Annotated in this window: 60 protein-coding genes and 1 tRNA gene (1 of these 61 running past the window's edge); 35 read left to right on the top strand and 26 right to left on the bottom strand. The window is 33.0% G+C overall.

Annotation, left to right across the window (positions count from 1 at the left end):
• Window positions 1-128 precede the first annotated feature (128 nt).
• From CIT01_04945 to CIT01_04955, 3 genes are all read right to left on the bottom strand, one after another.
• Window positions 129-506 (bottom strand): hypothetical protein, encoded by a 378-nt coding sequence (locus tag CIT01_04945; protein AXV37586.1) that lies wholly within the window; start codon window positions 504-506, stop codon window positions 129-131.
• Between the two features lie 314 nt (window positions 507-820).
• Entirely contained in the window at window positions 821-1,516 is a 696-nt protein-coding gene (locus tag CIT01_04950; protein ID AXV37587.1) for a hypothetical protein, read from the bottom strand.
• 130 nt (window positions 1,517-1,646) lie between these two features.
• Window positions 1,647-2,453, bottom strand: coding sequence for a 4-vinyl reductase (locus CIT01_04955; GenBank protein AXV37588.1), 807 nt, complete (start codon window positions 2,451-2,453; stop codon window positions 1,647-1,649).
• Between the two features lie 198 nt (window positions 2,454-2,651).
• Between CIT01_04955 and CIT01_04960 the strand changes: the two genes are divergently transcribed.
• Both CIT01_04960 and CIT01_04965 read left to right on the top strand, forming a co-directional pair.
• Window positions 2,652-3,875: an MBL fold metallo-hydrolase gene (locus tag CIT01_04960; protein AXV37589.1), complete on the top strand. Its 1,224-nt coding sequence runs from the start codon at window positions 2,652-2,654 to the stop codon at window positions 3,873-3,875.
• 33 nt (window positions 3,876-3,908) lie between these two features.
• The gene (locus tag CIT01_04965) at window positions 3,909-4,325 is read left to right on the top strand and encodes a rubrerythrin family protein (GenBank protein ID AXV37590.1); all 417 of its coding nucleotides are present in this window, start codon (window positions 3,909-3,911) and stop codon (window positions 4,323-4,325) included.
• A gap of 316 nt (window positions 4,326-4,641) precedes the next feature.
• On the opposite strand, the gene CIT01_04970 is transcribed toward CIT01_04965, so the two are convergent.
• The 5 genes from CIT01_04970 to CIT01_04990 form a co-directional block, all read right to left on the bottom strand.
• Window positions 4,642-6,009: a pyridine nucleotide-disulfide oxidoreductase gene (locus CIT01_04970; protein AXV37591.1), complete on the bottom strand. Its 1,368-nt coding sequence runs from the start codon at window positions 6,007-6,009 to the stop codon at window positions 4,642-4,644.
• An 85-nt stretch (window positions 6,010-6,094) separates the two neighbouring features.
• Entirely contained in the window at window positions 6,095-6,367 is a 273-nt protein-coding gene (locus CIT01_04975) for a hypothetical protein (GenBank protein AXV37592.1), read from the bottom strand.
• Between the two features lie 541 nt (window positions 6,368-6,908).
• Window positions 6,909-7,292, bottom strand: coding sequence for a hypothetical protein (locus CIT01_04980; protein ID AXV37593.1), 384 nt, complete (start codon window positions 7,290-7,292; stop codon window positions 6,909-6,911).
• Window positions 7,293-7,325: 33 nt separating this feature from the next.
• Window positions 7,326-7,685, bottom strand: coding sequence for a hypothetical protein (locus CIT01_04985; protein ID AXV37594.1), 360 nt, complete (start codon window positions 7,683-7,685; stop codon window positions 7,326-7,328).
• Between the two features lie 9 nt (window positions 7,686-7,694).
• The gene (locus tag CIT01_04990) at window positions 7,695-8,006 is read right to left on the bottom strand and encodes a hypothetical protein (GenBank protein ID AXV37595.1); all 312 of its coding nucleotides are present in this window, start codon (window positions 8,004-8,006) and stop codon (window positions 7,695-7,697) included.
• Between the two features lie 306 nt (window positions 8,007-8,312).
• Between CIT01_04990 and CIT01_04995 the strand changes: the two genes are divergently transcribed.
• The 5 genes from CIT01_04995 to CIT01_05015 all read left to right on the top strand — a co-directional run bounded on the left by CIT01_04995 (window position 8,313) and on the right by CIT01_05015 (window position 12,882).
• On the top strand, window positions 8,313-8,561 hold the full coding sequence (locus CIT01_04995; GenBank protein ID AXV37596.1) for a hypothetical protein: 249 nt from the start codon (window positions 8,313-8,315) through the stop codon (window positions 8,559-8,561).
• Between the two features lie 11 nt (window positions 8,562-8,572).
• On the top strand, window positions 8,573-9,139 hold the full coding sequence (locus CIT01_05000) for a hypothetical protein (protein ID AXV37597.1): 567 nt from the start codon (window positions 8,573-8,575) through the stop codon (window positions 9,137-9,139).
• Between the two features lies 1 nt (window position 9,140).
• The gene (locus CIT01_05005) at window positions 9,141-10,181 is read left to right on the top strand and encodes a hypothetical protein (GenBank protein AXV37598.1); all 1,041 of its coding nucleotides are present in this window, start codon (window positions 9,141-9,143) and stop codon (window positions 10,179-10,181) included.
• Between the two features lie 12 nt (window positions 10,182-10,193).
• Window positions 10,194-11,012, top strand: coding sequence for a hypothetical protein (locus tag CIT01_05010; protein AXV37599.1), 819 nt, complete (start codon window positions 10,194-10,196; stop codon window positions 11,010-11,012).
• 433 nt (window positions 11,013-11,445) lie between these two features.
• Entirely contained in the window at window positions 11,446-12,882 is a 1,437-nt protein-coding gene (locus CIT01_05015; GenBank protein ID AXV37600.1) for a metallophosphoesterase, read from the top strand.
• Between the two features lie 103 nt (window positions 12,883-12,985).
• On the opposite strand, the gene CIT01_05020 is transcribed toward CIT01_05015, so the two are convergent.
• From CIT01_05020 to CIT01_05030, 3 genes are all read right to left on the bottom strand, one after another.
• Complete coding sequence (locus tag CIT01_05020; protein AXV37601.1) at window positions 12,986-13,528, bottom strand: hypothetical protein; 543 nt, start codon at window positions 13,526-13,528, stop codon at window positions 12,986-12,988.
• Entirely contained in the window at window positions 13,515-14,096 is a 582-nt protein-coding gene (locus CIT01_05025) for a nucleotidyltransferase (protein AXV37602.1), read from the bottom strand. The genes CIT01_05020 and CIT01_05025 overlap by 14 nt, the downstream gene beginning before the upstream one ends.
• Before the next feature lie 227 nt (window positions 14,097-14,323).
• Window positions 14,324-14,815 carry a hypothetical protein gene (locus CIT01_05030; protein ID AXV37603.1) on the bottom strand — a complete coding sequence of 164 codons (492 nt, stop codon included), beginning with the start codon at window positions 14,813-14,815 and terminating at the stop codon, window positions 14,324-14,326.
• Window positions 14,816-14,934: 119 nt separating this feature from the next.
• On the opposite strand from CIT01_05030, the gene CIT01_05035 reads away from it, so the two are divergent.
• The 3 genes from CIT01_05035 to CIT01_05045 are packed head-to-tail and all read left to right on the top strand — an operon-like array spanning window position 14,935 to window position 17,190.
• Window positions 14,935-15,492, top strand: a complete 558-nt coding sequence (locus tag CIT01_05035) for a hypothetical protein (GenBank protein ID AXV37604.1) — start codon at window positions 14,935-14,937, stop codon at window positions 15,490-15,492.
• A complete protein-coding gene (locus tag CIT01_05040; protein AXV37605.1) occupies window positions 15,437-16,150 on the top strand; it encodes a hypothetical protein in 714 nt (237 codons plus the stop codon). The genes CIT01_05035 and CIT01_05040 overlap by 56 nt, the downstream gene beginning before the upstream one ends.
• Complete coding sequence (locus tag CIT01_05045; protein ID AXV37606.1) at window positions 16,150-17,190, top strand: hypothetical protein; 1,041 nt, start codon at window positions 16,150-16,152, stop codon at window positions 17,188-17,190. Before CIT01_05040 ends, CIT01_05045 begins: the two co-directional genes overlap by 1 nt.
• 26 nt (window positions 17,191-17,216) lie before the next feature.
• Here CIT01_05045 and hisF read toward each other — a convergent pair whose 3' ends face one another.
• Window positions 17,217-18,041 (bottom strand): imidazole glycerol phosphate synthase subunit HisF, encoded by an 825-nt coding sequence (gene hisF, locus CIT01_05050; protein ID AXV37607.1) that lies wholly within the window; start codon window positions 18,039-18,041, stop codon window positions 17,217-17,219.
• A 143-nt stretch (window positions 18,042-18,184) separates the two neighbouring features.
• Here hisF and CIT01_05055 point away from each other — a divergent pair, with 143 nt between their 5' ends.
• The 3 genes from CIT01_05055 (at window position 18,185) to CIT01_05065 (ending at window position 20,406) form a co-directional block, all read left to right on the top strand.
• Complete coding sequence (locus tag CIT01_05055; protein AXV37608.1) at window positions 18,185-18,856, top strand: hypothetical protein; 672 nt, start codon at window positions 18,185-18,187, stop codon at window positions 18,854-18,856.
• Window positions 18,857-19,053: 197 nt separating this feature from the next.
• Window positions 19,054-19,677, top strand: coding sequence for a hypothetical protein (locus tag CIT01_05060; protein ID AXV37609.1), 624 nt, complete (start codon window positions 19,054-19,056; stop codon window positions 19,675-19,677).
• 111 nt (window positions 19,678-19,788) lie between these two features.
• Window positions 19,789-20,406, top strand: a complete 618-nt coding sequence (locus tag CIT01_05065; protein AXV37610.1) for a formylmethanofuran dehydrogenase — start codon at window positions 19,789-19,791, stop codon at window positions 20,404-20,406.
• Window positions 20,407-20,529: 123 nt separating this feature from the next.
• Here the strand turns inward: CIT01_05065 and CIT01_05070 are convergent, their stop codons facing one another.
• From CIT01_05070 to CIT01_05090, 5 genes are all read right to left on the bottom strand, one after another.
• Window positions 20,530-20,937 carry a DtxR family transcriptional regulator gene (locus CIT01_05070; protein ID AXV37611.1) on the bottom strand — a complete coding sequence of 136 codons (408 nt, stop codon included), beginning with the start codon at window positions 20,935-20,937 and terminating at the stop codon, window positions 20,530-20,532.
• 15 nt (window positions 20,938-20,952) lie between these two features.
• Window positions 20,953-21,606, bottom strand: coding sequence for a hypothetical protein (locus tag CIT01_05075; GenBank protein AXV37612.1), 654 nt, complete (start codon window positions 21,604-21,606; stop codon window positions 20,953-20,955).
• A 1-nt stretch (window position 21,607) separates the two neighbouring features.
• Window positions 21,608-22,822: a cation transporter gene (locus CIT01_05080; GenBank protein AXV38729.1), complete on the bottom strand. Its 1,215-nt coding sequence runs from the start codon at window positions 22,820-22,822 to the stop codon at window positions 21,608-21,610.
• Window positions 22,818-23,435: an SAM-dependent methyltransferase gene (locus CIT01_05085; protein ID AXV37613.1), complete on the bottom strand. Its 618-nt coding sequence runs from the start codon at window positions 23,433-23,435 to the stop codon at window positions 22,818-22,820. Before CIT01_05085 ends, CIT01_05080 begins: the two co-directional genes overlap by 5 nt.
• 137 nt (window positions 23,436-23,572) lie before the next feature.
• Window positions 23,573-24,340, bottom strand: coding sequence for an ATP-binding protein (locus tag CIT01_05090; GenBank protein AXV37614.1), 768 nt, complete (start codon window positions 24,338-24,340; stop codon window positions 23,573-23,575).
• 445 nt (window positions 24,341-24,785) lie between these two features.
• On the opposite strand from CIT01_05090, the gene CIT01_05095 reads away from it, so the two are divergent.
• From CIT01_05095 to CIT01_05105, 3 genes are all read left to right on the top strand, one after another.
• The gene (locus CIT01_05095; protein AXV37615.1) at window positions 24,786-25,268 is read left to right on the top strand and encodes a hypothetical protein; all 483 of its coding nucleotides are present in this window, start codon (window positions 24,786-24,788) and stop codon (window positions 25,266-25,268) included.
• Window positions 25,269-25,447: 179 nt separating this feature from the next.
• A tRNA-Arg gene (locus tag CIT01_05100) sits at window positions 25,448-25,522 on the top strand.
• Between the two features lie 174 nt (window positions 25,523-25,696).
• Window positions 25,697-27,355, top strand: coding sequence for a protein kinase (locus tag CIT01_05105; GenBank protein ID AXV37616.1), 1,659 nt, complete (start codon window positions 25,697-25,699; stop codon window positions 27,353-27,355).
• A gap of 45 nt (window positions 27,356-27,400) precedes the next feature.
• On the opposite strand, the gene CIT01_05110 is transcribed toward CIT01_05105, so the two are convergent.
• Together CIT01_05110 and CIT01_05115 are read right to left on the bottom strand one after the other, a co-directional pair.
• Window positions 27,401-32,254, bottom strand: coding sequence for a hypothetical protein (locus tag CIT01_05110; protein ID AXV37617.1), 4,854 nt, complete (start codon window positions 32,252-32,254; stop codon window positions 27,401-27,403).
• A gap of 211 nt (window positions 32,255-32,465) precedes the next feature.
• On the bottom strand, window positions 32,466-34,208 hold the full coding sequence (locus CIT01_05115) for an ATP-dependent helicase (GenBank protein ID AXV37618.1): 1,743 nt from the start codon (window positions 34,206-34,208) through the stop codon (window positions 32,466-32,468).
• A gap of 137 nt (window positions 34,209-34,345) precedes the next feature.
• Between CIT01_05115 and cobI the strand changes: the two genes are divergently transcribed.
• The 8 genes from cobI to CIT01_05155 all read left to right on the top strand — a co-directional run bounded on the left by cobI (window position 34,346) and on the right by CIT01_05155 (window position 41,429).
• The gene (cobI, locus tag CIT01_05120; protein AXV37619.1) at window positions 34,346-35,050 is read left to right on the top strand and encodes a precorrin-2 C(20)-methyltransferase; all 705 of its coding nucleotides are present in this window, start codon (window positions 34,346-34,348) and stop codon (window positions 35,048-35,050) included.
• A 549-nt stretch (window positions 35,051-35,599) separates the two neighbouring features.
• Complete coding sequence (locus tag CIT01_05125) at window positions 35,600-37,117, top strand: radical SAM/SPASM domain-containing protein (protein AXV37620.1); 1,518 nt, start codon at window positions 35,600-35,602, stop codon at window positions 37,115-37,117.
• A gap of 15 nt (window positions 37,118-37,132) precedes the next feature.
• Window positions 37,133-38,563 carry a B12-binding domain-containing radical SAM protein gene (locus CIT01_05130; GenBank protein AXV37621.1) on the top strand — a complete coding sequence of 477 codons (1,431 nt, stop codon included), beginning with the start codon at window positions 37,133-37,135 and terminating at the stop codon, window positions 38,561-38,563.
• Window positions 38,564-38,747: 184 nt separating this feature from the next.
• On the top strand, window positions 38,748-39,503 hold the full coding sequence (locus CIT01_05135) for an arsenite S-adenosylmethyltransferase (protein AXV37622.1): 756 nt from the start codon (window positions 38,748-38,750) through the stop codon (window positions 39,501-39,503).
• 30 nt (window positions 39,504-39,533) lie between these two features.
• Window positions 39,534-39,890, top strand: a complete 357-nt coding sequence (locus CIT01_05140; protein ID AXV37623.1) for a transcriptional regulator — start codon at window positions 39,534-39,536, stop codon at window positions 39,888-39,890.
• Window positions 39,891-39,901: 11 nt separating this feature from the next.
• Complete coding sequence (locus tag CIT01_05145) at window positions 39,902-40,288, top strand: zinc-binding protein (protein AXV37624.1); 387 nt, start codon at window positions 39,902-39,904, stop codon at window positions 40,286-40,288.
• A 20-nt stretch (window positions 40,289-40,308) separates the two neighbouring features.
• Window positions 40,309-40,740 carry a hypothetical protein gene (locus CIT01_05150; protein ID AXV37625.1) on the top strand — a complete coding sequence of 144 codons (432 nt, stop codon included), beginning with the start codon at window positions 40,309-40,311 and terminating at the stop codon, window positions 40,738-40,740.
• A 32-nt stretch (window positions 40,741-40,772) separates the two neighbouring features.
• Window positions 40,773-41,429: a hypothetical protein gene (locus CIT01_05155; protein AXV37626.1), complete on the top strand. Its 657-nt coding sequence runs from the start codon at window positions 40,773-40,775 to the stop codon at window positions 41,427-41,429.
• A gap of 150 nt (window positions 41,430-41,579) precedes the next feature.
• Here the strand turns inward: CIT01_05155 and CIT01_05160 are convergent, their stop codons facing one another.
• Complete coding sequence (locus CIT01_05160) at window positions 41,580-42,536, bottom strand: cation transporter (protein AXV37627.1); 957 nt, start codon at window positions 42,534-42,536, stop codon at window positions 41,580-41,582.
• 179 nt (window positions 42,537-42,715) lie between these two features.
• On the opposite strand from CIT01_05160, the gene CIT01_05165 reads away from it, so the two are divergent.
• Genes CIT01_05165 through CIT01_05185 form a run of 5 tightly spaced genes read left to right on the top strand, consistent with a single transcriptional unit; the run spans window position 42,716 to window position 44,646 of the window.
• Window positions 42,716-43,084: a sulfur reduction protein DsrE gene (locus CIT01_05165; GenBank protein AXV38730.1), complete on the top strand. Its 369-nt coding sequence runs from the start codon at window positions 42,716-42,718 to the stop codon at window positions 43,082-43,084.
• A 2-nt stretch (window positions 43,085-43,086) separates the two neighbouring features.
• The gene (locus CIT01_05170) at window positions 43,087-43,449 is read left to right on the top strand and encodes a sulfur reduction protein DsrE (protein ID AXV37628.1); all 363 of its coding nucleotides are present in this window, start codon (window positions 43,087-43,089) and stop codon (window positions 43,447-43,449) included.
• A 45-nt stretch (window positions 43,450-43,494) separates the two neighbouring features.
• Window positions 43,495-44,109, top strand: coding sequence for a hypothetical protein (locus CIT01_05175; protein ID AXV38731.1), 615 nt, complete (start codon window positions 43,495-43,497; stop codon window positions 44,107-44,109).
• A gap of 17 nt (window positions 44,110-44,126) precedes the next feature.
• Window positions 44,127-44,450, top strand: coding sequence for a sulfurtransferase complex subunit TusB (dsrH, locus tag CIT01_05180; GenBank protein ID AXV37629.1), 324 nt, complete (start codon window positions 44,127-44,129; stop codon window positions 44,448-44,450).
• Between the two features lies 1 nt (window position 44,451).
• Window positions 44,452-44,646, top strand: coding sequence for a hypothetical protein (locus CIT01_05185; GenBank protein ID AXV37630.1), 195 nt, complete (start codon window positions 44,452-44,454; stop codon window positions 44,644-44,646).
• A gap of 18 nt (window positions 44,647-44,664) precedes the next feature.
• On the opposite strand, the gene CIT01_05190 is transcribed toward CIT01_05185, so the two are convergent.
• Window positions 44,665-45,831 (bottom strand): membrane-associated Zn-dependent protease, encoded by a 1,167-nt coding sequence (locus CIT01_05190; GenBank protein AXV37631.1) that lies wholly within the window; start codon window positions 45,829-45,831, stop codon window positions 44,665-44,667.
• Window positions 45,832-46,038: 207 nt separating this feature from the next.
• The gene (locus CIT01_05195) at window positions 46,039-47,253 is read right to left on the bottom strand and encodes a molybdopterin molybdenumtransferase MoeA (protein ID AXV37632.1); all 1,215 of its coding nucleotides are present in this window, start codon (window positions 47,251-47,253) and stop codon (window positions 46,039-46,041) included.
• A 291-nt stretch (window positions 47,254-47,544) separates the two neighbouring features.
• Here CIT01_05195 and CIT01_05200 point away from each other — a divergent pair, with 291 nt between their 5' ends.
• From CIT01_05200 to CIT01_05225, 6 genes are all read left to right on the top strand, one after another.
• Window positions 47,545-47,829: a transcriptional regulator gene (locus CIT01_05200; GenBank protein ID AXV37633.1), complete on the top strand. Its 285-nt coding sequence runs from the start codon at window positions 47,545-47,547 to the stop codon at window positions 47,827-47,829.
• A 59-nt stretch (window positions 47,830-47,888) separates the two neighbouring features.
• Entirely contained in the window at window positions 47,889-48,170 is a 282-nt protein-coding gene (locus tag CIT01_05205) for a hypothetical protein (GenBank protein AXV38732.1), read from the top strand.
• A 128-nt stretch (window positions 48,171-48,298) separates the two neighbouring features.
• Window positions 48,299-48,658, top strand: a complete 360-nt coding sequence (locus CIT01_05210; GenBank protein ID AXV37634.1) for a hypothetical protein — start codon at window positions 48,299-48,301, stop codon at window positions 48,656-48,658.
• 161 nt (window positions 48,659-48,819) lie between these two features.
• Window positions 48,820-49,719 (top strand): ABC transporter ATP-binding protein, encoded by a 900-nt coding sequence (locus tag CIT01_05215; protein AXV37635.1) that lies wholly within the window; start codon window positions 48,820-48,822, stop codon window positions 49,717-49,719.
• Window positions 49,720-49,826: 107 nt separating this feature from the next.
• Window positions 49,827-51,035, top strand: coding sequence for an ABC transporter (locus tag CIT01_05220; protein AXV37636.1), 1,209 nt, complete (start codon window positions 49,827-49,829; stop codon window positions 51,033-51,035).
• A 52-nt stretch (window positions 51,036-51,087) separates the two neighbouring features.
• Window positions 51,088-52,224 (top strand): ABC transporter, encoded by a 1,137-nt coding sequence (locus CIT01_05225; protein AXV37637.1) that lies wholly within the window; start codon window positions 51,088-51,090, stop codon window positions 52,222-52,224.
• A gap of 62 nt (window positions 52,225-52,286) precedes the next feature.
• On the opposite strand, the gene CIT01_05230 is transcribed toward CIT01_05225, so the two are convergent.
• The 4 genes from CIT01_05230 to CIT01_05245 form a co-directional block, all read right to left on the bottom strand.
• Window positions 52,287-53,318, bottom strand: coding sequence for a hypothetical protein (locus CIT01_05230; protein ID AXV37638.1), 1,032 nt, complete (start codon window positions 53,316-53,318; stop codon window positions 52,287-52,289).
• 103 nt (window positions 53,319-53,421) lie between these two features.
• Window positions 53,422-53,982: a phosphatidate cytidylyltransferase gene (locus tag CIT01_05235; protein AXV37639.1), complete on the bottom strand. Its 561-nt coding sequence runs from the start codon at window positions 53,980-53,982 to the stop codon at window positions 53,422-53,424.
• Between the two features lie 3 nt (window positions 53,983-53,985).
• Complete coding sequence (locus CIT01_05240) at window positions 53,986-56,142, bottom strand: phosphoribosylformylglycinamidine synthase (GenBank protein ID AXV37640.1); 2,157 nt, start codon at window positions 56,140-56,142, stop codon at window positions 53,986-53,988.
• 80 nt (window positions 56,143-56,222) lie between these two features.
• A protein-coding gene (locus tag CIT01_05245) for an isoleucine--tRNA ligase (protein AXV37641.1) crosses the window boundary here: on the bottom strand, window positions 56,223-57,671 show its 3' end. 1,686 nt of this gene lie beyond the right edge of the window; only the last 1,449 of its 3,135 coding nucleotides appear in the window; its start codon lies off the right edge, out of view — the gene reads right to left on this strand; it ends in the stop codon at window positions 56,223-56,225.

Genomic DNA, 57,671 nt, shown 5'->3' on the forward strand with positions numbered 1-57,671 from the left:
GTTTTTTATTTAATAAATTAACTCCATAACAAATAAAAGAATTTCTCGCAGAGAACTTTCCATTGCATTTCTTAACCAAAAAAAGATACAATATGTTGATATTACAAAAAAAATTAAAAAAGGAGGAATTAATTAGCATTTTTAGAGTATTCTGTTTTTATCAAGGATCCAAAAACTCCTCCCACCGCACTTAATATTATCCCCACAACTATGTAGACAACATATGCATTCAATATGGTGGTTAAATAAGCATTATATCCTTGAGCAGAGATCATAGCTATTAAAATTAACGTGACTATCAATCCACTGATTAACCCTAAAACCGCCCCATTAAGAGCCCTTATTTTTATATCCCCCTTGATCATAACCCCTATATAAATTCCTGCAAGTAACATCGATGGTAATAGCAGACTTACACCTGAAAAAAGGTCTGAAACTAAATACAATATAATCACAATGCAGACTCCAATTAACAATGGTTTCCATTTTATAAGTTCATTAATCATGTATCTACCTCTGATCTTAAATTTTTTGATTAAAAATCTTTGAAAAAAGAATGGAATTCCAAGAATAATTCAGATATTTAACTGAATTCAGTAGGTATCTGATCATTCTCCAAAAATCCATCCATATCAATATGTTTTACAATGAATCATAAATATTTATTCCAAAATTCATACTATTTATTCCCAAATTCAATCTAAAAACATTAATTAGATTAGATCATGGAATTAGTGAATGAAAAAAATAATTATCCATTGAAAATAATTCAATTTTGACTTGTTTAAGCATTTAGTAAGACAATAATAAATTATTAGTGCTATATAATTTTTAAATGGGAAATTCCGTTATAAATTACCAAAAACCCGATTATCAGTAAAAAAATTGCCATTACCAAATTAGAATGCTTAGAAAGCCACTTATCCATAGGTTCCGAGACTTTTTCAGCGGATTTTGGCATTAATACAAAAAAGAGTAGCGGTACCTCAATTACTATTAAAGTAATAAGAGTTAAAAGTACAATAGCACCTACATCCACCCATATTCCTGTTTTTGCAAGCCCGATCTCTCTTCCAGCTGCTAAAATAAATATAGCTGTACTTAAATTTGTTAGAAAAGTTAAAAGACCTATGGTAAAATATTGGCGAAATTTAGCGAAATTACTAGCCTGAACATCGATGCGTAAGTACTTTATTAGAGAACTGTTTTTTCCATGACTCTTGGAAAAAAAACTTTTAATACCTAAAAGAACCAAAATAGCCCCTAAAAAGAGATCAATAGCCCCTGTAGTAGCAGGATCTCCATGTCCAGTGCTGGTCAAGGCACTGCCTAAGAAAATTCCTAAAAATACAGTTAGTAACAGAACAAAAATTGCCCCCACATAAAAAGAAAGTCCAGATAACTTGGGATTATCTGACATGGACATGGTAATCAGAAATAAAGATAATGCTGTTGGACTAACTGCTGCGGCCCAGGCCAAAGGTATTATTTGAGCAATAAGATTTACATCACCCATTTTTATACTCCTTTAATGATTATAATTATTATAAAAAAATGCTATTTATACTCTAACTCTTTAAAAGTAACCTTAAATTCGGTATCATGACCAGTATTGAGTTTATAATCACCTTCTACCATATTAATTTTTATTTTTCATGGGGTTCCAATACAAAACAGCAGTAATGGTCTCCCCGAGCATAACATTTAACCTCATCTGCGGTTACTGACTGAGAAAAATGGGCTGAGAATAAAGCTTCTAATATCCCTGAATCCAAAGCACATGCTGATTTTCCAATATTTGGGAGAAATTCACATTCAAAACAATCATAAGCACGTATAACTAAAGGTTCAATGCTTTCTACTTCAAGTTTACCCAGTGCATTAGCTTCCCAGAACTTAGCTATTTTTTCCAGAAATTTTTCAGTATTTTCATCCTGTAATTCTGGATAAAAGACTTTTCCAATTTTTGTACCTGTTTGGTGGAGTAGGGGATCTAAGTTAATGCCTTCTTTGATCATTTCCACCCGCAGTATATGAAACATCAAACGGAAAAATTCAAAAGGGTTTCCCTGGTGAATTAAATGTTCTATAAGAAATTCTAACTTTCCTTCTTCCCTTTCTTTCATTTCATTAGGATCCATTTCACCAAGATAGCGGGAATTTATATAAAATATTTTTTTGCGCTGATCATGAGGGTGAGTGCGTGATTCTATTATTCCCTGTTCTCTTAGTTCTTTCAAGTGGACTGAAACTGTTGATCGGGACTTTCCAGCTATTTTAACTATTTCCTCAAAGCTTAATTCTTTTTCCTTTAAAGCTTGGAGAATAGTAGATTTTACTGGGCTTTTGACTACATTTACTCCTTTTTTGGTGGCAAAGATAGTTATAGATTTTTTGGAATCTTCAAAAATGTCTGTTGTTTGATCTTCCTCTCTTTTGTCTCCATATTCCATGACATCAACCTGATACTAATTCTGTCTTCCATCATATATATTTAGTTCGCTATAATGGGAATATTCGCATATAAACGAATAGAAAAAATTATATATTAGTTCGTATAGTATAGTATATTCGTAGGAATACGAATAAATTATCTCTTGAAATTGAGAGGAATAAAAATTGGAAGTAAAATTCTGAAATAAGGTGAAAAAATGAAAGCAGAATCAAATAAAATTACTGATGGAGTGTACTGGGTGGGTGTCCTAGACTGGGACCTTCGCAGTTACCATGGATACACGTTAAATGGGACCAGTTACAATGCTTATCTGGTTTTTGGAGAAGAAAAAGTGGCTTTAATTGACAATGCCTATCCTGGAAAATATGATGAATTAATGGCCCGTGTGGAAGATGCATTTAAACAGGAAGGAAAGGAAGTTAAAATTGATGTTATTGTACAAAATCACGTTGAAAAGGACCACAGCGGTCTTCTAGTAAATTTACACAAAAAATTCCCCCAAGCACCCATTTACTGTACTGAAATTGCTATAGATGGACTCATAAAACATTTTCCCCAACTGAAAAATGCAGAATTTATTAGTGTTGGTACCGGAGAAACTCTAGAACTTGGTGGAAAAACTTTAGCATTTTTGGAAGCCTTTTTACTTCATTGGCCCGACAGCATGTTTACTCTGCTTCTGGAAGGTGGAATCTTATTCCCCAATGATGCATTTGGTCAACACCTATGTTTTCCACAGAGATATGATTATGAAATACCGGAGTACGTGCTGAGTGATGCCTCCAAAAAGTTTTATGCCAACCTTATCACTCCTCTATCAAAACTGGTCCTGAAAAAATTCCAGGAAGTAATTGATCTAGGCCTTTTAGAGAAAATTAAGATGATTGCTCCGGCTCACGGCCAAATATGGACTGACCCCATGAAGATCATTGAGGCCTACACAGACTGGGCCAGTGGGAAATGCCATGATAAAATCACTATTATCTATGATACCATGCATTTTTCCACCCAGAAAATGGCACATGCCCTGGCAGAAGGTATAATGAGTGAAGGAATAGATGTTAAAATGTACTATCTACATGAAGATGAACGAAGTGAAATTGTAAAAGACATATTAGATAGTAAAGCTGTCGCTCTGGGAGCTCCCACCATTTATGACGAACCGTATCCCAGTTTAGGAGATCTAATTTATTACCTTCGCGGATTGAAATTTAACCGCACTGGCCTGGAAAGATTAGCAATAACCTTCGGATCCATCGGGGGTAGAGGAGGAGCATCAACATTATTAGCTAAAGACCTTAAAGAATGCGGATTCAATGTAAAAGAAGAATATGAAATAATGTACGTTCCTGATGAAGATGAACTGGATAAATGCTTTGAATCCGGTAAAAAATTGGCTCAAGAAGTTAAATCACTTTAAAATATTTTTAAACATTTAAATGGAGGATAAAAAATGGAATTGATAAACGAACATGAAATTGGAGTTTGTAAAGGAACAGAACTAGAAGAAGCTGTACAGGCCAACTTCAATGGCGAATGCCAGGAAGTGGGCATGTACCTGGCCATGGGCCGGCAGGCCCAACGAGAAGGACTGCCTGAAGTGGCTGAAGTACTTAAAACCATCGCATGGGAAGAAGCAGAACACGCATCTCAATTTGCAGAAATGAATGAAGTTATAAAACCTTCACTAAAAGAAAATTTGGAGATGATGCTTGAAGGAGAAACCATGGCCAATAACGAAAAAAAAGCTGCAGCCAAAAAAGCAAAGGAGTGTAATGTTGACCCTGCCCATGATTTCTTTGATGAAAGTTCACGGGATGAAGCCCGGCATGCCCGTATGTTAAAAGGGATTTTAAAGAGATATTTTTAAACTGAATAGATCTACCGCCTCTTCAATTTAATTTCTACCCTTTTAACATATTTTTTTATTAAAAATTTTTTATTCTTAGTTTATCAGCCTGTTTTTATTCAGAACTAATATACGTATATTATACTAGGAGGATGTGGGGTTGAAAGATGGGTGACCTACCATATCATACTCTGGTTGATTGGATTTACCAGATACTTATCCGGTTTAGGATCTAAAAAAGATAAATTAGTACTTGATCAGTAGATATCTCCCAGATCTCTATTTTAAATACATAGAAATGAGAAATGTATCCTCCATTAATTAAAATTAGAAGTTATTACTCTCCGTTAACTCTTTTTAACTTTTGACAGGCATCTTCTGCTGCTAATATTATAGGGTCTATCACCATTGAAACTGGTGGAGCATAGGAAAATTCCATGTTAGCAAGTTCACTGCATGTAATACTTTTAGCAATAACCAGTGCCATGGTATCCACTCTTTCTGCTACTCTCTCTTCAGCAATAATCTGACAACCGATAATTCTACCTTTCAAATTGGTTATCATTTTTACATCAATTCTTTTAGCGCCAGGATAATATCTAGCTTTAGTTAAAGCTCTGCTCTTACCTGAAATGGCTTTAATCCCGTTTTGTAGTGCTGCAGTCTTGGTCAGGCCTACTGAACCAAATTCAAGATCTCCAATTTTAGAAACCATGGAATTTACAACTGGCCTGAATTCAGCTCCAATACCTGCAATGTTTTTAGCTGCAATTTTCCCCTGTCTTACTGCTGTTGATCCCAATGGAGATAAAGTATTATGTCCAGTTATTGCATCAACGACTTCTACACAGTCCCCTACAGCATATATATTGGGTATGGATGTTTGCATTTTTTCATTAACTAATATGGCCCATCTACCAATTTCAACTCCCGCCAATTGGGCCAGTTTTGTTTCAGGTCTTACTCCCGTAGCCAGTATAACCATGTCTGCTTCCAATTCATCTTCACCAAAAACAGCCCCCTCTACCTTTTCTTTACCAGAAATTTTTTCAATTGGATGGCCCAGTATGACATTAATACCTTTTTTTTCAATGTATTTTTGAACTATGGATGCCATGGCCGGATCAAGATTTCGGGGGACAATCTGAGGGAGCATTTCTGTTACAGTTACTTCCAACCCCATATTTTTCAGGCCGTAGGCAATTTCCAGTCCAATTAAACCAGCCCCAACCACCACTGCTTTTTGACTTTTTTCAGCCCACTTTTTGATCTTGAAACCGTCCTTTATGGTTCTGATCTTGAAAACACCATCTAAATCCGCACCTTCAACAGGAGGGATAAAAGGTGAACCACCTGTGGCCAATACCAGATAATCATAGGACAGTGATTTTTCAGATCCATTGGAATCATGGCGATTTCCATTTAATAAATGGTATTTAACTGTATTAGTTTCACTTGAAACTTCATGAACCTCTGCCATAGTGATCACCTTAATGTTCCGCTTCAGGTAATCTTCTGGCTGGTGCATAATGATTTCCTTGAAGGAATCCACTTCTCCACATAGAACATAAGGTATGGCACAGGGAGAGTATGCAATGTATTTATCACGGGTAATTACAATTATTTCGGCGTTTTCATCATGTTTTCTGATGTTTGAAGCTGTGGAAAGGCCTCCTGCCCCTCCTCCAATTACAATTATTTTCATTTTATTTTTTCCACCTTTATTTTACCTACAGATATTATAGTTATTCACCTATTTGGATTTTTTTAAAGGGAGTGAAATGAAAAAATCAATGATGAATTTTTCTAATTTTAAGTATCCTTGCTGAGAATTTTCTGTATATTCCCTCAAATAAAAATGAAAATAAAATTGTTGCACTAAGAACAATTAGAGTTATAGGAGAATTATAGAATTCATAGTAGGCTAAAACTGCAAAGGAGAATAAACATCCTATAATAGCCAGGCAAGTTATAGATTTATTAGCTCCTGTCTCTTTGTAAAGTTTAAGATGGGCTAAATTAACTCCTATGTAGATTAAAAGAAATGCTGCACTGCCCATCATGACTATGCCACTTAAATTCAAGGAAAAATATCGGTATAATCACTAGACCGCTGGTTATTAATAGGTCTTCTTTACTATCTATCCATAATTTTCTATTGAAAAAGCGTGGCAGTTCCCCTTTTTTAGACATTTTTACTAATTATTTATATTTACTAATTAATATTAATTTCCTATTAAAACAGACCATTAAAACCATTATAAAAATAAAAAAGGCCCAGAACTATTCATGGATAGAATAGTCGGGCCTTTGTTAGTTGTAATCTATTTTAATGAAAAATTAGGATATATAAATTTTTACAAAATTGAATTTACAAAAAGTAGTCAGAAAAAGTAGTTCGATATTTTTGCTATCACTATATAGAGCGACGTATCAGAAAATTTGATTCTTGATGAATAATCTTATTTTTGTTAAATAAACACTAAAACTAGATATTTTTAAAAAATTTGCTTAAAAAATCCTCAGATAAAAAAATAATATTAGAAAGTTTTATTTTATATAAAAAAGGTCAGATAAATAATAAAAAATAAATTAATGCCTTATTTATTCTACATATATTTTAACTTTGGTTTGATTTTCCTCATCTTCCACATCCACAATTTTTCCTTCGGCTCCGTTTTTAACAGCCTCAATAATTTCATCCAGATCGATTTTGTCTAGGCCAGATTCTTTTAATTTAGGATCAAATTTTTTGGCCATTTTTAATCCCACATCAACCAGAGAAATAGGTATGTTCACGTTGACCTTGGGGTTGTCATCCATGGTTCTTACTCGAACTTTTAACCATTTAGCGTCCTTTTTAGGAGTAATTTCCTCCTGATTTCCTTCTAAAGCATCAAGTAGTTCCATTGCTTCTTTAGTATTAATTTTTCCTTCTTCAACCATTTCCAAAATTTGCATTCTTTCTTCAGATATATTTTTACTCATATAATTCACTTCCAATATTTTTTTAAAAGATTTTTAGCCATTAAGTAATTTTAAAGCCTCATCTTTACTAATTTCTCCATTTTTGAGCTTTTCTAAGATCTCTTTTTTATTGATTACTGGTTTTTCAATTTTGTGTCCTAGAACGGAAATCACTTCATCCAGTTTATTTCTCACTGTAGGGTAAGATATCCCCAGTTCTTTTTCAATTTCCTTAATGTTACCTCTGTTTTTGATAAAGACCTCCACAAAGTATTTTTGCTGGTCATTCATTCTGCAAAACTTGCAAAGATCGAATTCGCCCTGGATAACACTTTTACATTTTTTACACTTTATCTCTGAAACTTTAATTTCACTGTCACATATGGGACAGCTCCCTGGTACTTCATGTTTCATAGCTTCACCTCATATCGTGTAGATTTTCACAGCAATTCTACCATCTTTTGTATTATAAGATTCAATATCAACCAATTTAAAGGGTTCTTCCTGTTCTAAGCGGCTGATAACCCTGTCAATGTCTTCATAAGTCATGTTCTTTAAAATGGTTTCCATGAACTCGTATTCACCAGATGATGGTGACGCGCTTTCTTTTACTTTAGATGGGTAGAACCTGATTATCATTTTAAAAATCCATTTAAACGTCGAAAATCTTAACGCAGGAAGGGGAATTGAAAATCTGCCTCTTTTAACCTGTATTTTTAATTTTTTTGCCTTCATTTTATTCGCCCTTAAATCATGGCTTCAATATTTTCCATGTCTAAATTAAGATTATTAACTAATAGTATATAAATATATTGAATTTATCAATTTACACTTCAACATAATTAAAGTCAATATTGATATTTTTAATATGATATTGGATTTTGGGGTGGAATTTTTGATCATGAATATAAAATGAGATCTGTTCTAATGCTATTCGTATCCTTTCTCTAAGATATTAGTAGGACTAAACTCATATATTATAAATAAAAAAATGTGTGGAAGTAAACTTCGAAAATTCCATTAAGTTATGGAGGTTTCTAGGTGAATAATTTTAAAAAATTAAAACAATTATCACCACAAACTATTTTGTTACTCTTGATTATATTTTCTGTATTTTTATTCCTAATAATAGGTTTATTGCCCTCGATCTTTTATCAAACCCATGATATTGACACTTACCTTACATTCCACATAATTGCAGAGCTTTTCAGTATTATAGTCTCATTTTCCATTTTTGGTGTTGGATATTACACTTATACTCAATCAAAAAATAATTATGCACTTTTTTAAGCTGTGCATTCCTGACTATTGGACTTATTGACCTGTTTCATGTGCTCAGCTTTCCTCAAATGCCTAATTTCATTACATTTAATGATTCAAATAAATCAATCCTATTCTGGATTGCAGCACGATTAATTTCAGCCATAGCTTTGATTATCAGTGCTTTTATCTATGCCAATACTAAAAGTCGCTGGCTTTCCAAGAAATATTTACTGTCTGGCGCCATGATAATATCTGCTCTGGCATTCATAATCGTGATCCATTATCCTTCATATTTACCCCACATGTTTACTGAAGGAAGTGGCCTTACAATATATAAAATATTTTTAGAATATGTGATCATAGGATTATTTGTAGTTGCTGCGATCCTGTATTGGAAACGCTATAAAAAAACAAAAGAGAATTACAACCTCCTTATTTTAGCAGCAATCATTCTATGCATATTCAGTGAACTTACATTCACCATTTACATTAGTGCCTTCGATACCTACAATATGCTAGGACATATCTACAAAATTATCGCCTTTATACTAATATATATAGGAATATTCATGGTAACTATCTTAGAGCCATATAAAAAAACTTGAAATGGAAATCAAAGAGCGTGAAAAAGCTGAAGAAAATATCCAAAGCTTAACTAACATTGTTGAATCATCAAATGATGCTATTATAACCAAGGCCCTTAATGGTATTATTACCAGTTGGAATAAAGGAGCAGAACAAACCTATGGTTATCTTGCTAAAGAAGTTATAGGAAAGAATATTTCCATATTGGCACCAAAACATCTTAAAAAAGAAATATCCGAGTTAATCGATAAAATTAAACATGACAAAAAAATTCAGCGATATGAAACTTTGAGATTAAAGAAGGATGGAACATTAATAAATGTTTCTTTAACTCTCTCTCCTATTTTTGATGCTTCTGGAAAATTAAAAAGCATCTCAATTATTAGTAGAGATATAACTGAAACAAAAAATGCTGAAAAAGAAATAAAACGAGCCTTAAAAGAAAAAGAATTGTTGCTGAGGGAAATACATCATCGTGTTAAAAATAATATGCAAATCATCCTAAGTCTTTTGAATCTTCAAACACATCATATAATGACTGATGAAGCTGCAAAAATTATTCAAGAAACCGAAAATCGCGTTAAAGCCCTGTCAACCATTCATGAGAATTTATTTCAGTCACAGGACTTAACAACAATTAATTTTCAAGAATACATCTGGAGTCTGGTAAGAGGTATCTTTTTTTCATATAAAATCAGAGAAGATCAAATCAAACCAATAATCAAAATAAAAGGAATAATGCTGAATATCGAAACTGCAGTACCTTGTAGCCTTATAATAAATGAATTAGTTTCAAATAGTCTTAAACATGCATTTCCATCTGGAAAAAAGGGGAATATTTATATTTCACTTCAATCAAAGGATAATCTTTATTTTCTGACCATTAAAGATGATGGGATAGGCTTTCCTGAAGATCTAGACTTTAAAAAAACAGAGTCTCTTGGCTTGCAACTGGTAAATAGTTTAGTCATACAAATTGATGGAGATATAAAACTTAATAGAAACCATGGTACCGAATTTATAATTACATTTAAAGAACTAGAATATCGTGAAAGAATTTGAATTGGGGGAAATATGAAAACTTTACCAAAAGATGTTGAAGTAGTTGTGAACCACTACCTCAAGGCATTTAATGAAAAACTGCCTGATCTGGTAGAATCGTTTTACATTGGTGGTTCAATAGCTTTAGATGATTATCATGCAGGAAAAAGTGATGTTGATTTTGTTTGTCTGATTAACCGGGATCTGGAAATCTCTGAAATGAAAATAATTGAAGAAGTTCATAAAGAAATTAGTTCTAAACATCCTAAAAAAGTATTAGATGGTTCATATGTTCTAACAGAGCAGTTTGGAAAGTTAGATGAAGACATAGGGCCAACTATATATTTTGATGGTAAAAAAATCAAGTACGATGGTAAATCCGGGAATGTCGGTATAGTTACCTGGTTTATCTTAAAAAAATATGGTATAACTTTAGTAGGCAAAACTCCAGAGCATTATATACCCCCTATTGATAGCAATGATTTGGTCAGTTATGTACAGTTAAATGCCAACACTTATTGGGCTAATTGGACTGAAAGGGCTTCTAAAAAGTTTTCAGTGAATGGATTGTTAACACTTTCTGGGCGAAAAGTTGAGTGGGGCGTTTTGGGCATATCTAGACTTTATTATACTCTGCATGAAAAAGATATTGTATCCAAATATGATGCGGGAAAATATGTATTAGAGAGGGTTCCATCAAAATTTTCAAGGATATTGAAAGAGGCCCTGCGGATCAGAAAAGGTGAATCTAAAAGTTATTATAGATCCCCCTTTAAACGCAGAAAAGATACCCTCCTTTTTATGAAGCATATGATCCATCAATTTAATGATAAAACAGATTTGGATCAGTAAAATCATTATTTTAACTTGAAAATGTTAGATAGAAAATTAACTGGTTGGTAACCGAAGTTAATTCTCCTCTACAATATCTCTCATTCCTCGATTTCTCCTTTATATGTTGAACTACCTTATGTTTGCTATTTTTAGCAAATTTAACGACTCCAATTCTCATCATCTGGGAATATGGTTAACGATTGTAGGGTTAAAACTGTATAATCTCGGTAAATTAAGTTTAGTTAAAGAATAAGAAGATTTAAAATAAATACTTCAAAAAATATGAAGTGAAACTGATTAAAAATTGTTTTCACATTCAAGGGATTATCCTAATTCTGGCAAATTAATTTCTATCATAACATCACCCATAATAAAGAAAATTATGTATAAATACTAATTTGTTCCAATAAATGACATCAATAAATTCTATACAAGAAAGGAGGTTATTATTTTGTCTTCTAAAAAATTAGTTAAAACAAGTTTAACAGTTGCAACAGACATTCTTACCTCGGATAAGATGGAAGATCCAACCGTTATTGATGCTGAAAAACCTATAAAACTTACATTCAATGAAGATTTAGATATAAAAACGGTTTCAAAGGGAATTAAACTCTTTAAAATCAAATCTGATGGTGAAGAAGTAGAGGAGGATATTGTAATAACCTTTGAGGAGAATTCAGCAGATACCCTCTATATTAATAAATCATCGCAATCGATTTCATCAGGCGAGGAATATAAACTTTCCATCAACACCCAACTAAGTTCATTAAGCGGTGCTTCTTTAAAAAAAGAATTTATATCATATTTTACCGCTGATTATTCACTTAATCTGAGCAAAGAAGGTATTTCAGACTTAAATAATAATCGATCATTAATAATGGTTATAAGCGACCTTCATTTAGGTGCAAACGACAGTTATGCTGAAATCAATCAAAATAGGGGCGCACTGGTTGATTTCTTAAAACAGGTCCGGTTTTCACCTCATGTGAAAGAACTGGTTATTAGTGGTGATTTGATTGATGAATGGTTCATTCCCATGCATGTGGATACCTTCAACGGGAAAACACAGCGAGATTTCGTAAAAACCGTGGCTGCAAATAATAAACCAGTAATAGATGCATTTAATGACATAATAACCGATGGAAATATAAAAGTGACCTATGTGCCGGGAAACCATGACTTACTTATCGATTCAGGAGATATACAAAGTATTCTACCAGGGATATCTGAAGCAAGAGATGTTAAAGGACTAGGTGCTTATGTGCCTCAAGATTTTCCAGAATTGATTATTGAGCACGGACACCGTTATAATTTTTTCTGTGCACCTGATTTCTCTAACCGACCTATAACCAACACCGACTCCATACTACCGCCCGGATACTTCTTTACCAGGATGGCCACCACCTCAGTTATAGAGGGCCGTCCTGAAAACCAGGCCACCTTACCTGAGGTACACAAGAATGAACTGAGTGTGGAACAATTAGGGTATTTCCTTTACTGGAATGTGTGGAAAAGTCTTATCATGGAGTTCCCGGTAAATGAAGGACTTGAAAAGAAGGTTTTAAATACAAATATAGATGGATTGAATGATTTATATGCTATAAATGATTTTTTACCTTACCAAAACTCTGAAAATGATTATATCGATGTTTATCTGCATAAAGGAATTATTGAAAGCTGGGACGAAAGGCAGAACAATAATCTAGTTCCGATCAAAATCCCTCTGGAAGAAGCGATTCTGAAAGCAGCTCTGGCTAGCCATATGGATGATCAATCCAGGGTTCAATTTTTTGAAAACCCTGAATCCGATAAAAGAATAGTTATATTTGGACATTCACATGAAGCCCGAGTTATAATCAATTCAAGTGTAAAAATATTAATTTTTTAACAGAATCATAATTCTTAAAATTATTTAGCTTCTGATGTACTGGTAAATATCCTTGGTTACTTCACATTGCTGATTAAGCCATCCAAATGCTTAATTCGTGCTTTTAATGACATTTAAATTCCAATAGAAGTTTTTCAAGTTCTAATACAAATTTTTTTGCCCTTTCAAGTGAAGTGTTTGCTTTTGAAACTTTAACATCATATCCCATCACATATTGGGAGTTTAATCTCTTTTTATGCTCTAAATCATAAAGTTCAATTATTTCATCAGTTAAATTATCAATTTCTACATATTCCTCTTTAGCTTCATCAAAATCTTGTAAAAGATGGCTTTTTAATTTATCTCTTACCAAAACAATTAAAGCATCAGCTGTTACTCTATGAGAAACTTGATCACCAACTTTAAATCCAGATTTATTGAGAACAGCATTTGCCATATAATACATAGAATAATAAGAAGACACTATAACCCACATAGAAGATATATCCTCTTCAAAAAGATGATCAGCTACCCTCAAACTTTCATTTGCATTATCTGCCAAAGCACGTATTAAATTAGTGTCCGGGATCTTTTTCTTTATATAACCCTCATTCAAATCTTTTTTAAAATTCTTGTGAGCTATCTCTATTCTATCAGAATCCAACATTTTCCAACATCCTATAATAATCTTCAATTCCTAAAAGTATTATATTAGATTTCAATGCTTCCGATACAACGCTAAAATCACTAGTCTTAACCATTGCCAAAAATTCATCAAAATTTAATGTTACAAGATGTATATCCAAAGGTAACAGGTTAACAATCTTTTCAAATTCCTTTTCTCTCTCTTTTTCGGAGATTATCATTAAATCAATATCTGATGTCTTAAATTGGGTTCTTTTAGCATAAGAACCGAAGATTAATGCTATAAATGGAAATTTTAATGAATTTAATTTCAGATGTATGATTTTTAGATCTTTATTTTTATCTAACAAATCCTTAGAACGCAAATATTCTGCATGAAATATTAAGGGGTCTACTTTCTTCAAAAGTAAACACTCATAAGCTCCACCATACTTCTCCAATGAAACCAAATTGGCTTCGTGAAGCTTCTTCACAATACTGTAAACATTGGAATAATTAACCTTGATATCCTGAGATAATTGCCTTATATTTGTTTTATTGGAACCATTCTCCAATAATCCCATGATTACTTTTATAGTGTTATTTTTCATAATATCATCTATATAAGTATTAATAGTTATTGCAAATTTACAATATAATTATTGTAGATATACAATAAGTTTATTGTAATTTTACAATAATAAATGTATCCATTAGGGGAAGATATTAAAAAAATCAAATTCAGACTGTAACGCCTGAAAACGTAGAAAAAGATTATAAATTTTCATAAAATTTAAATAAAGACGGTTAGATAATTTACTATACAATTAACGCCTGATTAAGAATTCTTAAAATCATCCAGCTTCTGGCTGATGTGCTGATAAATATCCTTGGTTACACCCACACTGCTGATGAAGTCATTGGAATACCTGATATCCCCTCTTCGTGGGTTATCTTGGCGCATGACGTACATGCAGATAGCAGTTATGATCATGAGTGGATCTGTTTTTCTACCCTTACCCCCACGGTATAGTTTTCTGAAATCAGCTTTTAATATTATTTCCCGGGCCCGGTCTTTCTGACCTCCACCCACCGGACACATAATCTCGTCCCCATCTTCCCTTTTGGTAAGGACTAAGGTGGGGCTGTGGCCGGTCATCATGAAATTACTGGCTACTACACTGAGCATGGCCAATTTTTCCTGTATTCGAAAATCTTCTTCAGTTGTTTTCAAACTGTGTGGCTTGTATCTCTCGTATTTTTTAATTTTCCTTTCCATTAACTCGATTTTAGAAGTTTCGTCCAGGAAAATGTGTTTTCGTTTTTGCACTTTAAGGCCTTCTGTGTTTTGGTGTTTAGTGTTTTTTGGTTGATGTTGTTTATAATGGTTCGTGAATGATACATTACATTTTTATTAATTAATACCATATTACTAATGGGATGATTTGAATGATAAATGATAATCATGTTACTGCAGCCCTAGATTTAAGCCGTGTTCATTATAATACAAACCCGTTAGTAGCTCGAACTTTAAAAAAATCTATTTTAATTGGTCAAGAAATTGAATTACTTGAATCTATAAGAACTCAGGATAATCCCAATAATGATTTTTTCTATGTTACATTTGATGAAATTGGAATAAAAGCATATCATTTAGGAATTGACATAAATTTATTAGATGATGTTATTATTCCCAAACTCAATGATGCTGACTTTTTTGATGTAATAGACAAAGATACTGTTGAAATAAAATTTCAAAATACAAAAAAAATTTATGATTATGGTAAACTTCAAATTAAAGGGCTCAATTCTGATGAAAAATCCATTTTAAATCTTTTAGCCGATGGTATGATAAAAACCCGTGCCTCAGGAACGGTTGGATGGAGTTATTTCAATATTTCCAGAGATGAGTCAAGACCCATTAAAAAAATTCTTAATGAAAACAGAAATTATGAGCCCCATAACTGTAAAAAACAATACTTATTACTCTTCTCCAAAAATATATAAAAATGAAAGCCAATTTAAGAGTTTACTCTCCAATAGTACATATGACAGTGTTTCAGACATTTTAGAATATCTAAACGAGAATCCCGGCGTCCCAATAAGAGGTTTAGATCCTAGAATCTACAATCCTAATATAATAAATGGACTGACTTTAGCAGGCGCGATAGATCCAATAGAATTAAGCATTAAGGGCTCCTCAACTGAGTATTTGGTACCTTCAAATTTAAATTCAGATAGATATGATCAAGATCATCTTGATTTAGTGAAAAAAACTTTAGCTAACTTTAGATTCGGAGAAAATTATGCTAAATGGAAATTAAACGATCTTACTCGCTTTTTAGAATCCCTTTTAGACCGAGGTTACGCAGGTAATGCAACGCCTATTGGTACAGATTACAAAAATCTTGAATTAGCTGGAATCGTTAGAGTTTCACCTGTTTCAGGAGATAAACACCGATTTTGGATGCAAAAAAAAGATGTTATCCAAGATACCCTTAATGTGCTTAAAGGTTCTGCTTCTGTAATTAAGAATAATCCCAATACACAATTACAACAAATGCGAAATTCAGTCGTATCTAGGATGATTCTTTCAAATAACAAAAATGACACAATATCTGATGTTACAAACGCTTTAAGAAAAGTTCAAAGAGGGATCAATTAATGGCAGATATTGGACTAAAAGAAGAGATTAAAGTATCAAATTTCTTTTCAGAACTTGGTTATTTTACTCGATTCCATATTCAGTTATATCCAAGAGACGGTAAAATTTCTGACATAGATGTATTCTGTATCAAATTTGATAATCATTTATTTATAACACGCAACATTATCGAAACAAAAAGAAGCACCCACAGCGTTTCAACCATTTTTCAATTATTCGGACTTAGTAAATTCTATAAAAACTGTAACGCTTTCTTTGTTAATGATAAAATCAATTATAAAAATTTTAAAATAGCTAAAGAGTTAGGAATAAATGTATATTCATTCGAAAGATTAAAAAAGCTCTCTGAAAAAGATAAAAGATACAAATCTATCAATATTCCTGAAGAAAAAGGTCTTGAGATAGTTAGTTACATAGATATAATCAAAAAAAATAATTCAAACCTTTTTTGGAGTTATCATGAGATCTGGTTGGAAAAAGATCCTTTCAAAAGACTAAATTTAATTAAAGAAAATTTTGAGATAACCGATGATATTTGGGAAGATAATGAAAAAAATCAGGCATTTTTGTGGCTTAGAAAAGAGTTATTTTTACTTTTCTTCATTTCAATACTGGAAATTACATCTGAATGTATCGAATTAGATAATATAAGGATAAGACAGTATATTGAAGATAAATTTTATAATTTAGGAACATCTAAAGATCGTAAAATGCTTTTAAAAGAAGGGGTGGAATCTTTATTAGAAATAATTAACGAGAAACTTGGAGAAGATGTTGATTTTGAATTTGATGTGATTCCAGAGTGGATTCCTAACTTAGAATCTATTATTAAAAAAATAATAAATCAAGCCCCATTTGCCAACGAATATCTCCTACTAAATGAAAATGTATTCCGAAGTTTTTTAATAGGTGAACCAGATCATGTTTCTAATTTTATTACTAATAAGAAGAAATATAAAATAATCTCTGGAATAAATGCATCAATATTAAGTTTATTACATAAAGAAGAAGTAAAAGAAGATTTTAATGATTTCATTTAAACTTCTTTTTAATTAATTTATTATTTTCAAACCCTAACCACAACACCCTTCTCCTTCAAATACTCTTTAACCTGAGGTACAGGATACTCATTAAAGTGGAAGATACTGGCAGCTAATGCCGCATCTGCTTTACCCTTGGTGAAAGCTTCATAAATATGTTCTGGATTACCTACACCACCCGAGGCAATCACAGGAATATCCAGATTTTCACTCATGGTTCGGGTTAGGGGAAGGTCATAACCGTCCTTGGTACCGTCACGATCCATGGAGGTTAAAAGGATCTCACCTGCCCCCCGGTCTTGGCATTCCATGGCCCAGACAATGGCATCTATTCCTGTAAATTCTCTCCCACCGTAGATACTGCAATCATACCAGCAGTAACCTTCGGGAGTTTCAATTATTATTTTATCCTCATTTTCATTAGGGTTGTCCACGTATCTCCTTTTGGCATCGATCCCAATAACGCAAGCCTGGGACCCCACTACCTTAGAGGCTTCATTAATCAAATCAGGGTTGTGGATAGCTGCTGTATTGGTTGAACATTTATCAGCACCAGCTTTTAGCATGTTAACATAATCTTGTGGTTTTCTAATTCCCCCACCCACACATATTGGTACGAATACATTCTCGGTGGTGGCATCTATTACATGGGCCATGGTTTCTCTTCTCTCATGAGAGGCAGTAATGTCCAGAAATACTATTTCATCTGCTCCATCTTCATAGTATTTGGTGGCCAGTTCCACTGGTTCGCCAGCATAACGGATCTGTTTAAATTCAATACCCTTTACCACCCTACCATGGGGTACCTGCAAGTCGCAGTCTAAACAAGGAATAATTCTTTTGGCAAGCATGAGTTATCTCCTGAAATTAATATTATAATCAATTATGATTTCATAATCTAATTATGCAATAACTTTTATAATTGCATTATATAAAAAATATAACAATTAGAAATACTATCACAAATTGTGTTGTAATAAGAGGGATCATAATCATGGAAGTAAATAAAATTTTGTTAGATTCTCTTAGTTATCCTTTTTCAGATAATAAAAAATATTTTAAACTGTTAATTCTATTTTTAACAAGTTTTTTAGTAATTCCAGGGATTATGGCCTGTGGATATCTGGTGAGAATTATAAAATATACAACGCATGGTAAATCCGAGCGTCCGGACTTTAATGATTGGAAAGAACTATTAAAAGATGGTTTGAAGTTGCTGGGATTAGGGATAATATTCGCAGTAGTTTTTTATGGACTTCTTTGGATTATAAATCTCTTATTAAACATATACCCTGTTTTTAATGATACTTCCATTCTCATTATAAAAGTAGTTTATACTATTTTAGTAAACAGCCTTTTTATCATGTCCCTGGCCCACATGGCCCATGAAGGACGTTTTGTAGCAGGATTTGATTTCAAAAAGATAATAGGATTAATTGCAAAAACGGGATGGGTCAAGTATTTAGCCTTAATTACCATATTCACCATATTTGCCGAATTACTAAGCCAGATTATAGTAATTGGAGCATATTTACCTATTTTTACAGGGATCTGGAGGATTATAAGTTACCTTGTACTTAGTCTCCTGGTTTTCACTTATCTATTTACCTATGAGAGTAGATTTACCGGTTTAATTTATCCAAAAAATACTGCAGTAACTTCATAAAACGTTAAAAAGTGAATAAATCATTTATTTAAACTAAATTTTAATTTTTTAATAAACAGTCCTTTGTTTAGTGATTTCAAGTTTATTTTATGAAAGTTGAGTAATATATTTTCCATGAATTTTATTGAGTTAGTAATACTATTAAACAAAACTATAATATTTATATTATTCAAACCTTAACGAATAATGGTGATAATATGATATTAAAAAATTTTAAACGAGAATCTCTAATACCATTGCCTGTGGCATTCATATCCACAATTAGTGAAGACGGAATTCGGAATATAGCACCATATTCCTGCGTAATGCCCATTTTAAGACCTTTTGATCTTGTATGTGTAGCATCAGCTGGTGTTATGAGACATACCCTTGATAATATCCGAAGCACAGGAGAATTTGTACTGAATATGCCTGGTGCAGATATGGTGGAAAGCGTTATTCCTACTGCCAAGTTCAGTTCCCCAGAAACAGACGAATTTGAACTGGCGGGGCTAGAAGAAAAACCTTCCCAAAAAATTAAAACACCAGGAATAGATGGATGTTATACCTGGATGGAATGTAAACTCTACAAAGAATTTGAAGATGAATACGATAAATTTCCATACACTCTAATTATGGGCAAAGTTGTCCATTTAGAGATAGAAGATGATATTTACAATGGAGAAGATGGAACATGGGACGTTGAAAAGGCAGAACCGCTTATGATGACTGGTTCAGATAAGGGAATGCATTTTTGTACTATCCGGGATATAGAGAAATTCGAACCATTCGGAGCCATGTTTCCAGATGGGAAGGATCCTCTAGCACAAATGTATAAATAGATACAATTTTATTCAATTTTTTTCTTAGAATATTAAAGTACAAATATGATATTTCGCTAATAATATTGATTAAAAATAGGATATTCTTCTAATAACTAATGAGGTGACATAATGGAAGATTCAAATAAACAGGATATAATCCCCTTCTCAGAAGTTAATAAATTTCATGGACATACATGCCCTGGAATAGCTATTGGATACCGGGCAGGAGAAATAGCAATTAAAAAACTAAGTTCGGCCAGAGCTGTAAATGAAGAGTTCCTGGCTATTGTAGAAAATGACAGCTGCAGTGTAGATGCCATACAGGTCTTAACTGGCTGTACTTTTGGAAAAGGCAATTTAATATTCAAAGACTATGGAAAACAAGTTTACATCTTCATAAACAGAAATACTGGAAATGCTCTACGTTTATCTCTAAGTAAAGGCATAGATGAGATGGACCCAGAATTTGCCAGAATCCGGGAAAAAACTTTTTCCAACTCAGCCAGTGCTGAAGAAAAATTAGAATATGAAAAACAAAGAGATAAAACTACTCAAAACATTTTAGATATGCCAGATAACGAATTGTTCAAAATTGAAGAAGTAAAAATTGATATTCCTGAAGAAGCCAGGATATTCCAATCAGTTAAATGTGCCAAGTGTGGTGAGCTGGTTGCAGAACACAGAACACGGGTAGAAAATGGTAAATTTGTGTGTATCCCCTGTTTTGATGATTATTCAAGAACATGAATCTATTTAAATTTTTAACTATCTCTCTTTTCACATTCCGCCAACATCAAAATTTTATTCAAAAATTTCGTCTTTTAAATTTATTGGGCATTTTATTGTTCTTTTCATAGTATCTAAAAGATTTTAAAAAGGTAGTATCAGCTGAATAAATCTCAATGAATTTTGTGAATTTTTCACTTTTTTAACTGTTGAATTACTTAAAATGTGTTCCATTGCACATGCTTCTCTCTCAGCAGTTTTATTATTAACGCCTAAAATATTTAAAAAGTTTTTGAGTGTAGTATGTTTATATGTAATGCTTTTTGCGATTTTTATTCCTCGTTTATTTAATTTTATTTCCCCATATTTTTTGTGGGATATAAATTTCAATTTAGACATCTTATTAACTGCTTCTACTACACTTGGAGGTTTAACATTAAGTTCTTCAGCAATATCACTCACTTTAATAATTCCTTTAGCTTTTTTCAATTTGTAAATAACTTCAAGGTAATCCTCAATACTTTTGGTAAGGTTAAGGGAATCTTCATTCATTTAATCATCTTTTTTTTATAAATTAAAATTAAGTCCTACTACACAATTTTTATATGAATCGGGCATTTCCTGTTCTATTTCTTTGATGTTATCTGTACAATGACAAGGTACAATTACAGGAATTCCCTTTAAAATATCAAGCTTAGAATGGTGAAAACATCCGATGACTGCATAAATTTCCCCCAAATCCCTTAATTTTTCAATATTGCTTTCAAGTCCAGGATGGGCACATCCTGTAAGAATTATGTTCCCTTTCTCAGTTTTTATTATCAAAAATTGCTCTTTTATTTTTTCACCCATCTCTCCTGTGCTCCAAATATTTTCACATATTTTTTTTGCATTAGAGATCTCAGTAATATTTGTAAATCGTTTTATTTCATTTTTAAGGTTGTATGATGCCGATTGAGGTACATATACTTCAGGTTTCTTTCCATATTTTAATATATGGTTTAAACCACCTATATGATCCCAATGATCATGAGAAATTACTATTTTATCTATCTCCTCTGGATTAATATCTGCAATTTTCATATTATGAAGTAAAATATCTCCGTTCCAACCCGTATCAAAAAGTATTTTGTCCTGGATAGTTTCCAAAAGGCACGAAAACCCCCACCCTGCTTTAAAACCATTTTTAACTTTATGATTATATAGAATTCTTATATTCATTTTATCCCTTTTTAGCAGCGTTTTTAATTATTTCTTCAAGAGTTATACCGTCAGGTCCTATAATATCCATCAATTCATCTGATAGGATATGCATCTGGTCTTCCATAACTTCAGACTTCACTAAAATATCAACTTTCTCTTTTCTTAAAAATTCAGCTACTTTTATCCTCCTCTCATTGTCATATCTAGCCCATGGACTATCTCTAATAGTAATATCAGCTACTTTATCATGAAATACATCTGCAATTAGGATGTAGGGTGCTTTGTTGAAATGTTTGGAAATAGCAGATTTCATTCCTTCTTTATTTTCCACAGGAACAGCTATTCGAAGTTTTTCCTTTTTAAAAGGCTCTATTTGCACGGTTAAACTGTCCACATTTTGAATTTCATCTTTAATGGCTTCTCGCACCTTATTTGAAATTTCATAGGCTCTTTTTACTGGCAATCCTTTTTGTGTTTCCAGATGCAATTCTACAAATATAAAAGGACCTGATCTTCTAATTTTAATATCATGCACAGCTTCCACACAGTTAACACCTTCGGCAATAGTTCTAATTTGTTTAATCTTTTCAGGATCCATACTGGCATCTAAAAGAACCATAACATCATCTTTAGCCAATTTTAATCCTATATAAACTATTAATAGCGCAACAAAAATCCCTGAAATTCCATCTACACCCAAATAACCAATATATGAACATAATATACCTATAAAAACAATTAGAGATGATAATATATCAACGAAGCTATGTTTTCCATCATTTATGAGTGCATGAGATCCTATTTCCCTCCCAATTTTTTCTTTATACCGTGCTAGTAAAAATGAAATCACAACGGAAAGAGCGGCGACAAACAGACTGATTAATGGTATTTCAATTATACTGGGATTTAAAAATGCGTTAAATGAATCAAATGCTATTTCCACTCCAGTTATAATTATCAAAGCAGATACTATTAAAGATGCAAATGTTTCAACCTTATAATAGCCATAAGGGAATTTTTCATCAGGTTTTCGCCTGGAAAGTTTAAGTCCAATGTATACAGCAAGTGATGCAAATATGTCTGAAAAAGAGTGAATGGAATCTGCAATTAAAGCTATACTTCCAGATAAAAATCCCACTATACCTTTAATTATTGCAAGGAATAGGTTAATTAGGCTGGAATATTGAGCTGCTCTTTCTCCTTTTTTTAAATCAATTTTAATTTTTTCATTAATTTTTAACACCAAATTGGATCATATAATTGAAGCCAAGGTCAACCAAGTTTAACTTTCTAAAACCATAGGAAGTTACGCAATTTTCAAGTTCTTCTGGCGATATACGCATATGCATTGGTGGACCCCGGGATAAATCTTCTTTTTTACATTCAATGATTACCAAACGTCCATCAAGTTTTAAAACACGATGGATTTCACCAAATAACATCTCCCCATGCTTAGTCAGATCAATTGAATGGAGAACTGTGGAAATAAAACAAACATCAATACTGTTATCTTCTATAGGTAGTGGGCAGGTCATATCAGATACTATGGCCTTAATATTTTTAAATCCCTCAGAATAAGCTTTTTCTCTTAGATTATTTATTAATTCCTTTTGAATATCCAGTGCATATACTACTCCAGAATCGCCGACAATCTTGGAGGCATGGATAGAATAATCCCCTGTTCCACAACCTATATCCAAAAAATAATATCCTTCTTTAAGTTTTAGTTCACCAAAAACAAGTTCAGGGTCCTGCACCCAGAAACTAGTTGGTCTTCTTTTTTGTCTATTTTTCATATTAGAGGACTCATGGCCATATTGGTTTTTACACAGCCGATTATTACTCATATTATACCTCCTTGGTTGATATAAATTATTATTGGCATTGTTCACCCATTCACTCCTTATATTTTAAAAAAGTTGGTTATATGTAGATACCAGATCTATTCATGGAAACTATAAGCAATTTTTTGAATTTTATCCATTTATTGCTTAAAATTTTCAGTTAAAAATTTATTCATGATCTGAATTTCCTTGATTTCTGTTATAAGTTCCTCGCCTTTAAGTCCAGCCAGTGAAAGTTTGGTATCTGCTGGAATAGCCGCAATGATCATATCTTGATCAGTGATGGACTCCCGTAGGAATTGTTCATTGGTTTCATCAACTTTATTCAGGACAAAATAGACTGGTTTGCCTATGCTACTACTCAATTCAACTACTTTTTCTGACAGTTTCATGGACTCAAAGGAGGGGTCGACTATCATGAGGATGGCGTCCACATCTTTTTCAATAGCTCTTCCAAAGTGTTCGATACCAGCTTCAGTATCAATAATAACCACTTCATTGGAATTCAAACTCAAATTGCCAATAAACTCCTTGGCCAGCATTCCCATTGTGCAGGCGCATCCTTCACCCACCTCATGAATTTTTCCAATAGCAATGAGCTTTATTCCATTTTTTTCTGAGAAATAAGCCGGGGGAATATTAGAAATAGTCCATTCCTCATCAAAAAATGATATTGATTCCCAGTCAGGTGTTGCATCCATGATTTTTTTCAAAGCAGCATCTTTACCACCAACATAATTGGTGAAATCTTGGGGTAGTTCAACCCCCAATTGCCGGTGAAGACCAAAGTTTGATTCGTCCGTATCAATTACAAGAACACTGTCACCTTTTTTTACAAAAGATTTTGCTAGGAGCGCTGCAATGGTACTTTTACCACTGCCTCCTTTTCCACATATAGCAAGTTTCATATTTTATACCTCTTTGATTTCTGTCTTAATCCACAAATCATATCCTAATCACAATTAGTGATAAGTAATAACCATATAAATATTTCGATTTCGAACTGTTCATTTTTGATATATTAATATTATTATATTATACTGTATAAAATGGAAAATTTGAAAATATGATACACCATTAAGAATCAACAAACAGGAAAAAGTAAAAATAGACCTTTAAAATTATAAAAACTCTAAAAAAACAAGAATGAGGGATAAATCCAGAATATTTAAGGGCAAATAAATAGAATTATAAATTGAAAATTTAAATTAAAATTTTTGGTTCTAATTCAAATTCTTAATCTCCAATATTTATTGAAAAATACATAGTTTCAATTGTATAGATATTCTAATTAAGTAATAACTAAACTGTTCAAAATCAGATATTTATATACCCTCCAGTTATAATTATATCATGGCTGGATTATGGAAATTTGTATCAATTGATGGAAAGGAAATACGCTTATTAACCTTATTCATTTTGCACTCGTTAAATGAAAAACCAAGATCAGGCTATGACTTGTTAAAATCTATGAGTGAAAGGACTGGTGGTGGTTGGACTCCGAGTAAAGGAACTATTTATCCTCTCTTAAAACAATTAGAACAAGAAGGATTAATACAAGTGTCATCAATTGGTAAACGTTCAAAAACAATTTATGAAATTACCCCCCAAGGAAAAAAATTATTATATAATATTAGAAAAGTCAGAAAAGAATCCAGAAAAAAATTTTGTAAATTCAGGGATCTGTTTCTTGAGATGTTTGGCGAAGAAAAAACCATGTTCAATGAATTAACTTTCAAAATAGAAAGAATAACTGAAGAAATTCCTGTTGAAAAGGAAGAACAAGCAGTTAAAGTTTTAAAAAAATGTATTTCAAACTTGAAAAACCTTGAATAAACAAGATGTATTTGGTTTTTTAAAACTAAATAGAACTAAAAACAATTAATATTCCCCTTTGACAAAAATACAAAAATTATATAATAAATAAAGTTATAAACTATTTAATGTAAACTTTTGTTCTGATCAATTCTGTTTTAGAGATTAAGAAGTTTTGATCAATCTACAATTAATTATCTGGGCCCGTAGTCTAGTCAGGATAAGACGTGGGACTTCGGATCCCAAGATCGGGGGTTCAAATCCCCCCGGGTCCGCTTATATATCTTTATATAAGTTAAAAACTATTTTTAAATTATAATTAAGAAAATTAGAAAATAAATAGATATTAATGTTTTTATAAATCATACTATTCTTGGAGGGAATAAATTACTTTAAAGCATTTTCAATGAAATTTTTAAGTCTAATTATACTAATTTAGAGGGTCTTAAATGATTAACTTTCAGAGAAAAATAGATTATAATCGTTTGAATGAAATTATCCGATTATTTGCCAAATATAAATTCCATAACTTGTTGGGAGAATCAAAATTAAAAGGATCTTTTTGGAGGGGCCTCTTCAAAAGATATGATGCAGATATTGATCTTGATGCATCGGCCCCTGAACGGTTAAGAATGGTTTTTGAAGAGTTAGGTCCTACTTTTGTTAAATTGGGGCAGATGTTGAGTACCCGGCCTGATCTGGTTGGGCACAAGATGGCAGATGAATTCGCTAAACTTCAAGATGATGCTAAACCATTTGATTTTAAAATAGTAAAATCAACAATTGAAAAAGAGCTTGGAAAACCGTTAGATCTACTTTTCTCAAATTTTAACTCTGAGCCTGTTGCTGCAGCATCGATTGGTCAAGTTCACCGGGCATTTCTTATAGATGGTACCGAAGTGGCAATAAAGATACAAAGACCCGGTATTCAGGAAATTGTGGATAAGGATCTGGTGATAATGCATCATATGGCGGGACTTATTAACAAAACCATTCCCAGTATGCGCATCTTCAATATTCCTGTAATCGTTGATGAATTTGAAAAATCTATTACTAAAGAGATGGATTATCAATTGGAAGCAAGAAATACCCAAAATTTTGGTGCTAACTTCGCTAATGATGAAGGTATTTACGTTCCCCGTATTTTTTCGGATTATTCAACTTCTCTGGTTTTAACCATGGAGTTCATGCATGGCAATAAAATGGTAAATGTTCTGGATAATCCAGATGGGTTTGACGATAAGCTTCTGGCTAAAAGAGTTGCTAAATCTTACTTTAAACAGATTTTAGAGGACGGATTTTTCCATGCAGACCCTCACCCTGGAAACATGTATGTTTTAGAGAATAATGTACTTTGTTATATAGATTTTGGGATGATGGGCCATATTGATAATGAATTTATGGCAAATCTAGGCGAACTATTTATGCATGCCATTGATTATAATGCGGATGCTGTGATCAACCAATTAATCTACATGCATATTATTGACCAAACTGTTGATCGACAATTACTTAAAAGGGATATTATGGACGTTTTTGATCGTTATTATGGGGCGAGTCTTCAAGAAATGCGTTTAGGTAATATCATGAAAGATCTGGCTATACCATTAATTTACAAGTACCAAACCCACATACCACCAGAATTTACTCTTATAATACGTTCTGTATCCCTTATAGAGGGAGTAGCCTACTCACTTGATCCAGAATTTGATGCCACCAATGTATTGAAACCAATGGTTAAAAAAATACTCCTTAAAAAGATCAGTCCAGAAAATATTGTTGAATTTTTCAAAGAAAACATGTTTGAACTTGAACACCTAGTTAAAAACCTGCCTAGGCATGTAAACCTACTTATGGGAAAGATTGAGGAAAGTGAAATTAAAATCAAATATTCAGAGGAATTTTCGGATAATTTAGAGAGAATAAGTAATAAAATTGTGGTGGCCATTATAATTGCTGCACTTCTTTTGGGCTCATCATGGATAATACAAATTGATAAGGGCCCTATGATATTTGAAATGCCGATTTTAGGATTTTTAGGATTTGCTGCAAGCGGAATTTTGGGATTGGGTCTAATTATTTATATTGTCCGTTTTAAAAATATTTAATTTATCTTTTTATTTTTATTGATGTTTTTATTCAATTATATAGATTTAAGTATCAGTTTTTGCAATATCCAGAAGCCCTTCACTGTTTTTTATGAGTTTACCTTCCCTCACCAATTTTTCAACCACAGCTTTTAGTCTTTTTGCAATGTTCCCCCGGGTGGATTTAAATCCAAGAAGTCTGGAAGCTTTTTTAATTAATTCATCCTCATCAGTTGCGAATTGATTCATTATAACCATATATATTGCTTTTTCAATCTCTAAATCACTTATTAAATCAATTTTAGGCTTTATATCTCCCCTTCTACATCTAACCATTACTTCTTTACCATTAGAAAATAAAAAGCCATCTATTATGGTAAGTTGACCATCCTGCTCAGCAAGTTGTGCTGAAGTAGCAATTACTTCTTTTATTTTTTTTCCGGCCCTTTTTAAACCCCAGAGAGTGCGCAGCCTCCTAACTACTTCCTCCATATGGATAGGGGATTCAACTTCTACAACCTGACCTAATCCTCTGGTTACCTGGGCCAGGTTATTCTCATCTAAATCACCAGATATATCTATACCCAACCCAGTGCATACTTCATATACTGGTACTAAATCCTCAATATTTCCTTGAACTACCTCTTCTGCTGTTTTATCCTCAACAATCACTTTAGATTCGTCTTCAAAAACATCAATATCTTTTTTATTATCTAAAGTTTCCCTGAGCGGAAGTTCTTCTTTATTTCTATAGCTTTCAATTATTTTTATTAGATTTTTCTGGCTTTCATCCCGATTTCTGTACCAGTCCGTGGCCCATATTCTATGGAAATTCCATCCCAATCTTTTCAGTATTTCTTCTCGTAATCTATCCCGGTCACGAGACACTGGGGAGCTATTGTACATTGATCCATCACATTCTATTCCCAATAAATAATTAGAGGGATTGTCAGGGTCAACAACAGCTAAATCAATTTTAAAGCCTGCGCAACCTATTTGCATATCCACTTCATATCCCTGTCCTTTCAGGAATCTGTAAATTGAATTTTCAAAAGAAGATTCTGTTTTTGTTTTTTCTAAGGCTAAATCTGGTAAATATCCTGTGTCAGCATATTCTAAGAAGTCTTTTAAAGCCCTTAAACCAAATGGGGAGTTGGGTTTTATTTTGAGGTCTCGAGATTTGAAATTGGAAAAGACTACACATAACTCCCTAGCACGAGTTATAAGAACATTTAAACGGCGTTCCCCACCGTCATGATTAAGTGGTCCGAAGTTATTAGTTAAACGATGATTTTCATCAAATCCATAACCTACACTAATAAAAATAACATCTCTCTCATCTCCCTGGATTGTTTCCAGATTTTTAACAAAGAAATGTTCCTCATGACTGTCACTAAAATGTTTTTCCATTTCTGGGTTAAGTTTAAGTTGGAGTTCCAATTCTTCCAGGATGGCTTGCTGTTGTTTAACGTTAAAGGTACCTATACCTAGGCTTCTATCATTTCCAAATCGTTTGTAATGTTCAAAAGCAGTTTGCACAACAATTTTTGCTTCTTCTCGATTGGTAGAACTGTGACCTCTATCATAAACTGTTTCCGGGAGATATTTTAGTTTTAATCCTATTACTTCCGAGTCCCGGCAAGGTGAAGGATATATTAAAAGGTTGTCGTCATAAAATTCGTGATTGGACACTGCTATTAAGGATTCGTGCCTACTTCGATAGTGCCATCTTAACATTTTTGTGGGAAAACTACGTTTACATAGATGTAAAATACTTTCCATGTCTACAATGGATGCTAATTCGTAGGTTTCTTCCCGCCCGCTATCAATCATCATGTCAAAGAAAGATGTAGGAGGTAATTGTTTAGTATCGCCCATTATAACCGCTTTTTCGGCCCTTAAAAGTGCACCTAAAGCATCCTCAGGTTTTACTTGACTGGCTTCGTCAAAAATTACGAAATCAAATTTTAAACTTTTTATACTCATTGGATCCAGAAATTGGGCCACTGATAATGGGCTCATCATAAAACACGGTTTAATTCGTTGTATTAAACTTCCAGAAGAGGATAATAGTTTCCTTATAGGCATGTGTCCCCTCTTTCTGGAAAATTCGTTTAACAATATTCCAAGTTCCGAGTTAGGAGAAGCACCACCACGAACTGACGGTCTGCTTTCATAGAGCTTTTTGGCAATTCTTAATCTATTAAGAGATATTAGCTTATTATCCAGTTCTTTAAATTCGTGGATTTTGTTTTCATGCATACCTCCCACAAATTTAGATAGAATCGAGGTGCTTAAAAAGGCAATTTTAAGTAGAGAATCTGCGAAATTCCCCTTAAAACAGGGCACTATGTCATCAGGTTTAAGCCTATCCTCTTCTACTATTTCAATTATATGTCGAGCATGAGTCCGGGAAATATCTCGTTTAATTGAGGTATACTGAGACCAAACCTGTAACTTGGAAATTTCCCCTTCATATATGTTTAACTGAGAACGCATATCTTTGAGTGATGCTGCAACATTATTTTTAGTTAAAACTGATTCTTCTTCAAAATGCAGATATTCATCCAGTTTATCTATCAAATCCTGAAACTGTTTTTTTATCCAAGATATATCTTTTATTGATTTAGAGATCTCTGAACGTGTTTTTGGTGAAGAAAGTATGTCCAGGGATTTTTCACCTAAATTTCCATTTCTTAGAAGTTTTCTGATGGTTAAAATGTCATCAGATAAGTACATCAGAGCTTCAGGATCTCCATGCTCACCCTGCCATTTAGAACCGAAAAAACTTCTTCCAACTACTTCATTGGACCGAATATTATCACGAAGTTTTTTACACATTAAAAGATTTTTAATGTTATTAACCATTATTTTATCGTCTTCTGGGGGATTTTCAATATGTAAAGACATGGCTTTGCTCTTTATCTTACGATAATCTCCGCTTAAAGATTTTAAAAATCTGCCGGATAATCCCTCATATTCTGTGACCAAAGATTCCAGATCCTCGTCCAGCACATCCGGCATGAAACCGGTCAAAAATCCTTCTTTCTGTTGTTTGAAGTGTTTAACATCTTTAATAAGGGCATAAACTTCGGCTTTAGAATCTTCCCACTTTGAATCAAGTAAAATATTTTTATCAATAGGTTGTAGTGATAAAATAAGGTTAACAGTGCTAATAAAATCATTTAAATGTTTAAACGTGTCGGGAGAGTTTATCCCTGTCATATCAGCCAAATTTTTTACTTTATCTCTAAGATCATCCAATGTTTGTATGGATTTATCCAGTAAAAATTCTATATCCTCTAAATCAACCGGTAATATGGGATCAACATTACATTGGCGCCATGGATTTTCTTCTAGGGGCCGGACTAGTTTAAAGATTTGTGATAACTCATTTAATATAAATATGGAATGGTTCCATTCTTCAATTGTAAGTTTATCCGGATTTGGAAAATTGAAACGAGGCATTTTACGATTTATTTCCTCGAAATGATCAATTACTTCTTCTTTTATCCCAAATAAATGGAATGGTGTGAATCCTATTTCGCCCAGGGGTTGGTGGATGAACTGTACATAATCATTTAATTCAGACCGGAGTTCCTCTAACTTAGCAAACTCTTCGTCTAACTCTAATTTTATATCCTGACAACGATTTAATGTGCTTTGAAGTTCCAACAACACATCTTTTTTATTTGATTTTCTACTGTGGAGTTCTAGACAAAATTCTCCCAAACCTACATGGTCTAAACGGCTTTTAACTACTTCCAGTGCTGCCATTTTTTCACTGACAAATAAAATTGTTTTTCCGTGTGCCATAAGTTCAGCTATCAAATTGACGATAGTTTGGGATTTTCCAGTGCCCGGAGGCCCTTCCACCACCATATTTTTTTCCAGTTTCACATCCTCTATTACTGCAATCTGTGAAGAGTCAGCATCAACTACATGGAAAACATCTCGAGGTGAAAGTTTCAAGTCAACTTCATTTTCATGGAATTCTTCGTCATTTAAATCAGCATCTGGATCAAATATTGCCTTAATTATTGGACTTTTCTCTAAGGATATGTCTTCAGGCCAGCTTTCAGTTTGCAGATCTTTGAACATGACGAATTTCGTAAAACTGAAAAAGCCCAAATAAACATCATCTGTTATATTCCACGATTTTTTGGATTTTAATTCCTGTCTAACCCTTTCAAAATATTCAGTTACACATTCTTTAGTTTCCATCATTTCGAAGTCAGGTAATTCTATTCCTTGCTCAATAAGTTTTGCTTGGAGTGAAATATTACTAACTGCATCTTCACCTGTCCATCGAAGTTTAAAAGACCCTTTAACTTTTTTACGTTCTAATTCTACAGGAATTAAAATAAGAGGAGCCTTTCTGAACTCGTTATTACCATTGATTTCTTTCCATTCCACTGATCCAAGCGCCATGTACAGAATGTTGTAACCCTGTTCTTCCAGCATGGATTTTGACTGTTGATTGATGTAAAATAGTCTTTTTTGAAGTTCTTTAGTGCTTAGATTGGTCTGCAAAAATTGGTTTTTGTATTTTTCTGTGTGAGCCGATTCAGGAGGGGGAACTTCCCATAAAATTGATGATTCTTCTTCCGTTAGCGTGGAATCATCATTTAGCTTAACCAGAACATCCACTAATTTTTTTTCTTCATCAGTCAGGATCTGGTGACCTACAATTTCTATATCTGCCAGTTTCCATATAAAGCGTCCTGCCATCATATCCTCTAAATTATTGCGAAGTTCAACATTATCCTGCTTTTTGGCCTGTTTTTTAGGTAAAAAATATATTTCGCTTTCTCTTTTTCTCCTATTTAGAACCAATGTCTGATATACATTTTCAGGACAAATGTCAACTAGTTCTACTGTGGTGGTTCTCGGCCGAAAATTTAAAAGCTGATTTCGCATGGTTAAATCCAGAAGATTCTGGCGTAATACTCCAATTTGCTTGTGAATTTCTGTTATTTAAGGCGCCCCCATTTTTACTCATTTAGGATTATTAAGAAGTGGGATTAATATAAAAATTTAAAAAACTGTTATTAATCATATATTATTTTATATTGATACTATATAAAAAATTCTAATTTAAGAGGTATATATTTCTATTTTATTAATCAGATTAATCATCCCTTTGTACTGCTTCTTTAAAGAATTTTGGTACAAGTGATCTATATCTGGGACTTTTAAACATCATATCTATGTTACCATCTAAAATGTAAGTATCACAATAATCATCCTCAGCCCTCATACCTCGCCCATATGCTTGAATCAGTGTCATTACAGTTTTATAAGCATACCAACGAGGGTCCCGTCGCATTCTTTTATTTACTTGCTTATCCCCCAGATAAGGGAAGGGTACTTTATAAATAACCTGGAAGTGGCACTGATCATAGGGCAAATCAACGCCCTCACTCATGGATGGACTAACCAATATCAAGGGATCCTTACTTTTTTCGAATTGATTCAGTTGATATTCCCTATTTTGACTGTTATGACTAATTAAACGGGAATTATGGATGTTATTCATGATATATTCTTGACATTTATAGTTATGAGTATGTATAAGTCCTTTTTCATGTTTATGATGTTTTATAATCTTATTCAAGACAGATATGGTCTTTGGTGCCGTGTGTTTTATGGAACTAGCTGACATTTTACCCTTAGTTTTAATATATACTGGTCTTTTTGAGGTTGGAAAAGTACTGTCGATTTTTAGGGAATAAAGCTCCGCAGGACGTATGCCCAACCATTTACTGAACAATTTATGGTCCAAAATAGTGGCACTCATAAACAAACAGACATCAGCATGTTTTAAAAGATGTTCTTCAGCGTACATATTCACTTTCAATGGTTTAAAGGAAACACCACCCGGTGATGAATCAACCACCCAATTTTTAGGATTATCTTCCATATTGGTCAAAAGCTCGTTTAAGCGGTTTTTGGTCCGATTTATTCTGTCTGCCTTATTTTTGGGAATATCTTTTACGTTAATAGCCTTATAATCCTCATATGTGGACTCGACAAACATTACCCATTCTGAAGGATCCTCATATTCCATCATTGAACGAGGTATTGATTTTTTTATATCCTTTTCCAGTCTTTTATTGAAAATATTTACCTCCAAGCGGTGCATGAGCTTGTCTTCAATATTATGGGCCTCGTCCAAGATCATTATATTTCTCTTATTAAAATGTTTGACGTAGTTAAGCTCCAACAAGGCATAATCATAATTCATTAACGTTATCTTACTGTTAACTGCCTCAGCCTTCTGTTCCCAGTAGTTACATTTATCTGTAGACTTAAAATAAATTTGATTTTCAAATGCATCCTTAAAAGCAGGTATCCCCTTATCATAATCAGCTTTGGTTATTCCATAAGGACAGGTAAATTTCCGTGACCGGGGTGTGGTTTGACAGGTCCCAATATCACAAGTTGAGTCCAGATCATCTTCCTTACATGCAAAATTAGATCTTCCCTTGACCAAAGGATAGCCAAATTCCTTGGCATACTGTGACTGGAGTTGTTTGGTCATGGTAAGAATGTAAGCCGGTTGATACATCCTAACTAAAGTAGATGCTATCGCTGATTTGCCGGTGCCGGTGCCGGCCTCCAGGATTATGTAGCGAAATCCTTTATCTATAGCATCCCTTATTTCAGCTATTATTTCCAGCTGCCCTTCGCGGGGATAGGGAAAAGGAAAATTTTCTATTATGTCCTGATCAATATTAGGATAAGACCTTTTAATATCTGAGATCTGACTATTTGAAATTTCCACCTTTTTGGAACTTTTAGGGCTATTTGATGAACAGATACAGTTCATTTTCAACATTCCGCACTTGTTACATATGAAATCCTTATCCATAGAGACTTATATTTAGGTGATGGTATAAATAGATGCATGTGTAACCTTAAAAAAGAATTCATTAAATAGTTATATGTAATTTTATTGAATTAATTCCATTTTGGAATTTATTAAGAAATTTTTATTATAGAAGGTGGATCATGAAGAAAGGAAAATTAATAGGAATTGGTGTGGGGCCCGGAGATACCGAACTATTAACATTAAAGGCTGTAAAGATGTTAAAAAGTGTGGATGTAATATGTGCCCCCAAATCCGCTGATTCAAAACCGAGTTTGGCATTATCAATCGTTAAACCAATTCTTAAAGAACGAAATAACTCATATGAAATTTTAGAACCACTATTTCCAATGATAGAAGATAATAATAAACTTAAAGAGTATTGGGACAAGGCTGCCCAGTTAATATCCAAAGAACTAAATAAAGGTCTGGACGTTGCCTTCATAACATTGGGAGATCCGTCAATTTATAGTACTTTTGCCTATATCTTTAAAATTATTAACAGAATGAACTTTGATGTAGAGTTAATTCCAGGAATAACCTCATTTACAGGATGTGCCGCCAGTGGAAAAATGCCTCTGGCTGAAAAAGATGAAATTATTGTCATCGTACCTAAAGTTGATGAAAGATTGGAACAGATAATGGAACATGGCGACACCTTTGTCATAATGAAAACCTCTAGAAATCTTAAATTACTTGAAGAGACTATAGATAAAGATGAAAGAACTAAAGAAATATTGTCTGTGCAGAACTGCAGTATGGATGACGAAAAAATAATAAATGGTTTCTCAAAGGATAAAAAATATCTTTCAACCACAATAGTTAAATTTAAAGATAAAAAATAATTAACCCATTGAAAGCTGATACCTTTGAATTAATGCCAAAATCCTAAAATGATTATTCACATCCACATTTAAAGGTTTAAAAATAATATGAGTTTATAATACATTTTAAGTAATTAAAACATTTGAAATAATAAAATAAGTTCTATTAACTAATTTAACTACTTTTTATTCAATATAATAATTGAAATGCCAAAATCTTTTAAAAAATTATTGACTAAAACAAAAAGTTTATTATTTAGAAAATAGTTATGTATTAAACTAAGCGAACTTACTAATATCCTAGAACACTGAATTTCCAGTTTATTAAATGTTTTTCTACTAAAACATGCATTATTTCTAGCATAAAAAATGGCTAAAAGGCAATCCTAAATGGATTAAACTATAAAACCTCCTAAAAAGCCTATTTTAACAACCATTTACTATTAATTCTTTGAATAATCATTATAAACCATAATTCCAGCCTCAAATTTATTTTAATTTTTTACTAGGATATTATGGAGTATTGAAATTATTCGTTTAAAATGGGGATAATCAAAAGAGGGGGATCAATTGTTAAATGAAGAATCAGAAGATCCTGCTAATGCAGATTTAGGTCAAACGATTTTGAAATTTAAAAAAATTGCTGAAAACCCAGTTTCCAGATTAATACTTAAAAATACGTTGACTTATTGCGAAAAAGATCAGACAAATAGGTTGGAAGCTGCTTTGGAAATTTATTTAGATAAAAGAGATGATTATTGCTGGAAATGTTATTTAACGTCTAAAATAATAGGTTATATTGTTTCTCAAGGTTCAAAAAGTTTTGGTGTTGAAGAAAAAGAATTTAAAGAATATATGGAAGATGAATACTGGATAAAAGGGTTATATAGTGTTTTGAAGGGGATCGGCGTTTTCGGTGTAGAAAAACCGTTTATTCCTGGAGCACCTTTTCAAGTTGTCTGGAATATAACTCATGCTTGTAATATGAGTTGTTTACACTGTTATGAGAATGCAGGTAAAAAAGAAAAGGATGAACTTAGAAAAGAAGATGTTTATAAAGGTTTAGATATTTTAGCTAAAGCTGGAGTGACTTCTCTAGCTTTTTCAGGTGGTGAACCAAGCATACACCCCCATATCCTAGATTTCATTAGTTATGCTAAGGAAAAGGGTATGTACGTGGCCATGGCTACCAATGGTTATATTTTTTCTGATAAAAATTATTGTGAAAAATTTGTGGAAGCAGGTCTTGAATTTATTCAAATTAGTATTGATGGGATGAATCCCAACACTCATGATTCATTTCGAAGAAGAGATGGTGCCTGGGATCGGGCTATTAACGCTGCGAAAAACTTTGCAAAAAATGATGTGTTTTTAGAAGTTGCCACTACAGTGACAGAGCGAAATTTAAATGAAATACCAGACATGATCAACTACATAGGCAAGCTAGGCGCAGATTGGTTCATGTTGTATAACTTTATTCCTACTGGAAATGGCTCTGAAAATTCTGAAATGGACATATCACCTTTAGAAAGGTTTAAAATTCTTGAAATGGCCTATGATAAGAATTATGATGGAGAAATGCAAATTTTATCTACTGCCCCTCAATATGCAATGATTGCAGATAACTTAAATAAAAATGAAAACATTATCCCCACCCATTTTTACAATCCAGAATACAGCAATCCTACCATTGCACAGTTAGCTGAATTTATTGGTGGATGCGGAGCAGGTAGATTCTATTTAAGCATAGAACCTAATGGTGATATTTATCCTTGTGTATTTTTTCCTCATGAAAAGGACCTTAAGCTTGGTAATATTCTTCAAGACGATTTTGAATCATTATGGAGAGATAACGAAATTCTTAAAAAACTCCGAGACAAAAGTCTTTTAAAAGGTCATTGTGGTGCCTGTGAATCAAGGAATATTTGTGGTGGATGTCGAGCCAGAGCATATAGCTATTTTAATGATATTTTAGCTCCTGATCCCGGCTGCATAAATAATAAAAAAGAATGGAATAAAATTAAAACTGAATTAACTTGTGAAGAATACCAAAAACTCCACGAACAATTGAAAATTCATTCTAAATAAAGGAGTTCTGAACATATGGATGTTGTACTAGTCAACCCAATGGATGAAACCCAAGTAAGCACTAAATTAGGTTTAAAAGTTCCCCCCCTAAATCTTATGTATCTTGCTGCAGCTTTAGAAAAAGATTCAGCAGAAGTAAATATTATCGATGATGATCTAAAACAAAAAGGACCAAATAAACTGGCTAATGAAATTTCAAAGCTAGATCCTAATGTAGTGGGGATCACCGCTACCACCGCCTCTATAAATACTGCTCTAAACTACATAGATGGCATTAAAAAAAATTTACCTAATGTTCTCACAGTGGTGGGAGGTTCACATGCAACATTTCTACCAGAAGACACTTTAAAGGAGTGTAAAGGGCTTGATGTAGTTGTTATCGGAGAAGGAGAAGAAACAATAGTGGATTTAACAAATAATTATATCAAAAATGGTTTTAAAAACTTAAATGAAGTTAAAGGAATAGCATATAAAAATAATGGTGTTATTAAAAGATCTGAGAGTCGTGAACTTATAAAAAATCTTGATGAAATTCCTTTTCCTGCAAGACATCTTTTACCTTTTGAATCTTATGGAACATCCGAAGATGAATCAGGAGGAGTTATTACTAGTCGAGGATGCGTTTTCAACTGTGGATACTGTTCTTCCTCATTGATAATGGGTAAAAAATTCCGAGGACGTAGCCCCTCCAATGTGGTTGATGAACTAGAAGAACTGGTAAATAAATACAAAATACGGGATATAGCCTTCCTGGATGACACATTCATGTTAAATAAAAGAAGAGCCCAAAGTATAGCCAATGCAATTAAAGAAAGAGGATTAGATATTAGTTTTGTTGCCTCAAGCAGGGTGGACAAAGTAGATAAAAAATTATTAGAAAGTTTAAAACAGTCCGGCATGGCTACACTGTATTATGGGGTTGAATCTGGTTCTCAGCGCATTTTAAATTTGATGAGAAAAGGCATTACATTAAAACAGGCCGAAAATGCTGTTAAAACTGCTAAGAATGTTGGTGTGGATATTTTAACTTCGTTTATCCTAGGTTATCCTGGCGAAACTCCTGATGAAATGGACAAAACAATAAAATTTGCAATTAAGTTAGATGCTGATTACAGCCAATTCTCTGTCCTTACTCCATTTCCTGGAACTCCAGTTTACTATGAACTTAAATCCAAGAATTTACTGGATACTGAACATTGGAATCGTTATACTGTGATCCATCCCGTTATAAAGTATGAAAAGTTAGGTTTGAGTAAAAAAATCATTGAAAAAAAACTGGCTAAAGCTTATTTAAAATTTTATACCAGACCAAAATACATACTCAAACACCCACACATGTTAAAGGTTTTTCTTGAAACAGTATACCGAAGTTTCATCATCCCTAAATTCAATATTGGAGTGCCAAAAGGATGGTATAGAAATTTAAGAAATACCAAGGAAAATTAATTTGAAAATCTACAATTTAATCTAAAAATCAGCTAGAAATAGGAGTAACACAACCAATTAAAAGATCATTTTCAATTTCTAATTTTAGTATCTTATTTTCAAATAAAGTAAAATTTATATAAATCATATCCATATATTTAGATATATAGATTCAGTTTAAATTGTTATATGAGGAGATGAAAAATTGAAGGAAAAAGAAATTAAAGAATTTGTTAAAGATCATTATTCTAAAATAGCCAAAAAAGAAGAATCCTACTGTTCATGTTGTTCTGGAGGAGATTTAACAATCGAACAGGCCAAATCTGCAGGATATTCTCTAGAAGAATTAAAAAGCATACCCAGTGATGCTGTATTCGGATTAGGATGTGGTAACCCCACTGCACTGGCAGAAATTAAAGAAGGAGAAGTTATTTTAGATCTTGGTTCTGGTGGAGGTATAGATGTTTTCCTTGCTGCTAATAAAGTAGGCCCAAAAGGCAAGGTCATTGGAGTGGATATGACCCATGAAATGGTTCAAACAGCCACCGCAAATGCACAAAACGGTAAATACGAAAATGTTGAATTTAAACTGGGAGAAATTGAAAAATTACCCCTTGAAGACAATTCAATAGATGTTATAATAAGTAACTGCGTGATAAATCTAACAACAGACAAATTAATCGCGTATAAAGAAGCTTATCGGGTTCTAAAAAATGGTGGACGTATTTTAGTTGCAGATCTGGTTACCAATGGTAACATTCCAGAAGAATTAATAAAAAGTTTCCAAGCCTGGTCTGATTGTATTGGTGGGGCTTTAGAAAAGCAAAAATACTTGGATATAATAAAAAAGGCAGGATTTAAAAATACGGAGATGTTAGAACAACATTACTTCACTGAACCTAATCTGGATGAAAGACTGATTGGAAAGATAACCAGCATCCAGATAAAAGCAGTTAAATGATGAATTAATAGTAATTAAGATAGTGATCAAATGAAAAAATGTGGAGTAACCAGTGGATGCGTCCCTGATCCAAAACAAATAAAAAAGTTAGAATTAATTTTAAAAAAAATGCCACCAGAGGATAAATTTGAGGCTATAGCCAGTAAATTGAAGGCAATTTCTGATCCGACCCGACTGAGAATACTTTATCTTTTAAGCGATGGAGAGCTCTGCGTATGTGAAATAATATTCGCACTTAAAAAGCCCCAATCAACTGTATCACATCATTTAAATGTTCTAAAAAATGCAGGATTTTTAAAAGGGCGTAAAGATGGATTATGGATACATTATAAACTAAAAAATCCATATATAGTGGATTTAATTCAAGAGATAGTTAAAATTGTTTAGGGAATGATCATATGGCAGAAAAAAATAGAATAGCCTTAGCTGCATGTAGTGGAATGAGTCCTTATGGATTAATAGCTCGTGTAGCTTCAACAGACACTGTATCTGAATCAGATAATTTAATATCTATATGTATGGGAGCAACATCAGCAGATAAAGAAGGATTTCGTCAATTAATTAAAAAATATCCCATAATAGCAATAAATGGTTGTGAAAGTAATTGTGTAAATAAAATACTCCAACAAAAAGATGTAAAAGTTTTTAAAACAATTAATACTTTAAAAGAACTAGATAAAGTTAATCTAAAACCGGAAGATGTTTCACGTTTAGATGGAGTTGGAGAAAAGTGTGTTGAATATCTTAAAAAAGAAATCAAAAAAACAATAAGAGAATGTAAATAAGTTACTGATAACTGATTTATATGACTATAAAACCAAAAAAAAGCGTTTTATTTGTTTGTAACCATAATTCTACTAGGTCACAAATGGCTGAAGGACTTTTAAGAAATATGTACGGAAAATTTTATGAATCATTCAGTGCAGGCATCAATATTACTGAAGTTAACCCACTGGCAATTGAGATAATGAATGAAATAAATATAGACATTTCTTATCACCATTCTAAAAGTTTAGAAGAATTTCAGAATAAAGAAATTGATATTGTAGTTACTGTTTGTCAAGGAGCCCGAGAAACTTGTCCTATTTTTTTAGGAGGAAAAAAATATATACACAAAAAATTTAAAGACCCTTCTAATTTCCAGGGCACTGAAGATGAAAGAATAGAAGAGTTTAAAAAAATAAGAGATGAAATTAAAGAGTGGATTATAGAAAAATTTCGTCCAGACCATCAATAAATAATAAATATTGAAAATTCGAGGAATAAAATATGTTGAAAGTCATTATAGTAACAGACGGCCCTTATGGAGAACGGGCCCACGAAACGATAAGTAAAGATTTTGAATGTGATTTTATTGAACTTGAACCACCAACATCCATGTTTATGGATGAAATAGAAATACCTCCAGATTCTTTGAAAAAATTAGAACACGCAAATATTGTTATAACTTATGTTCTTCATCCAGACCTTACATTGGAACTGGTTGAGAAGCTTCATAACAAAGTCGATTGGATAATTATTGGCGCCTGGAGAGGGGAAGGATTTAAAAATCAAGTAGAAAATTTTGGAAATGTAACTTGTCCTGAAAACATGTGCGATCTAGAAGAGAATGGGAATCCTGTCTTTGATGAGTTTGTATCCAAATTTGGAAAACCAATAGTTGAAATAGAATCCAAAAATGGTATAGTTACTTCTATTAATGTTTTAAGATGTTCACCTTGTGGTTCGACAGATTTTGTAGCAGAAGAACTGTTAAATGAGGAAATTAAAAATCTGCCGATTAAAGCCGGGCTAAAAATACAACATTATCCATGTAGAGCTCCAAAAATGAGATTATTTACAGATGATGAGTGTAAAAAAGAGATGGCGGCAAATTTCCATAAGGAGGCTTTTGAAAAGGCATTAAAAGGAAATAAGTTGGATTAAAAGCAGATGTGGATTGAAAATTGATATATTGAAGCAACCCAAAAATAATTAATTAAACTTATTTCAATTTGAGGAAATTAATCATCTTAACTGTTTTTACTTAATTAAGATTTAAAAATTCATAATATGAAAAAAAGAGATTCAAATACGTCAATTTAGCACGAATATTCTTATAATTGCATATGCTGCATAAATTCCTAAAAGAGTTAAACCTTCCCATCGGCTCAGTTCCATTTTGCTCCTCATAAAGAAAAGAAGAATAATTGTTACAATTATTAAAACAGGAGCATCTATTAGAATTGATAATGGTTCTATGGGAATATTTACAAAAAGAGCCGGAATTCCTATACCTATTAAAATATTGAAGATATTGCTGCCCAGAACTGTTCCAACCGCCAGATTACACATTTTTTTTCGGGCAGAAGCAACTGTAACCACAAGTTCCGCCATGCTGGTGCCTATGGCCAGCCCGAACAATCCCACAATCATTTCAGGAATCTGTGCCAGATGAGCAATTTCCACTGCACTGAAAACCAATGTTCTAGCAGCTATTATCAAAGCAACAAAACTGATTATGGTTAATAAAATAATTTTATGGTTTAGAGACTTTTTCTCGGTTTTATGATTATTTACATGAGTTTTAGAGTATTTTCGCTGTTTTTGTATTAAAACATATAAATAAACGACGTAGATGCTTATTAGAATTATTCCCGCAATTGCATTGATGGTTCCAAGAAACATAAAAAATAACAGAATCAATGATGTAAATAGAACCATTAATCCGTCGCGTCTGATTTCATCTCTATTGGTGGTTATTACACAAGATATTGTGGCTGCGATACCTATAATGCCTGCAATATTCCATATGTTAGACCCTATAACCACCCCTACACCAAGATCAGGGCTTCCAGTTAAAACAGAGATTATTGCTGATCCAAATTCTGGCAGAGAAGTTCCTCCTGCAGCCACAGTAATACCCAATATTATCTGGGATATTCCCAAATAACTACCTATTTCTACTAGATTCTCCACAAATACGTCGGCTGCTTTGATTAAGACTAACAAAGATATCAGAAATAATGCTAATAGGATAATCCATGAAATCATATGTACAATTATTTTATTGGTATATATTAAATTTATAGGATTTTTCAGTTTTAGAATTACGATATCAACACCAGGAACCGTGCATGCAATAATTTTCTCTTTTTTATATCAGTTACATGATTATATTATCATTATTATTCATTGATAATTATTTATTTAACCACTTACAAATTAAAATTATGAATGAAAAAAAGACCCTCACCATCATACTGACTGAGGGACCATACCGCTCACAATATGCAAATTTAGCTTATGAACTTGCTATGAGTGCTTTAAATAATGAATATAATATTAATATGTTCTTGTATATGGATGCAACCCATATACCTCGAAGGGGGCAAAATCCCCACTCTTTTCCAAATGTGGGTCATAAATATAAGAAATTGTTAAAAAAAGGTGCGGATATAAGGGTTTGCATTAGATGTGCAACTGCACGAGGCCATGCATGTGATCCCCATTCCCCTTATTTAAAAGGAATTAAAATTACCACAGTTTACGACATCCCGGAATGGGTTTTAAACAGTGACAAGGTAATAAGTCTGGGATAAAAATGAAATCTGCATTAATAATTATTGATAAAGCCCCTTATGGCTATGAAGATGCATTCAGTGGTTTTTATGTGGCTATAGCTTGCCTTAACCGGGATTTAGATGCAGACGTCCTTCTTGTAGGTGACGGTGTTTATGCTGCCATGGAAAGACAGGAATCAGAAGAAAGTATTAAGTTTCCAAATGTAGGCGAGCTCTGTTATTTAATATTTCCAGAAGGAAGTCTTTTTGTGCATGAAAATTCCATGTTAGAGAGAGGGATTAAAGAAAAAGAACTGGTAGAAGCTGCAGAAATAATCAATGATGAGGAACTTTATGAAATTATTAGATCTAAAACAGTTGAAACTGCAGTTATAAAGATTTAACCCACATTTAAGTAATTTATAGGGCTGGAGAGGATAAAAGTGGATATGGAAGAACTAAAATATAATGTTTTTAATGATGGGGCACTGGTTAATGAAGTTACCATTAAAAAGATTAAGCCTTGTGTTGCTTCTGAAGGTAAGATACGTGTTTTAATGCAACTCGATGCTGAGTTAGGGGATGTTATACCTGTTCTTGTATCAAAATATCCTCCAGGCAGAGTAAATTATATTGAAAGAAAAAATGTGATTACCCTGACTATTTTTAAAAGACTTATCACCATTTATCCTTCAGGTAAAATAACCATGAATAAAACCCAGAACAAAGAAGAAGCAGTCAAGGTGATAATCAATATAATGAATGATATAAACAATTGTTACTCTGATTTAAAGAGTGGTGGCTCAGTAAACTATGAAGAATTAAAAGCGAAATTATCAAAAATAGGGCCACTTGCAGTATATACTTGTTTACCTCAAACTAACTGTGAAGAATGTGGAGAAGCTACTTGCATGGCTTTTGCCATGAAATTGCTGTCTGGAGATGCCTTTCTAGAAAAATGCCCCCCTTTAAAAGAAGATTCATGTTCAAAAAATGTGGAATGTCTAGAAGAACTATTAGGAAAGCAATTAATGCAAACTATGGGTTGGAAGACAGATAATTAATAGGAGAATTCAAATAAATGCGGATCGGATTTATATTAACTAAAACTCCATCGGAAGAAGGTTTTTGTACTTTTATAAAATTTATTAAGGTGTATATCGATAAAGAAGATATAAATGTATACTTATTAACCAATGGAGTTTACTGTGCAAAAAGAAAACATTTACATTCTGATCTAATCCAGAAATTGTTAAAAAATTGTCGGATTTTTGCCTATCTACCTGACTTAACTGCCCGGGGAATATCAGAAAACCAGTTGATAAATGGTATTCAAGTGATTGATAGTTATGATGAGATTATAGTAGACATTATGGAAGAGATGGATCAAATTTTAAGTTTTTGAAATGAGAGATGATTATTCTATGCCTAAAATGACTAAATCCAAGAAAATGGTGGGAATTCGGTGCCAATGCCATGACCGCGCTGTAGAAAGAAAAAAATTTCTTCTAAGAAAAACCTACTGCAAAAAATGTGGTAAAATATTTAAAACTAATCGTGAAGTTGATTTATGCTTTGAATGTGAAAAAAAGAGGTATTGAGAAGAAAAATCTCATTTATTATAATAATAACAAGAGACCTCTTCCATAAACTAGTACCATGAGGAAAGCCAGTGTGACTATTATAACCCATGACATGGTTGAAACTATTGGTTTAACCTTCTTTTTAGAAATTTTATATCTTAAAAGTTCCTCGAACATTAATCCTCCATCTAATGGTTTCATTGGGAGCAAATTAAATGTTCCAACCAGAAAATTAAGTGTGAATATCCAGTAAAATATTTGGTTTAAATAGAAAAGGGCTGTTGGAAGAATATTTCCAAATATACTGGAAACATCATTATTTGCCACCATATAATTTTGTGTCCGTATTCCAATATAGAATTTGGTGGCATTATTGGGACTTGTGCCGGTTTTCACAACATAAGTTCCCTGATCTGTTTTTAAAGTCAGTTCATCCCCAGGTTTGGTTTTATTAAGTATTTTCTGATAATCTGTAGAATTTTGTATATTGACTCCATTTATTCCCTCTATAACCATTCCCTCTTTCAGAATGCCTGAGGCAGGACTGGCAGGAACAACACTGGAAATTTGAACCCCTTCAGTATGGAAAGATGAACCAATCGCCGCACCGCTCAGAATAAAAATTAGCAAAGCTATTGCTGCTAAACTCAAATTAAATATTGATCCTGCAGCATAAATTCTAAGCTTGGAAATCCTTTTAGATTTTTTTATCTCTTCTTCATCAGGTTCAACAAAAGCTGCTGGTAAAATAGCAAATAGCATAAGTCCTATGGACTTTATACTGACACCTTCCACTCTTGCCAGTATACCGTGTCCAAATTCATGAATCACTATCACCGTCATTAAAGCAATGATTCCGTATCCTAAAGGAACATAAAACGCAGACCCAGGAACATCAACCCCTGGAAGAAGAACACCCACTTGTGAAGCGGCTTGAGCTGGCTCTAAAAGAGTTCCTAATATGAGAATGAAAGAGTAAAGCATTAATCCCATGAAAAATACTGCTACGGGTATTCCAATAGTCATAAATACCCTCCAAAACCGGGAGTACTTTTGAGCTACATTGTCAATAAAACCCTTCATTCTTGTTGTTTTTCGCCTTAAAATAGGCCCTTGTATTTCAATTTTAAGTTTTTTATGAAATAGTAGTGATATTACCCATATTCCAACGAATAAAATAGCATAAAACCATAAAGCATCCATATATTCACCATTTAAAAAAAATTTCTAAGTTTGAATTTAATTCTTGTATTTTGATATTAATCACATAAATAAGTTTGTTTGAATCTAAGTCAAATCATGTAAACATGTTTTAGAATTCGTATATATAACTAATTTAAGGGTATTTAAACTTTTCCAGAAAATCTATTTTTTTCTGGATTCTGAATTAAAAAATTCGATTTGACTGCATTAAACTTTAAATGAGTCATAAAGCAAAACTTCGCACTCCTCTCCTTCGGGTATTCCCTCCACATTTTCTTTGATGTAAATATATGAGTTGGAATCGACCATGGATCTTATGACTCCTGATCCTTTGGTCATAATAGGATAAACTTTGTTATTATCTGTCTTTGCCCTAATAAAATCTGTGCGCCCTAATGTTGAAGGAATTTTCTTGGCTGCAACTTTTTTTATTCTTTGAGGTTCTCTAGATATATTCTGCATTTTAAGTAAAAAATTTCTAACAAAAATATCGTATTGAACTATGGCTGCCACAGGATATCCTGAAAGCATAAATACTGGTTTTTCATGGATAATCCCATATCCAAAAGGTTTTCCCGGCCTTACTGCAACTCCATGAACAATAACATCACCCAAAGCAGCTACTGCATCTACAACCACATCTCCCTTACTAATAGCAGTTCCTCCAGTAGTTATAACTGCATCAGATTTATTTACTGCATTTTCTAGGTGATTAGACATCAATTCCAGATCATCGCCACAGTGAACCATTTTTGGTGTTGCCAGTGCACTTTCTACCAGTGCTTTTAGAGTATAATGGTTAGAATTTATTATTTGTGCCCCTTCAAGACTGTTTTTGGGTTTTACCAGTTCATTACCAGTGGTTATAACTGTTATAACTGGTTTTTTATATACTTCAATTTTAGCATAACCTGCAGAGGCAATAATCCCCAAGTCTTGAGGCCTTAAAATTCTTCCCCTTTTTAAAACAATTTCACCCTGTTTTATATCTTCACCCTTAACTGAAACATTTTCACCAGGAGTTAGAGTGGCCGCAACTTCTAATTTATTATCAAAAAAGTTAGTGTACTCTTCCATAACAACTGCATCAGCCCCTTCTGGAATAGGGGCGCCTGTTGCAATTTTAACCGCTTCTCTGTGATTAATTTCCATTGAAGATTTTTCACCGGCCCCGATTTGATCGATAACTACAAAATCTGCGGGATTTGTTTCAGAATATCCAAAAGTATTCTCAGCTTTTATGGCATAACCATCCATAGCCGATTTATCAAAAGGAGGAGAGTTATGTATTGATTTTACGTCAACTGCCAATACTCTACTATTGGCATCTTCTAACGATATAATTTCTGTTTTAAATGACATAGAATACTTATTTATCAAATATAAAGCCTTTTTAATTGGTATAAGTTCAGATAAAAACATTTAATCATCTCATGATATTTATTGTATGAAAATTCATAGAAAATATATAATAGACAACTCTGATTGATGTTTAAATAGTATTTTTACAAATATAATATTAAATTTAACCATCAATTTCATTTAATAATCTCTTATTCAAAAAAAATTAAAGAAAAAAATTAAATTCTACTTAAATTGATAAAAACCTGATAATACCTTATATTTTAGTAAAAATGGATAATGTTTAATTATATTAGATAATCATCTAATTAATCTTATTTAATCTAAAAATACCAATTCACTGGGATGTTTATGAAAAAACTGTTATGGTGGTTAATAGCCGGTACCAAAGGTGGAATAAACAGGGCTAGAATTATTAAAGTTTTGCATGAACGGCCTTATAATGCTAATCAATTGTCTGAAAAACTAAATCTAGATTATAAAACAATCAGACATCATTTAAAAGTTCTTATAGACAACAAAGTTATTACTTCAACTGGCGAAAAATATGCCACCATGTATTTCCTATCAGGAAACTTGGAAGAAAATTATGATATTTTTACTGAAATCTGGGAAAAATTAGATAAAAAAAATTAGTGGTGTGAATTATGAAAGTTGCGGGAAAAGGATATCATGGAGGAGCAGGTTTCTCCAATATGGAAATTGCTTATGCATCTGCTCTAGTAAATATTGCAAACATTTGTTTATTAATTGCCCTTTTATACGTATACGGAAGAAGTTATCGCAGATTAAAGTCAAAATTTACCTTAGGACTGCTGCTCTTTGCATTCTTACTACTTCTCCAAAACATGTTCTTCTTAATGTTTTTCTTACTGCAAAGTGGATTTAGAGGGCCGGGTATGGGAATTCCGCTTCTAACCATAAATACCACCCAGTTTATAGCATTATTAATACTTCTAAAGATTACTTGGGAATAAGTGTTAAATATTTCCAAAAGAAGAATCTGGGTTTTATTAGGTAGAGATTTGGGTATAATTCTGGAATAACTATTTTTAAGTAGTAAAATTATGTTTATATCACCCATTATCCAAGGAGGTGATATAAAATGAAGAAAATTGCTTTAATTTGTGCCATGGTCATGGTAATAGGTGCAATACCCGTTTTCGCCATTACCAATGACACAACTAATACAGCCACCAACTCCAATGAAGACAAAAGCACAGTTACTAATAACACTAACACAGACACTAGCTCATCAAACACAGTTTCAACAACGAATAATAAGATATCTCAGTTAAAAAAACAGAATCAATACAGATATAAGAATAAAACCACTGGAACTGCTAAACATAGATATGGACAAGATTCCAATAGAGGTGTAAATTGTTCTAATGCTGATTGTGCTTGTGACCAAGATCAGACCCGAAAACGGGGTAGACTTAGAGATGGATCCTGCCAATCGTAAGTATGGGAACAAATTCTCTCTATTTTTTTTTAAAATAAATGATTTAGAATTAATGCTTCTTTTCTAGATTTAAATGATTTATAAGTTTAAAACCGTCAATTTTAATAATTGAAACCAACAAAAAGATTATATGATGTTTAAAATTGAGCTTGGGAGAAGAAATGATAGAAATTAAATCTTTAAGTAAGCATTTTGGTAGTATAAAAGCTCTGGACAATCTTGATCTTAAAATAAAAAAGGGAGAACTTTTAGGGTTGATAGGACCCAATGGCGCAGGTAAAACAACAGCTATTAGGATTATATCTTGTATTTTAAAACCAGACCATGGCGATGTTCTGGTTGATGGGTGCAGTATTTATAATGATCCTCTAAAAATTAAATCCATGATAGGATACTTACCAGAAGAACCTAATCTTTATGAACGGTTCAAAGCTTATGATTTATTAAAATATTTTGCTGAACTCTACGGAGTACCTAAAGACGAAATCGATCCTCGAATTAAGGAACTCCTGGAACTGGTGGATATGAGTAAAAGGGCCCAGCACAAAATTAACACATTTTCTAAAGGATTGAGGCAGAGAATAGGAATTGCCCGGGCTCTTATTCATGACCCCAAAATCATAATATTCGATGAACCTACCATGGGGCTGGACCCCGCAACTTCTAACACTATTAGAAAATTTATTGGTAGTTTAAAAGGGAAAAAAACCATAATTCTCTGTACACATTATATGGACGAAGCAGAAGCATTATGTGACCGTGTAGCCATATTAAATCAGGGCAAAATACTGGATATTGGGACTCCGGATTATTTGAAATCTAAAATTCATGGCGAAACTATTTTAAATGTAAAAGTTGAAAATGTAGATAAAATTCGACCTGCAGATATAAAAAACTTAGAATCTGTAGAAAATGTAAGGATTATAGGTGACCAAGTAAGTGTATCCCTAAGTTCCAGCGAAGAAATTTGTGATATCGTAGAACTATTCGAAAATAATATATTGTCCGTTAATACTAAAGAACCTACATTAGAAGATGTATTTATTCAAAAAGTTAAATAAACGACCTTTTATATGACTAAAAATCATGTTTGGATTAAATGTATTTTATGATGTAGTATGATAAATGAAATTATTAAAGACTATTCAGTTGTTTAAAGGTTATTTTAATGCGGTTCATGGTTATAACCAAATGGGAGTTCAAAAATACTCTCTCCAGTAAAAAATTTTTAACCATCTTCTTTCTACAAGTATCTGTACTAATTTTAATGATAATCTTCTTTAACAGTTTTATGGGAAGTATAGAACCTGGAAAAAACGTTGCTTTAACACCCTCCCTTTCTGGTTTTGCGTCCATGGATGTGGTAGATAATGAAAATCTTTTTAGGGGCCAATTAAATCCAGATATCTTAAAAATAGAAAGATTAAACTATTCCATAGCATTCAACCGTTTTAATAATAACAAGAGCACTGGGCTTCTTCTAGTTCCATCTGATGCTTTTGAAAAAATAGATAGGCAAGAAACGTTGAATTTAACCCTCCTAATTAATTATAATGACCCAAAACGAAGTGTGATAAAATCAGAAGTGGAAACTACTTCACAAGCACTTTCCAGTATCATTACTAATCAGTGGATAAAAGAAATAAGTTCAGAAAATATCACTCAACCATCGGTGGAACAAAAAGAGCAGGGTGAACCCTTACCTTTGCAGATTATAAGCAAGGTTATGACAGCCATACTACTATTTTTACCTTTGTTTTTATTTGGTAATATGGTTATAGATAGCATTGTAGGAGAAAAAGAGAGAAAAACTGCTGAAATATTGGTGGCAATGCCTATCTCCCATACCAATATAATTTTAGGAAAAAGCTTAGCTGTCATACTCACCATTGCCGTGCAGGTATTCTTGTGGATGGTTATACTTTTAGGTGCTGGTTTTGATATAAGAAATGCATTTCTAGTTTACATCGTTGTTATTCTAACTTCCATCCCTATTATTGGCATAACCTCAATCATTGCCGCTTATTCAAAAAATTATAAAGAAGCAGGAATTGGCATCAGTTTTGTTTATATTGGGGTAGTAGGTTATCTGGTGGTGCCTGCTCTGGCTTATCTTTCTGGATCCGTTCGCGCTGCAAGTATCTCACCTATGACTCTGGTTATGCGGCTTTTTTCCGGTGAGAGTATCAACACCACCGAATTATTAATACCAATCATAATTATTGTTATTGTAAGTTTGCTTTCCTACATCATAACCATCCAATTATTCAAAAGAGATGACGTGGTTTTTGGACCCAGACCGGGTATAATCCACCTAATATTTGAATTTACAGGCATAATAAGTTTAATAAGATTCTTAAAAGGTAAATTTGTTTAGTAGGGTTAATTCCTTAATTTACCTGAAAAAAGCAGTTGAGGATTAAATAAAAATGAAAATACTATCTCTGGCAAAGAAAGAGGCTTTTGATATACTAAATAACAGAATATATTTGCTGGTAGTTTTTGTACAAATATTTATCGTATTAGGTGCCTTTGGATTGGCGGTGGTAAGTTCTATTGCCACAGATCCAGATCTTATGGATCAATTTCAGGTTAACAGTGAATTTAAGGTTGGTTTATCCGATGAATTTAAAAATTCATCCCTTGCCAGTTATCTCAAAGATGAAAATTTAAATTTAATATATTTCGACAGTTCCCAAGAAGCTGCGGCCAAGGTAGGTTCTGAGATTATTGCAACAGTAGATTTAACTACTGCTAGAGAAAATATTTCGGTTCAGATAGATACCACCAGTGTTTTCTACCCTGTGGTATCCCAAAAAATTAATTTAGCCCTGAATAATTACAATAAAGCAGTTAAACTGCAAAAAAGTGGTTTGAATGAAACGGAGATAAAAAAAGTGGAGAATCCTATTCAAATTAGTGAAGTTAAGGTTAACGAAAATGACAAAGCTGATGTTGCCCTAGATAACCCTTACTTTGTGGAGATCATGTATGGATTTATAGTCCCCTTTATTCTTCTTTTACCCTTCTTTTTGGCCAGTAACATTGTTACAGACAGTATTGTTGGTGAAAGAGAACGTAAAACATTTGAAGTTTTACTCATGACCCCTTTAACCAGTTTTATGGTTGTCCTAGGAAAAATTATACCTATACTCTCCTTTTCACTCATCCAAAGTGTTGCTTGGATAATATTGCTTAATTTTCTCCGTGTACCTATCTACAATCCCCTTTTATTATTCATACTCTTATTTTTCATTGGCCTTGGATTCATAGGGATTGGAGTGATATTATCTATGCTTGTAGATAGCACCAAAGAAGCCAATTCAGCAATAACCCTTGTCCTGGTGTTTGCTACATTTATACTTTTTGTCCCGCTTTTTGTTACTATACCCTATTTAGACGTAATTCTAAATATAATACCCACAGTTTTAATCGTAAAAATCGCTTCAAGCCCTTACATAAATCCTGAATTATTATTAGAGTTTATTCCCACCATATTATTGTCACTGATAATATTTTCAGTGGCGGTTAAGTATTTTAAACATGAAAGGACCATAAGACTTTGATTAAAAAATTAAAATATTATTTAATTATTTAAAAATTAAATTTATAAACGTCAAATGAGTTTCTAGTAAAACCATGCCCAGAAATTCCATGAAATAAAAAATGCAGAACATTTGTTTTTTAATATCGCATTCATATAGCTTAATATTTGTTTTTCATTTTCATTGGATTTTATTTGAATTATAGTTTTATTATTTTCTGTTTTCATATCTATAATATCATAGCCCGGGATTTCTATAGTTTTCATAGGTTCAATGACAGTTATTTCGTAATAATCCGTGTTTGTACCAGCTATAAGTATTGAAAATCGAATTATTATGATTAATATTATTATTATAGAGGGTTTTACTAAATCTTTAAATGAAGGAACTTTTTTTATTGAATATACACCCAAAAGTCCTGCCAAACCTATTACTGCAGGAATGGAAAATAAACCACCATCAAAAATTCCTATAATGGCGGTGGTCAATGAAAATGCAAGTATCAAACGATTAATATCCTTTCTTTCGTTTAAAGAAATAATACCAGTTATATATGCTAAAGGAAATAGAATAAATACAATATATGCTAATGGAGAAACGTAAGATATGAGAGATGTTCCAGTATGAATGGAAGGTGGTACATACAATCCCAAATAAGTAACAAGTGCTCCGATCATGGATTTATAAATGTGGCTGTGTACAATCCCAGAAGTGTTTAAAGTGGGATTTAAAGACACAAATGTAGTAAAAATGGAAACACCATACTTTGCCCGAATAAGAATTTCCAATGCCAAACCTATAAGATATGCTATTAAAATAACAATTATAGTTATTTTTAGGTAATTTCTGCTGGAATTACTAAATACAAAACTTGTATTTTTTAATGTTTTCATAATTCTTCCATCAAAATTGAAAAGCGGATAAAATAGGAGCAAAGTACCCATTAAACCGAAAAATAATATAGATTTACCCTGTGATGATCCTTCCAAGAAAGGATGGGTCAGGGAAAGCATTATACTATCCAAAAAATTTGTACTGACAATTAAAATTACAATTACAATCAGCAATAAGCCCAGTATATTCAACTTTTCCAAATGAAAATTATTTAAACGCAAAAATATCACCAAAAACGTATTATATAAAATAATTCTTTAATTGTTCCCATTTATAATTTAAACAACCTATTTTTAATTAAACTATAGTCAATATAGTGGTAAATTAAATTAAATACATCACTACAGAAATTACTGACCCGCACACGATGGGTATCACCAAATTATCGTCTATGGGGCTGTATGCCTCTGCAATTGCACCAAAGAAAGCGCCTAAAAAGGCAGGCAGTAATGGAATTTGCAACAGCGCCCCTAAAAATCCCACTATAAGAAATGCTGTACTTCCTTCTAATGTCTTATATTCATGGTATGGTAATTTAATTTTACCGAATCGCTTGCCAATTAAAGTTGAAGCAGCATCTCCCAGCACCAATATAATTATTGTGGCATTAGCAATATTTAAATTAAAATTAAAAATAACTAATGCCATTAAAACTCCCACAAAAAAATATATGTAGCCTTTTTCATCTTCACTTCTTCTACAACTTCTTAAAACAGTGGAAAAAAAGGGTATATACTTTTTCTTATCAATAAAAGATATTAATTCTCCGGTTAAAACAATTAAGCCACAGATAATAATCAAAATAATAGGGTCAAATACTTTTTCAAGTAGAATAATGAGTATTCCTGAGGCATGGATCAACTGACGCGAAATTTCTTTTCTCATATCTTAAGCCATAAATTTTTCAATAACACCATAATATGAATTTTTAAGCTTTTTTAAACTAATATTTATTGATAAATCTTCGATGATTAATTCGTTTCCACCAACTTTACCTATAATGGCTGCAGGAGCGTTTATTTTGTTTAATATTTCTTTGGATATGTTATTTTTGACAGTAATAATATATCGTGCATGGGACTCTGAGAAAAGCGTTTGGAAATTGTCAACTGTATCTTCCCGAGGCACATCTTTCATATTTACTACTGCCCCAACGTCACCAGAAATGGCCATTTCAGCCAGAGCTACCCCTAAGCCCCCAGCAGAACAATCATGTACTGCAGTTATGTTACCTTTGTTATCTTCACGTATTAAATCAAGTACTGATTTTGTTGAATTGATTTCATCATTTAAACGGACTTTTGGAGGTTTACCCTGAATTAATCCATGAACGGTTTTCTGATATTCCGAGCCATCGAGTTCAGAATAGGTTTTCCCAATAACAATGACAACATCATCATTTTCTTTAAAATCAGATGTTCTTATGTGTTCCTGGTCCATTACACCTGCAACTCCCACAACTGGAGATGGATTCACGGTTACACCCTCTGTTTCATTATAAAAACTAACATTTCCACTTATAACTGGGGTGTTAAAGCATTTAGCTACATCAGCCATGCCTTTTACGCATTCTTTAAACTGCCAGAAAACTTCTGGTTTTTCAGGATTACCAAAGTTTAAGCAGTCCACAATACAGAGTGGTTCTGCCCCCATGGAAACTATATTTCTGATTGCCTCACTCACTGCTCCGGCTCCTCCATGATAAGGGTCTAGCTTGGTGTAAATACTATTACAGTCTGAAGTTAATGCCAGGGCGTTTTCCTCGTCAACCTTTAGCACTGCTGCATCATCTCCCGGTTTGACAATTGATCTTACTTGAACCTCATGATCATATTGACTGTAAACCCACTGTTTACTGGCAATATTCTGTGACGACAAGAGTTTGAGGAGAGACTCTTCAGGTTCAGCATATTCCAGTTCCACATATTCTGTAGATTCATCTGGTTTTCGGGCTTCCCTATGTATTATAGGTGGATCAGCCAAGATTTCGGCAGGTAAATCAGCTATGATTTCTCCTTCTTCTTCCACTACCATCTGTAGGGAATCAGTTACCTCACCAATTACTGCGGCAGGGAGTTCATATTTTTTAAATATTTTCATTATAGGGTCAATGTAATCAGGTTTTATGACAAAAACCATTCGTTCCTGAGATTCTGAAAGCATTATTTCATAAGGAGTCATTCCTTCTTCTCTTAATGGGATTTTAGTTAGTTCTACTTTGGCCCCATTTCCACATTTAGCAGCAAGTTCGGAAATACAGCAAGTTAATCCTCCACCACCTAAATCTTTTACTCCATCTACAGGTATTTTCTCTAAAACTTCCAAAGTGGCTTCTAATACCATTTTCTTCGTGAAAGGATCTCCAATTTGAACTGCAGGCCGGTCTTCAATTTCAGAGGTGGTGGTAAGCTCTTCAGAGGCAAATGTGACTCCGTGAATACCGTCCCTTCCTGTTCTCCCCCCCATCAATACAAATACCGAGCCTACGTTTGGAGCTATTGCCTTTACTAAATCTTTTTTAGGAACTATTCCAGCACACATTACATTTACCAAGGGGTTATACTTGAAATTTTCATCAAATTCCACTTCACCACCAACGGTGGGTATACCCACCCTGTTTCCATAGTCAGAAATTCCTTTTACCACATATTCAAATAAATATCGAGACCTTTGATCCTCCAGCGGACCAAATCTTAGTGAATCAAGAAGTGCAACAGGCATGGCCCCCATAGACATAATATCTCGTAATATACCCCCAATTCCTGTGCCTGCTCCCCCATACGGTTCAATTGCAGACGGATGGTTGTGACTTTCTATTCCTACAGCTAAAGCTAATTCATCAGTTAGTTCTACTATTCCTGCATCATCTCCAGGCCCTAAAATTACTTTTTCGCCTTCTGTAGGGAAATATTTTAAAATGGGACGACTACTTTTATAGGAACAATGCTCTGAAAACATTATATCCAGCATTCCACATTCCAGGGAATTTGGTTCTCTTCCAATTTCTTTTTTTATATATTCCAGTTCTGAATCTGTTAAAGTCATTTTTTTACACCCTTTCTTACAATTAAACCCTTATTATTGAACATGAAACATTTTCAATATATAATTTGAATTAAAAATATTTATTTCTTTTTAATTGAAACAGAGATTTCTTCGTCTTCTATTTCCCATTTTTTATTATAATCCCCTTTATCCTCTGCAAATTCAAATGTTTCTGCTCGAACCTCATGAGATATGAAGTCTTGGAAACCATGGATTAAATCTTTGAAATCAGCGCTGCATTGAATAAAAACATGTATATTTGCTTCTACGTCAAGATCCAGGTCTTTTCGCATGTCCTGGATTCTTCTTATAAGCTCTCGTGACATGGCTTCAGATAAAATTTCGTTTGTAATCGTAGTATTTACAAATACACTTCCTCCATTAAAATCAGCATTTACAATACCATCTGGTAGTTCAGTATCAAATACTATGTCTTCTGGAGTAAGTTCAACTAGTCTATCATCTAATTGTACATTGAATGTTCCTTCTGATTCTAATTCTTCTCTTATTTTATATCCATCAATGCTTTCAAGTTTTTTGGCAACTTTTGGTACATCTCCTCTGAGTTTAGGACCCAATGTTTTCATGTTTGGTTGAGCATTAATTTTAAGATCTTCAAATTCTGTGGAAGTAAGAAGAGTTTTTGTGTTGGCCTGTTCCATTATCACTGTTTTTAAAGCATCAACTGCACTTAAGATATCCTGGTCTTCAGAAACCACTACTATTTCACTTACCGGCCATCTGAGTTTGTAGCGAGCAGTGTCTCTTGCTCGAGCACAGGCCTCTATAACATCCCTGACCACATCCATATTTTGCTCCAGATCTTCGTGGATGAGTTCTTCTTGAACATTCCAATCCAGCATGTGCACGCTTTCTGGAACTCCTTTTTTAACACCTAATACCAGATTTTCGTATATTTCCTCTGTTATATGGGGAATTATGGGGGCCATTAATGTTATCAAACTTTCCAAGACATTGTATAATGTGTAATATGCCCCGAGTTTATCTGGATCTTCTTTTTCTATCCAGGTACGGCCCCTGATAAGGCGCACATACCATCGACTTAGATCCTCTAATATAAAGTTGTTAATGCTCCTGGTGGCTTTATGGAAGTGTAAATCCTCTAAAGATTTGGTCACAATTTTTCCAACAGAATTTATCCGAGAAGTTATCCATTTATCTTCATCCCTAAATTTAAGTTCCTCTTCCTTGTATCTGGTTGGATCAAAGTTATCCAATGCCATGTAAGTTGTAGAAAATACATAAACATTCCATAGGATGTTGAACATTTTACTGACATTTTTTACCTCTTCCCAGTTAAATTTCAGGTCTTCCCATGGTTTATTTCCCCACAAAAGGTAGAATCTTAAGATATCAACCCCGTGTACTTTAATTACTTCTTCTGGTTCTACGACATTTCCCAAAGATTTACTCATCTTTCTACCGTCTTCATCCAAAGTAAATCCATGCATGAGCACTTTTTTGTAGGGAGATTGATTAAATGATACCATTCCACAGCCTAATTGAGA

This window comes from Methanobacterium sp. BRmetb2 (assembly GCA_003491285.1).
In the GTDB taxonomy this organism is placed as follows: Archaea; Methanobacteriota; Methanobacteria; order Methanobacteriales; family Methanobacteriaceae; genus UBA117.

Coding starts and splice junctions, on each gene's coding strand:
- CIT01_04945 (AXV37586.1), bottom strand. CDS start 506: ATGATTAATGAACTTATAAAATGGAAACCATTGTTAATTGGAGTCTGC.
- CIT01_04950 (AXV37587.1), bottom strand. CDS start 1,516: ATGGGTGATGTAAATCTTATTGCTCAAATAATACCTTTGGCCTGGGCC.
- CIT01_04955 (AXV37588.1), bottom strand. CDS start 2,453: ATGGAATATGGAGACAAAAGAGAGGAAGATCAAACAACAGACATTTTT.
- CIT01_04960 (AXV37589.1), top strand. CDS start 2,652: ATGAAAGCAGAATCAAATAAAATTACTGATGGAGTGTACTGGGTGGGT.
- CIT01_04965 (AXV37590.1), top strand. CDS start 3,909: ATGGAATTGATAAACGAACATGAAATTGGAGTTTGTAAAGGAACAGAA.
- CIT01_04970 (AXV37591.1), bottom strand. CDS start 6,009: ATGAAAATAATTGTAATTGGAGGAGGGGCAGGAGGCCTTTCCACAGCT.
- CIT01_04975 (AXV37592.1), bottom strand. CDS start 6,367: ATGATGGGCAGTGCAGCATTTCTTTTAATCTACATAGGAGTTAATTTA.
- CIT01_04980 (AXV37593.1), bottom strand. CDS start 7,292: ATGAGTAAAAATATATCTGAAGAAAGAATGCAAATTTTGGAAATGGTT.
- CIT01_04985 (AXV37594.1), bottom strand. CDS start 7,685: ATGAAACATGAAGTACCAGGGAGCTGTCCCATATGTGACAGTGAAATT.
- CIT01_04990 (AXV37595.1), bottom strand. CDS start 8,006: ATGAAGGCAAAAAAATTAAAAATACAGGTTAAAAGAGGCAGATTTTCA.
- CIT01_05005 (AXV37598.1), top strand. CDS start 9,141: ATGGAAATCAAAGAGCGTGAAAAAGCTGAAGAAAATATCCAAAGCTTA.
- CIT01_05010 (AXV37599.1), top strand. CDS start 10,194: ATGAAAACTTTACCAAAAGATGTTGAAGTAGTTGTGAACCACTACCTC.
- CIT01_05020 (AXV37601.1), bottom strand. CDS start 13,528: ATGTTGGATTCTGATAGAATAGAGATAGCTCACAAGAATTTTAAAAAA.
- CIT01_05025 (AXV37602.1), bottom strand. CDS start 14,096: ATGAAAAATAACACTATAAAAGTAATCATGGGATTATTGGAGAATGGT.
- CIT01_05035 (AXV37604.1), top strand. CDS start 14,935: ATGATAAATGATAATCATGTTACTGCAGCCCTAGATTTAAGCCGTGTT.
- CIT01_05040 (AXV37605.1), top strand. CDS start 15,437: ATGAGCCCCATAACTGTAAAAAACAATACTTATTACTCTTCTCCAAAA.
- CIT01_05045 (AXV37606.1), top strand. CDS start 16,150: ATGGCAGATATTGGACTAAAAGAAGAGATTAAAGTATCAAATTTCTTT.
- hisF (AXV37607.1), bottom strand. CDS start 18,041: ATGCTTGCCAAAAGAATTATTCCTTGTTTAGACTGCGACTTGCAGGTA.
- CIT01_05055 (AXV37608.1), top strand. CDS start 18,185: ATGGAAGTAAATAAAATTTTGTTAGATTCTCTTAGTTATCCTTTTTCA.
- CIT01_05060 (AXV37609.1), top strand. CDS start 19,054: ATGATATTAAAAAATTTTAAACGAGAATCTCTAATACCATTGCCTGTG.
- CIT01_05065 (AXV37610.1), top strand. CDS start 19,789: ATGGAAGATTCAAATAAACAGGATATAATCCCCTTCTCAGAAGTTAAT.
- CIT01_05070 (AXV37611.1), bottom strand. CDS start 20,937: ATGAATGAAGATTCCCTTAACCTTACCAAAAGTATTGAGGATTACCTT.
- CIT01_05075 (AXV37612.1), bottom strand. CDS start 21,606: ATGAATATAAGAATTCTATATAATCATAAAGTTAAAAATGGTTTTAAA.
- CIT01_05085 (AXV37613.1), bottom strand. CDS start 23,435: ATGAGTAATAATCGGCTGTGTAAAAACCAATATGGCCATGAGTCCTCT.
- CIT01_05090 (AXV37614.1), bottom strand. CDS start 24,340: ATGAAACTTGCTATATGTGGAAAAGGAGGCAGTGGTAAAAGTACCATT.
- CIT01_05095 (AXV37615.1), top strand. CDS start 24,786: ATGGCTGGATTATGGAAATTTGTATCAATTGATGGAAAGGAAATACGC.
- CIT01_05105 (AXV37616.1), top strand. CDS start 25,697: ATGATTAACTTTCAGAGAAAAATAGATTATAATCGTTTGAATGAAATT.
- CIT01_05110 (AXV37617.1), bottom strand. CDS start 32,254: ATGCGAAATCAGCTTTTAAATTTTCGGCCGAGAACCACCACAGTAGAA.
- CIT01_05115 (AXV37618.1), bottom strand. CDS start 34,208: ATGGATAAGGATTTCATATGTAACAAGTGCGGAATGTTGAAAATGAAC.
- CIT01_05130 (AXV37621.1), top strand. CDS start 37,133: ATGGATGTTGTACTAGTCAACCCAATGGATGAAACCCAAGTAAGCACT.
- CIT01_05140 (AXV37623.1), top strand. CDS start 39,534: ATGAAAAAATGTGGAGTAACCAGTGGATGCGTCCCTGATCCAAAACAA.
- CIT01_05145 (AXV37624.1), top strand. CDS start 39,902: ATGGCAGAAAAAAATAGAATAGCCTTAGCTGCATGTAGTGGAATGAGT.
- CIT01_05150 (AXV37625.1), top strand. CDS start 40,309: ATGACTATAAAACCAAAAAAAAGCGTTTTATTTGTTTGTAACCATAAT.
- CIT01_05155 (AXV37626.1), top strand. CDS start 40,773: ATGTTGAAAGTCATTATAGTAACAGACGGCCCTTATGGAGAACGGGCC.
- CIT01_05160 (AXV37627.1), bottom strand. CDS start 42,536: ATGATTTCATGGATTATCCTATTAGCATTATTTCTGATATCTTTGTTA.
- CIT01_05165 (AXV38730.1), top strand. CDS start 42,716: ATGAATGAAAAAAAGACCCTCACCATCATACTGACTGAGGGACCATAC.
- CIT01_05170 (AXV37628.1), top strand. CDS start 43,087: ATGAAATCTGCATTAATAATTATTGATAAAGCCCCTTATGGCTATGAA.
- CIT01_05175 (AXV38731.1), top strand. CDS start 43,495: ATGGAAGAACTAAAATATAATGTTTTTAATGATGGGGCACTGGTTAAT.
- dsrH (AXV37629.1), top strand. CDS start 44,127: ATGCGGATCGGATTTATATTAACTAAAACTCCATCGGAAGAAGGTTTT.
- CIT01_05185 (AXV37630.1), top strand. CDS start 44,452: ATGAGAGATGATTATTCTATGCCTAAAATGACTAAATCCAAGAAAATG.
- CIT01_05190 (AXV37631.1), bottom strand. CDS start 45,831: ATGGATGCTTTATGGTTTTATGCTATTTTATTCGTTGGAATATGGGTA.
- CIT01_05195 (AXV37632.1), bottom strand. CDS start 47,253: ATGTTTTTATCTGAACTTATACCAATTAAAAAGGCTTTATATTTGATA.
- CIT01_05200 (AXV37633.1), top strand. CDS start 47,545: ATGAAAAAACTGTTATGGTGGTTAATAGCCGGTACCAAAGGTGGAATA.
- CIT01_05205 (AXV38732.1), top strand. CDS start 47,889: ATGGAAATTGCTTATGCATCTGCTCTAGTAAATATTGCAAACATTTGT.
- CIT01_05210 (AXV37634.1), top strand. CDS start 48,299: ATGAAGAAAATTGCTTTAATTTGTGCCATGGTCATGGTAATAGGTGCA.
- CIT01_05215 (AXV37635.1), top strand. CDS start 48,820: ATGATAGAAATTAAATCTTTAAGTAAGCATTTTGGTAGTATAAAAGCT.
- CIT01_05220 (AXV37636.1), top strand. CDS start 49,827: ATGCGGTTCATGGTTATAACCAAATGGGAGTTCAAAAATACTCTCTCC.
- CIT01_05225 (AXV37637.1), top strand. CDS start 51,088: ATGAAAATACTATCTCTGGCAAAGAAAGAGGCTTTTGATATACTAAAT.
- CIT01_05235 (AXV37639.1), bottom strand. CDS start 53,982: ATGAGAAAAGAAATTTCGCGTCAGTTGATCCATGCCTCAGGAATACTC.
- CIT01_05240 (AXV37640.1), bottom strand. CDS start 56,142: ATGACTTTAACAGATTCAGAACTGGAATATATAAAAAAAGAAATTGGA.